Genomic DNA, 57,671 nt, shown 5'->3' with positions numbered 1-57,671 from the left:
ACGTCCAGCCCGGCCCGGCCGGGCAGGCCGGGCAGGCCGGGCAGGCCGGCGCACCGATGCCGCACACCTCGATGCCCCACGCCTCGATGCCGTACGCCCGGCACCCGCACACCTCGATGCCGTACGCGACGCCTTCCGCGCAGCCGCAGGGTCCGGTGCCCGGCGGTGAGCCCGGCGCGGCGTCGGGCCCCGGCGCGGCGTTCGGCGCCTCGGGGGGCGAGCGGCGCCCGCGCACCCGGTGGCTGCCGCTCGTGAGCACCGCGACCGCCGCGGCGCTCCTCGCGAGCCTGGGCACCGTCGCCCTCACGGGGGCGTTCGCCGACGGCTCCGGGACCGAGCCCGCCTCCGTCGCGACGCTCGGCCGGCAGGAGTCGACGACCGTCCCCGTGAGCGGCTCCAGCTCCGACCAGCCCGACTGGGAGGCCGTGGCCGCCGCGGTCCGCGCGTCGGTCGTGGCCATCGACGTCCGGACCGCGTCCGGCAGCGGCACGGGCTCGGGCGTCGTCATCGACGACGAGGGCCGCATCCTCACGAACGACCACGTGGTCGGTGACGCCGTCGACGGCGGCATCCAGGTCACGCTCGACGACGGGCGCGTGTTCGACGCGACGGTCGTCGGGCTCGACCCGACCACGGACCTCGCCGTCATCCAGCTCACCGACGCCCCCGGGGACCTGACGCCCGCGGTGATGGGCGACTCGGACGCGCTCGCGGTCGGCGAGGCCGTCATGGCCGTGGGCAACCCGCTGGGCCTCGACAGCACCGTGACGACGGGCATCGTCTCGGCGCTCGACCGGCCCGTGTCGACGTCCGACGGCAGCGACGAGACGGTCGTGACGAACGCGATCCAGATCGACGCGGCGATCAACCCGGGGAACTCGGGCGGCCCGCTGTTCAACGCCCGCGGCGAGGTCGTGGGCATCACGTCGTCGATCGCGTCGCTCTCGAGCGGGTCGGGCAGCAGCGGGTCGATCGGCCTGGGCTTCGCGATCCCCGCGACCCTCGCCGACCGGATCGCCGCGGAGCTCGTCGAGGACGGGTCGGCCGGTCACGCGTTCCTGGGTGTCGGCCTCAGCGACGGGACGGCGACCGCCGACGGGACGACCCGCCGGGGCGCCGTCGTCGAGCAGGTCACCGCGGACTCGCCCGCGGCCGAGGCGGGCCTCGAGGCCGGCGACGTGGTCGTCGCGATCGGGGACGACCCGGTCAACGGTGCGGAGTCCCTCACCGCGTACGTGCGTGAGCTCGCCGCGGGCACGACGGTCGACCTCACGGTCGTCCGCGGCGACGAGGCCCTCACGGTCCCCGTGACCCTCGCGGCCCGCGAGGAGACCGCGACGACGTCGAGCGACGACTCTCAGGACGACGGCTCGGGCAGCTCGGACGGCTCGGGCAGCTCCGAGGACTCGGGCAGCTCGGACGGCTCAGGCTCCCTGCCCGGCTCGCAGGGCTGGCCGTTCGACCGCGGCTGACGCCCGTCCTGCCCACCAGCTCCGGCCCGGCGGTCTCCCCCTACCGCCGGGCCGGGCCCATGTCGGTGCGGCCGGGTCGAGGTCGGTCGGCCCGGGCCGTGGCGGTGCCGGTCAGCCGGTGCCGGTCAGTCGGTGCGCAGCGCGTGCCGCATCGGCTCGAGCTTGGCCTCCGACTCGGCCAGCTCGGCACTCGGCACCGACGCCGCGACGATCCCGCAGCCCGCGAAGAGCCGGAGGCGGTGCCCGTCCTGGCGGTCGAGCTCGGCCGAGCGGAGGGCGATGCCCCACTCGCCGTCGCCGTCGGCCCCGACCCATCCGACGGGCCCGGCGTAGCGGGCCCGGTCCATGCCCTCGATCCGGCCGATGAGCGCGCACGCGGCGGCCGTCGGGGTCCCGGCCACCGCGGCCGTCGGGTGCAGGGCCGCGGCGAGCGTGAGGCTGGAGGGCACGGGCGCCGCGCCCTCGGTCGACAGGACACCCGTGACGTCGGTCGCGAGGTGCAGCACGTTGGGCAGGTGCAGCACGAACGGCGTCTCAGGGACGTTGGTCGACGAGCAGAAGGGCGAGAGGGTGCGCGTGAGCGACTCGACCGCGTACTCGTGCTCCTCGAGGTCCTTGGAGGAGTGCGCGAGGATCGCCGCCCGGGCGAGGTCGGCGTCGTCGTCCCCGGTCCGGCGGATGGTGCCCGCGAGGACGCGTGAGGTGACCAGGCCCTTCTCGCTGCGCACGAGGAGCTCGGGCGTCGCGCCCAGGAGGCCGTCGACGGCGAACGTCCAGCACGAGGGGTAGTCGGCGGCGAGCCGGTGCAGCACCCACCGCGCGTCGAGCGGCTCCTGCGTGCGGGCGACGACGTCCCGCGCGAGCACGACCTTGTCGAGGTCGCCGGCGCGGATGTGTGCGACGGCCTCGGCGACCGCGTCCTGCCAGCCCTCGGCGCTCAGGGCACCGTCGGTGTAGGTCACGGCGCCGGGGGACGCCGGCCGCTCGTGCCGGGTGAGCGACGCGGGGCCGGGGGGCGCGCTCACGGCGGCGACGTCGATGGCGGTGATCCACGCGGTCTCGCCGCGGCGCCCGACGACCACGCTCGGCACGACGAGCACGCCGCCCGCGCTCGACGCGTCGGCGAACGCGAACGAGCCGAACGCGACGGGCCCGGTGCCGGGCAGGCGCACCTCGTCGCGCACGACGGCCCGCGCGGCCGCCGTGCGCCAGGCGGCCTCGGCGTCGGCGAACCGGTCGGGGCCCGACGTCGTGATCCTGGCGACCTCGCCCCACGCGACGAGGCCGTCGCCGCGTCGGAGCCAGCTCGTGCCACCGTCGGGCGGGAGCAGGTCCAGGAGGTCTGCGGGCAGCTCGGCGGGGTCGACGCGGACGGTGCGCGAGACGAGGGGGAGCGGGAGGGTGCCGACCGCGGGTGCGGCGCTCCCTGGCGCGATCGGGTCGGTGCTCATCGCCGTACAGCGTAGGACCGGCGCGGTGGTGCGGGCCTGCCAGACTGTCGCCATGCCCCGCGCCACCCTGGAGAAGCAGCCGCACGAGGTCGCCCGGATGTTCGACGCGATCGCGCGCCGGTACGACCTGACCAACGACGTCATCTCGCTCGGCCAGGACCGGCGGTGGCGCACCGCGACGATCCGCGCGGTCGACGCGCTGCCGGGCGACACGGTCCTGGACCTGGCCGCGGGCACCGGGACGTCGAGCGAGCCGTTCGACGCCGCCGGCGTGCGGGTGGTCCCGTGCGACTTCTCGGTCGGCATGCTCGAGGTCGGCAAGGCGCGCCGGCCCGACCTGCCGTTCACGGCGGGCGACGCGATGCGCCTGCCGTTCGCCGACGCGTCGTTCGACGCGGTGACGATCTCGTTCGGCCTGCGCAACGTGGCGGACACGACGGCGGCGCTGCGCGAGATGCTGCGGGTGACCCGTCCGGGCGGGCGGCTCGTGGTGTGCGAGTTCTCGACGCCGTCGTGGGCCCCGTTCCGGACCCTGTACTCGGAGTACCTCATGCGCGCGCTGCCCCCGGTGGCGCGTGCCGTGTCGCGCGAGCCGGACGCGTACGTGTACCTGGCGGAGTCGATCGCTCAGTGGCCGGACCAGCACGGTCTGGCGCGGCTCGTGCGCCGTGCGGGGTGGCGCGACGTCGCCTACCGGAACCTGTCCGGCGGCATCGTCGCGCTGCACCGGGCGACCCGGCCGCAGGACGCCGACCTAGGTCCCGACCTCGCCGGCCCCCCGCCCGCAGACAAATAGGACGAAGGTCCGTCAGGGTAGGTAAGCCTCAGCAGACATGCCCTGGAGCCGCGGATACACTGAGCCGGTTCGTTTCGTGAATCCCTTCACAAGGATGAGGCAGGGCGTGGGGACTGTGGGCCAGCACGATGACGCCGACGTCATCGTCGTCGGTGCCGGGCCTGCCGGCTCGACCGCCGCGTACTACCTCGCGGTCGCCGGCCTGGACGTCCTGGTCCTCGAGAAGACCGCCTTCCCGCGCGAGAAGGTGTGCGGCGACGGCTTCACCCCGCGCTCGGTCCGCGAGCTCGTCGCGATGGGCGTGCCCATGCGCGAGGAGGACGGCTGGATCCGCAACAAGGGCCTGCGCGTCTACGGCGGCGGGCACCGCCTCGAGCTGCCGTGGCCGGACCTGGACTCGTTCCCGTCCTACGGCGTGAGCCGCACCCGCAAGGACTTCGACGACACGCTCGCCCGGCACGCCCGCGCCGCGGGTGCACGGATCGTCGAGCAGATGAACGTCACGGGACCCGTGCTGCACGAGCGCACGGGCCGCGTCGTCGGCGTCACGGCGCGGCCGGTCGACGCGGACGGCCGGCGCGCGGGTGACGAGGTCACCTACCGCGCGCCCGTCGTGATCGCCGCCGACGGCGTCTCCGCGCGCCTCGCGCTGGCCCTCGGCATCGAGAAGAACCCGAACCGCCCCATGGGCGTCGCGGTGCGCACCTACTTCCGCACGCCGCGCCACGCGGACGAGTGGATGGAGAGCCACCTCGAGCTCTGGGACGGCGAGCCGGGCCGCTCCAACCTCATGCCCGGCTACGGCTGGATCTTCGGCCTCGGCGACGGGACCGCGAACGTCGGCCTGGGCAGCGTGAGCTCGCGCGCGACCGCGACCAAGATCGACTACAAGGACCTCCTGCAGCGGTGGGTCGCGAACACGCCCGCCGAGTGGGAGTTCACCCCCGAGAACCAGGTGGGCCCCGTGCGCAGCGCGGCCCTGCCGATGGGCTTCAACCGCAAGCCGCACTACACGCGCGGCCTGATGCTCGTCGGCGACGCGGGCGGCATGGTCAGCCCCTTCAACGGCGAGGGCATCGCCTACGCGATGCAGGCCGCGCGGCGTGCCGCCGAGGTGGTCGCGCAGGCGAAGGCCCGCTCGACCGACGCGGAGCGTGAGCGCGTCCTCGCGAGCTACCCCCGCGTCATGGCCGACGAGCTGGGCGGCTACTACACGCTGGGCCGCGTCTTCGTGAAGCTCATCGAGCACCCCGAGGTCATGCGCGTGTGCACCCGGTACGGCCTGCCGCGACCCGCCCTGATGCGGCTCACGCTCAAGCTGCTGTCCGACGTGTGGGAGCCTCGTGGGGGCGACCTCTCGGACAGGTTCATCGCGACCCTGACCCGGATTGCGCCCGCAGCATGACCCGACGACACTCGGCGGAGGCCACGGCTCCGGCGGCCTCGCCGAACCACGTACCTACCGCGCCGCCGACGCTGCGACCGCCCCGACACTGGAGGGCCCGATGAGCAACCCGTACGTCCCGATCCTGGTCCTCATGGGCGTCGCAGGCGTCCTGGCCCTCGGCGGGGTCGGCGCGAGCGCGATCATCGGCCCGCGGCGATACAACCGCGCCAAGCTCGAGGCCTACGAGTGCGGCATCGACCCGACGCCCCACGCCGTCGGCGGCGGCCGGTTCCCGATCAAGTACTACCTCGTCGCGATGACCTTCATCGTCTTCGACATCGAGGTCGTCTTCATGTACCCGTGGGCCGTCGCCTTCGGGGAGCTCGCGCTCTTCGGGGTCGTGGCCATGATGACCTTCCTCGTCCTCATCACGGTGCCGTTCGTGTACGAGTGGCGGCGCGGCGGGTTCGAGTGGGACTGAGCCCGGCGCACGTGCAGGTCGCACCGGACGCCAGCCGGGCGGACGCAAGGAAGGAAGGAGGAGGGCCATGGGTATCGAGGACGCACCGTCGGGGTTCCTGCTGACGACGGTCGAGGGCTTCGCGGGCTACATGCGCAAGGCGTCGCTCTGGCCGGTGACCTTCGGCCTCGCGTGCTGCGCGATCGAGATGATGGCCGCGGGCACGTCGCGGTTCGACATCTCCCGCTTCGGCATGGAGGTCTTCCGCGCGTCGCCGCGCCAGGCCGACCTGATGATCGTCGCCGGTCGGGTGAGCCAGAAGATGGCCCCCGTCGTGCGCCAGGTCTACGACCAGATGTCCGAGCCCAAGTGGGTCCTGTCGATGGGCGTCTGCGCGTCGTCGGGCGGCATGTTCAACAACTACGCGATCGTCCAGGGCGTCGACCACATCGTGCCCGTGGACATCTACCTGCCCGGCTGCCCGCCGCGCCCGGAGATGCTCCTCAACGCGATCCTCACGCTGCACGAGCAGATCCAGGCCGAGCCGCTCGGCGTGAACCGCGAGGCCGCGGCCCGCGCCGCGGAGGCCGCCGCGCTCGAGGCCACGCCGACCTCCCAGATGAAGGGGCTGCTGCGGTGAGCGAGACCCCCAAGGACGCCGCGGCCACGCCGGCCGAGGCGAAGGACGCCGCGGCCGCGGCCAAGGTCGGCAGCGGCCCGGTCGGCACGGACGCGGCGTCGACCCCGCAGAAGAGCACCGAGACCGCGCACGAGTCGGCCGCCCAGAACGTCCCCGCGCCCGCGGGCCCTGCGCACCCGATGCTCGAGGTCGTGCAGGTCCGTGAGGGCATGTTCGGCGTGCACGGCTCGGGCGACACGAGCGGCTTCGGCGGGCTCGTGGCGACGATCGCGATGCCCGGCCCGAGCGAGCGGCCCTACGGCGGCTGGTTTGACGAGGTCGTCGACGTGCTGGCCGAGGTCCTCGAGGAGGGCGGCACACCGTTCGACGCCGCGATCGAGAAGGTCGTCGTCGACCGCGGGGAGCTCACGCTCCACGTGCACCGTGAGCACGTGGTGACCGTGTGCCGTGCGCTGCGTGACGACCAGGACCTGCGCTTCGAGCTCGGGCTCGGCGTCTCCGGCGTGCACTACCCGCACGACACGGGCCGCGAGCTCCACGCCGTCTACCACCTCATGTCCGTGACCCACACGCGCCGCCTGCGGCTCGAGGTCTCGGTGCCCGACGCCGACCCGCACATCCCGTCGAGCGTCCCCGTCTACCCCGGGCACGACTGGCACGAGCGCGAGACCTGGGACTTCTTCGGCATCGTGTTCGACGGGCACCCCGGGCTCGCGCGGATCGAGATGCCCGACGACTGGCCGGGCCACCCGCAGCGCAAGGACTACCCGCTCGGCGGGATCCCGGTGGAGTACAAGGGCGCGCACATCCCGCCGCCCGACACGCGGAGGTCGTACAGCTGATGAGCAACTCCCAGACCCCCCACGCCAGCCCGCACATCGTGGACGAGGCCACCGAGGGCGTCCCGACCTTCGAGGCGACCGGTGGCGACTGGTCCGAGATCGCGGAGGAGGCGGCCCGGCTCGGCGAGGAGCGCATCGTCGTCAACATGGGCCCGCAGCACCCGTCGACGCACGGCGTGCTCCGCCTCATGCTCGAGATCGACGGCGAGACGGTCACCGAGGCGCGCTGCGGCATCGGCTACCTGCACACCGGCATCGAGAAGAACATGGAGTTCCGCACCTGGGTGCAGGGCCCCACGTTCTGCACGCGCATGGACTACCTCGCGAACATGTTCCAGGAGACCGCGTACTGCCTCGCGGTCGAGAAGCTCCTCGGCATCACGCAGGACGTCCCGGAGCGCGCGACCGTCATCCGCGTGATGATGATGGAGCTCAACCGTGTCGCGTCCCACCTCGTGGCGCTCGGCACGGGCGGCAACGAGCTCGGCGCGACGACGATCATGACGACGGGCTTCACGGCCCGCGAGGAGATCCTGCGGGTCTTCGAGCTCGTCACGGGTCTGCGCATGAACATGGCGTACATCCGCCCGGGCGGTGTCGCGCAGGACATCCCGCCGGGTGCCCTCGACACGATCCGCGAGGCGATCGTCAAGGTCAAGGACTACATCGGCCAGCTGAGCGACCTCATGCTCGCGAACCCGATCTACCTGGGCCGCACCGTCGGCATCGGGCACCTGAGCCTCGCCGGCTGCATGGCGCTCGGCATCACGGGCCCGGTGCTCCGCTCCGCGGGCCTCCCGTACGACGTGCGCAAGGCCGAGCCGTACTGCGGCTACGAGACCTACGACTTCGACGTCCCCACGTCGACGGACGCCGACTCGTACTCCCGCACCGTCCTGCGGATCGAGGAGTGCTACCAGTCGCTGCGGATCGTCGAGCAGACGGTCGAGCGCCTCCAGCACCTCGGCCCCGGCCCGGTGATGGTCGCCGACAAGAAGATCGCGTGGCCCGCGCAGCTCGCTATCGGCTCCGACGGCATGGGCAACTCGCTCGACCACATCAAGGAGATCATGGGCACCTCCATGGAGTCCCTGATCCACCACTTCAAGCTCGTCACCGAGGGGTTCCGCGTGCCCGCGGGCCAGGTCTTCCAGACGGTCGAGCACCCGCGCGGCGAGCTCGGGGTCCACCTCGTGTCCGACGGCGGCACGAGGCCCTACCGGGCGCACTTCCGCGACCCGTCCTTCAACAACCTGCAGGCCGTGTCCCTGATGTGCGAGGGCGGCCAGGTGGCCGACGTCGTCGTCGCGGTGGCCGCGCTCGACCCTGTGCTGGGAGGGGTGGACCGCTGATGGCGACCACCGGATACGAGCCCTACGAGGGCACCAAGCTCGAGCGCCTCGAGCGCGACGCCGCGACCGCCGTGGCGCGGTACCCGGAGCCGCGGTCCGCGCTGCTGCCGCTCCTGCACCTCGTGCAGTCCGAGGACGGGTACGTCAGCCCCGACGGCATCGCGTTCTGCGCCCGGACGCTCGGGCTGACGACCGCGGAGGTCTCCGCCGTCGCGACGTTCTACACGCAGTACAAGCGGCACCCCAACGGGGACTACACCGTCGGCGTGTGCACCAACACCCTGTGCGCGGTCATGGGCGGCGACGCGATCTACGAGGAGCTGTCGGAGCACCTCGGGGTCGGTCACGACGAGACGACCGCGGACGGGAAGATCACGCTCGAGCGGGTCGAGTGCAACGCGGCGTGCGACTACGCGCCCGTGATGATGGTCAACTGGGAGTTCTTCGACAACCAGACGCCCGCGACGGCCAAGGACGTCGTCGACCGGCTGCGCGCGGGCGACGAGGTCGCGCCGACGCGCGGTGCGGCGTCGGTCTGCTCCTTCAAGGCCATGTCGCGCGTGCTCGCGGGCTTCAGCGACGGCCGCGCCGACGAGGGCGCGGGCGCGGGCCCCGCGACGGTCGCCGGCACCGTGCTCGCACGCGAGAAGGGCTGGACGGCCCCGACGATGGACGGCTCGTCCTCCGCCGACGCCACGGAGACGTCGAACGCCCCGGCGGCAGCGAGCACGCCCCAGCCGGGTGGCGCGCAGTCGAGCGTCGACACGCCCGCCGCACCGCCCGCGGGCGGCACGTCCGACACCCCGACCGGCCGCGACGCGAGCGAGGAGGCCTGATGGCCACCACCCTGAGCCCCGTGCTCTCGCAGCACTGGGACGCCGACCGCTCCTGGACGATGGCGACGTACGAGGCCAACGGCGGTTACGCGGGCCTGCGCAAGGCGCTCGCGATGGCGCCAGCCGACGTCGTGACGGCGGTCAAGGACTCGGGCCTGCGCGGACGCGGCGGCGCCGGCTTCCCGACGGGCCTGAAGTGGAGCTTCCTGCCCGCGCCCGACGGCGGCCCGCGGTACCTCGTGGTCAACGCCGACGAGTCCGAGCCGGGCACGTGCAAGGACATCCCGCTCATGATGGCGACGCCTCAGGTGCTCGTGGAGGGCGTGGCGATCACGTCCTTCGCGATCGGCTGCCACCACGCGTTCATCTACATCCGCGGCGAGGTCCTGCACGTGTACCGCCGGGTCATGCGGGCGGTCGAGGAGGCGTACGAGAAGGGCTACCTCGGCAAGAACATCCTGGGCAGCGGCTACGACCTCGACGTCACGGTCCACGCCGGTGCCGGCGCGTACATCTGCGGCGAGGAGACCGCGCTCCTCGACTCGCTCGAGGGTCGCCGCGGCCAGCCGCGCCTCAAGCCCCCGTTCCCGGCGGTCGCGGGCCTGTACGCGCGCCCGACCGTCGTGAACAACGTCGAGTCGATCGCCTCCGTCCCGTCCATCATCACCGGCGGGGTCGACTGGTTCCGTTCGATGGGCACGGAGCGGTCCACGGGCTTCGGCCTGTTCTCCCTCTCGGGCCACGTCGAGCGCCCCGGCCAGTACGAGGCGCCGCTCGGCATCACGCTGCGCGAGCTCCTCGAGATGGCCGGCGGCGTCCGCAAGGGCCACGAGCTCAAGTTCTGGACCCCCGGCGGCTCCTCGACGCCGCTCTTCACGGCCGAGCACCTCGACGTCCCGCTCGACTACGAGTCCGTGGGCGCCGCGGGCTCGATGCTCGGCACGCGCGCGCTCCAGATCTTCGACGAGACGACGTGCGTGGTCCGGGCCATCACCCGATGGGCCGAGTTCTACGCGCACGAGTCGTGCGGCAAGTGCACGCCGTGCCGCGAGGGCACCTACTGGATGAAGCAGGTCCTCGCACGCATCGAGCACGGCCAGGGCACCATGGAGGACCTCGACACCCTCCTGGACCTGTGCTCGAACATCCTGGGCCGCGCGTTCTGCGCGCTCGGCGACGGTGCGACGTCGACCGTGACGTCGGGCATCGCGCTGTTCCGGGACGAGTTCGAGGCGCACATCACGGGCGGGGGCTGCCCCCTCGACCCGGCCGCGTCCGCCCTGTTCGACTACACGCCGCGCAACCGGCGAGCTGATCTGCAGACCCTCTCCGGGGTCCGGCCAGGAACGGTGGGAGCATGACCACGACGACGCCGCAGACGAGCGGGGCCGAGCAGGCGCAGGCCGTCCCGCAGGTGACCCTGACCATCGACGACGTCGAGGTGTCGGTCCCCAAGGGCACGCTCGTGATCCGCGCGGCCGAGCAGATCGGGATCGCGATCCCGCGCTTCTGCGACCACCCGCTCCTGCAGCCCGTCGGCGCGTGCCGCCAGTGCCTCGTCGAGGTCGCGACGCCGGACCGCGAGGGCACCGTGCGGCCCATGCCCAAGCCGCAGGCCTCCTGCACGCTCGAGGCGACGCCCGGCATGGTCGTGCGCACGCAGCGCACCTCCGCGGTCGCCGACAAGGCGCAGCACGGCAACCTCGAGCTGCTCCTCATCAACCACCCCCTCGACTGCCCGACGTGCGACAAGGGCGGTGAGTGCCCGCTGCAGAACCAGACCATGAGCAACGGTCCGGGCCGCAGCCGCTTCCACGACGTCAAGCGCACGTTCCCCAAGCCGATCGCGATCTCGACGCAGATCCTGCTCGACCGCGACCGGTGCGTCCTGTGCCAGCGCTGCACGCGCTTCTCGGAGGAGATCGCGGGCGACCCGTTCATCGACCTCCAGCAGCGTGGCGTGCGCCAGCAGATCGGCGTGTTCGACCCGGCCGTCCTCGGCTTCGCGGGCGCGGCGCCCGCCGAGGTGTACCGCGGGGTCCAGCCCGACGGGACCCCCGTCGACGCCTCGATCGGCGTCCCGGCCAGGGACGCCGCGGGACCCGCCGGCGACGCGGCCCTCGACACGTCGGGCCGCCCGTTCGCGTCGTACTTCTCCGGCAACACCGTGCAGATCTGCCCCGTCGGCGCGCTCACGAGCGCCGCGTACCGGTTCCGTGCCCGCCCGTTCGACCTGGTGTCGACGCCCGGCATCGCCGAGCACGACAGCAACGGTGCGGCCATCCGGGTCGACCACCGGCGCGGCGTCGTGCTCCGCCGCCTCGCGGGCGACGACCCGGCCGTGAACGAGGAGTGGATCAGCGACAAGGACCGCTTCGCGTACACGTGGCAGGGCATGCCCGACCGCCTGACGGTCCCGCTCGTGCGCGACCGCGGCGAGGACGGCACGCCCGGCGAGCTGCGTCCCGCGAGCTGGGCCGAGGCGCTCGAGACGGCGGCCGAGGGCCTCGCCGCCGCGCGCGGCGCGGGCGGCGTCGGCGTGCTCCCCGGTGGCCGCCTGACGCTCGAGGACGCGTACGCCTACGCCAAGTTCGCGCGCGTCACGCTCGGCACCAACGACGTCGACCACCGCGCCCGGCCCCACTCCGCCGAGGAGGAGGCCTTCCTGGCCCACCACGTCGCGGGCAGCCGCATGTCGGTCACGTTCGCGGACCTCGAGAACGCGCCGACCACGCTGCTCGTCGCGTACGAGCCCGAGGACGAGGGCGGCATCGCATTCCTGCGCCTGCGCAAGGGTGTCCTCGCGCACCGCAACCGCGTGTTCTCCGTCGCACCGTTCGCCTCGCGCGGCCTCGAGCGCCTGGACGGGACCCTGCTGCAGGCCGCGCCGGGGACGGAGGCCGAGGTGCTCGACGCGCTCGCCGCCGGTGCCCCCGGCGCCCTGGGCGAGGCCGCGGACGCGCTCGGCGCCGACGCGATCATCCTCGTCGGCGAGCGCCTCGCGACCGTGCCCGGTGGCCTCACCGCGGTGCTCGGCCTCGCCCGGCGCACCGGTGCCCGCCTCGCGTGGATCCCGCGACGCGCGGGGGAGCGCGGCGGCGTCGAGGTCGGCACGCTGCCCGCGCTGCTGCCCGGGGGCCGGCTCGTCACCGACGCGCAGGCCCGCGTCGACGTCGCGGCCTCGTGGGACGTCGAGAGGCTCCCGGCGCAGGCCGGTCGTTCGGCGGACGAGATGATCGCCGCCGCGGCCGACGGCACCCTCGGCGGCCTTGTGGTCGGCGGCCTCGACCCGGCCGACCTCGCCGACCCGGCTCTCGCCCGCACCGCGCTCGAGAAGGTCGGGTTCCTGGTGAGCCTCGAGGTCCGGGAGTCCGCCGTCACGCGGCTCGCCGACGTCGTGCTCCCCGTCGCCCCGCCCGTCGAGCGACCCGGCACGTTCCTCAACTGGGAGGGGCGCCCGCGCCCGTTCCCGCAGGCCCTGACGTCGACCGCGATGGCCGACCACCGCGTGCTCGACGCGCTCGCCGACACGATGGGCGCGGGCCTCGGCCTCGGGACCCTCGCGCAGGTGCACGCCGAGATCGACGGCCTCGGTGCGTGGGACGGGGAGCGCGCGCCCGCGCCCACGGTCCCCGCCGCGCAGCCGCCCGCCGTCGGCGAGGGCCAGGCGGTCCTCGCCACGTGGCACCTGCTGCTCGACGACGGACGCTGCCAGGACGGCGAGCGGTTCCTCGCCGGGACGGCCCAGCGCCCGGTCGCCCGGCTCTCGGCCGCGACCGCCGCCGGGCTCGGGCTGAGCACGGGTGAGGGCCTGACGGTCCGGACCGACGCCGGCCAGGTGACCCTGCCGCTCGCCGTGACCCCGATGCCCGACGGCGTGGTGTGGCTCCCGACCAGCTCGGTCGGCTCCGCGGTGCGCGCGACCCTGCGGGTCGACGCCGGCGCGGTCGTCAGCGTGTCCGCCGCCGCGCACGTGAACGAGGGAGAGGCACTCTGATGGCCGTGCTCGCCGGACTCGCGCCCGCCCTGGCGGCCCCGCTGACGTCGCCAGTGCTCGCGCAGGCGACCGACGCCGCCACCACGCCCGGTGCGGACTTCAGCAACGACAACGGCTGGATCGTCCTGCTCAAGGCGGTCGGCATCATCGTCTTCCTGCTCGTGAGCGTGCTCATCGCGATCTGGTTCGAGCGCAAGGTCGTCGCGCGCATGCAGATCCGGCCCGGGCCCAACGTGCACGGCCCCTTCGGCCTGCTCCAGTCGCTCGCCGACGCGATGAAGCTCCTGCTCAAGGAGGACATCAACGTCAAGGCGGCCGACAAGGTCGTCTACATCGTGGCGCCGATGATCTCGGTGTTCTGCTCGCTCCTGACGTTCGCCGTCATCCCGCTGGGGCCCGAGGTGTCGATCTTCGGCATCGTCACGCCGCTCCAGCTCACGGACTTCCCCGTCGCGGTGCTGTACATCCTCGCGGCGACGTCCGTCGGCGTGTACGGCATCGTCCTCGGCGGCTGGGCGTCCGGCTCGACCTACCCGCTGCTCGGCGCGGTCCGCTCGACCGCCCAGGTCATCTCCTACGAGCTCGCGATGGGCCTCTCGCTCGTGAGCGTGTTCGTCCTCGCCGGCTCGATGTCGACGTCGCAGATCGTCGAGTCGCAGACGCAGGTGTGGTGGTTCCTGCCCCTCCTGCCCGCGTTCGTCATCTACTTCATCTCGATGGTCGGCGAGGTCAACCGTCTGCCGTTCGACCTGCCCGAGGCCGAGGGCGAGCTGGTCTCCGGCTTCATGACCGAGTACTCGTCGATGAAGTTCGCCTGGTTCTTCCTGGCGGAGTACATCAACATGCTCAACGTCTCCGCGGTCGCGACGACCCTCTTCTTCGGCGGCTGGCGCGCACCGTGGCCGCTCTCGGCGATCAACGACGGGATGTTCAACGAGGGCTGGTGGCCCGTCCTGTGGTTCCTCGCCAAGCTCTGGCTCTTCATGTTCGTGTTCGTCTGGATCCGCGGGACGCTCCTGCGCTTCCGGTACGACCAGTTCATGAAGTTCGGCTGGAAGGTGCTCATCCCCGCCGCGCTCGTGTGGATCGTCGCCGTCGCCGGCGTCCAGGGCGTGCGCCAGTTCACGGACGTGGACCTGCGCACCCTGCTCATCGGCCTCGCGGTGGTCGCGGTCGTCGGCATCGGGCTGTCGTTCCTCATCCCGGAGCGTCGCGGCCAGGCCGAGGCCGCTGCGGGCGGTGAGCCGGAGCCCTTCGACGCGTTCGCGGCGGGCTACCCTGTTCCGCCGCTGCCCGGCCAGGTCCTCCCGCCGTCCCCGCGCCGCCTGCGTGCGCAGGCGCAGGGCGCGCAGGCCTCCGGGGCCACGGCGACGATCGAGGGCTCGCCCCGAGTGACCGACGACGAGCAGACCGACGACCAGGTGGCCGACGGCGAGGAGGGGATGCCCCGTGGCTGACAAGGACATCACGCGGCGCGAGAGCGCCGGTGAGGTCGGCGCAGGCGAGCAGCCGCACCGGTACGAGTCGCTCATCGAGCCCAAGAAGGGCCTCGGGGAGCTCCTCGCGCCCGTCGCCGGCTTCGGCGTGACGCTCTCGTCCATGTTCAAGCCGACCGTCACCGAGCAGTACCCGTTCGAGAAGGTGCCCACCAAGCCGCGGTTCCACGGCCGGCACCAGCTCAACCGGTACCCGGACGGGCTCGAGAAGTGCATCGGCTGCGAGCTGTGCGCGTGGGCCTGCCCCGCGGACGCGATCTACGTCGAAGGCGCCGACAACACGCCCGACGCGCAGTTCTCGCCCGGCGAGCGGTACGGCCGCGTCTACCAGATCAACTACCTGCGCTGCATCTTCTGCGGCCTGTGCATCGAGGCGTGCCCGACCCGCGCGCTGACGATGACCAACGAGTACGAGCTGGCCGGGCCGAGCCGGCGCGGGATGATCTACGAGAAGTCCGACCTGCTCGCTCCCATGGGCGAGGGCATGCTCGCGGCCCCGCACCCGATGGTGCCCGGCACGCAGGACACCGACTACTACCGCGGCAACGTCTCCGGTCCCGTGCCCGAGCAGGTCGACTGGGTCGCGCAGTGGCGTCCCGAGGACTCGACCCTGCCGAGCGCACGCCGGGCACCGGCCACGCCGCCGGCCGCGGACAGCCCGCACGGCGCGCACGGCCAGGTCGAGCGCACCCCCGCCGAGGCGAGCGAGGCCACGCGATGACCACGCCCCTGGGGCTCGCCGCCGTCGCGACCGGGCTCGCCGAGACCGGCCGCACGTCCGGCGGCGAGGCCACGCTCTTCTGGTTCATCGCGCCCGTCATGGTCATCGCTGCGCTCGGGCTGCTGTTCGCGCGCAAGACCGTGCACGCGGCGATGAGCGTCGTGCTCGTGATGATCTCGCTCGCGATCCTCTACGTCGCGCAGGAGGCGCCGTTCCTCGGCGTCGTGCAGGTGATCGTGTACACCGGCGCCGTGATGATGCTCTTCCTCTTCGTGCTCATGCTCGTGGGCGTCGACTCCTCGGACTCGCTCGTCGAGACGATCCGTGGGCAGCGCTGGATCGGCGCCCTGCTGGGCCTCGGCCTCGGTGCCGTCCTGGTCGGCGTGGTCCTGACGGCGGCTGACCTGGCCCCGGCGGGCCTGGTCGAGGCGAACGCGGACAGCAACCCCGTCGGTGTGGCGCGCGTCATCTTCAGCGACTACGTCTTCGCGCTCGAGGTCGTCGGGACCCTGCTGGTGGTCGCCGCGCTCGGCGCGCTCGTCCTCACGCACCGCCAGCGCCTCACGCGGCAGGTCGGCCAGAAGGAGCGGGCCGACGCCCGGATCGCCGCGGGCACGGTGCTCACGCCCCTGCCCGCGCCCGGCGTGTACGCGCGCAGCAATGCCATGGACGTCCCGGCCCTCGGGCCCGACGGCCGCCCGCTCGAGTCCTCGGTCCCGCGCGTCCTGCGCATCCGCGGCCAGGAGCGTTCCGTCGCCGAGGTGCACGCGGAGATCGGCGCCGAGGGCGTCGGCTCCACACCGCCGGAGCGCTCCATCACGGGTGAGGAGGAGGTCCGGTGAACCTGAGCAACTACCTGGTCCTGGCCGCGGTGCTCTTCACGATCGGTGCGACCACCGTCCTGCTGCGGCGCAACGCCATCGTCGTGTTCATGGGCATCGAGCTCATGCTCAACGCGACGAACCTGGCGTTCGTGACGTTCGCGCGGATCCACGGCGACCTCACCGGTCAGGTCATGGCGTTCTTCGTCATGGTCGTCGCGGCCGCCGAGGTCGTCATCGGCCTGGCGATCATCGTCGCGATCTTCCGCACCCGCCGCTCGGCCTCGGTCGACGACGTCAACCTGTTGAAGAGCTAGGAGCGCGCGACGGTGATGACGACAGCTCTTGCTGCCCTGCCGCTGGAGGCCGAGGGTGCGGTGGCCGCGGCCAGCGCCTCGGGCGCCTTCTCGGTGGCGTGGCTCCTCATCGCGCTGCCGATGCTCGGCGCCGCGGTCCTGCTCCTTGCGGGGCGGCGGTCCGACGCCTGGGGCCACTGGCTCGGCGTCCTCGCGTCCGGGTCGGCCTTCGTCGTGGGCGCGGTGCTCTGGTTCGCGATGATGGGCCTGCCCGCCGACGAGCGGGTGCAGGACCTGCACCTGTTCAGCTGGATCCCTGCGGGCGCCTTCTCGCTCGACGCCGGGCTCCGCGTAGACCCGCTCTCGCTCGCGTTCGTGCTGCTCGTGACCTTCGTGGGCACGCTCATCCACGTGTACTCCGTGGCGTACATGGAGCACGACACGGACCGGCGCCGGTTCTTCGCGTACCTCAACCTGTTCGTCGCCGCGATGCTGCTCCTCGTCCTCGCCGACAGCTACGTGCTGCTCTTCGTCGGCTGGGAGGGCGTGGGTCTCGCGTCCTACCTGCTCATCGGCTTCTGGAACCACGAGATGCCGAACGCGGTCGCCGCGAAGAAGGCGTTCGTGGCCAACCGGGTCGGCGACATCGGCATGATCGTCGCGATCGGGCTCATGTTCGCGACCTTCGGGGCCACGGACTTCTCGAGCGTGTTCGGCCGCGCCGAGGGCGCGGGCGAGGGCCTGCTGACCGCGACCGGCCTCATGCTGCTGCTCGCCGCGACCGGCAAGTCCGCGCAGTTCCCGCTGCAGTCCTGGCTGGGCGACGCGATGGCCGGCCCGACCCCCGTCTCCGCGCTCATCCACGCGGCGACGATGGTCACGGCGGGCGTCTACCTCGTGGTCCGCTCCGCACCCGTGTACGCGGGCGCACCCACGGCCCTGCTCGTCGTCGCGATCGTCGGCGCCATCACGCTCCTGTTCGGGGCGATCGTCGGCTGCGCCAAGGACGACATCAAGAAGACCCTCGCGGCGTCGACGATGTCCCAGATCGGCTACATGATGCTCGCCGCGGGCCTCGGCCCCATCGGCTACGCGTTCGCGATCTTCCACCTGCTCACGCACGGCTTCTTCAAGGCCGGGATGTTCCTGGGCGCCGGCTCCGTCATGCACGGCATGGGCGACTCCGTGGACATGCGCCGCTTCGGTGGCCTGTCCCGGTACATGAAGGTCACGTGGCTGACGTTCGCGGCCGGCTGGCTCGCGATCATCGGGTTCCCGGGCCTGTCCGGGTTCTGGTCCAAGGACAAGATCATCGAGTCCGCGTACGCGGTCGCGGACGGCGAGGGCTGGCAGCCCTGGGTGTTCGGCACGGTCGCGCTCGTCGGCGCGGGCATCACCGCGTTCTACATGTCGCGCCTCTTCTTCATGACGTTCCACGGTGACAAGCGCTGGAGCGACGGCCACGGCGAGGGCCCGGCAGACGGGCCCGTGCGGCACCCGCACGAGTCGCCCCGGCTCATGACCGTGCCGATGGCGATCCTCGCGGTCGGCTCCGTCGCGCTCGGCGGCATCCTCGCGTTCGGCGACTCGTTCGTGACGTGGCTCGAGCCGGTGACCGGTCACGCCGAGCACCACGAGCCCGTCCTGCCGATCTGGCTGATCATGGTCCTGACGTTCGTGCTCGTCATCGCCGGCGTGTTCCTGGCCTGGCGGCAGTACGCGGCGGCACCGGTCGCCGTCGTGCCGCCGCGCGGCTCAGTCCTCACGCGGGCGGCCCGCAAGGACCTCTACCAGGACGACGTCAACGAGGCGCTCCTCATGCTCCCCGGCCAGTACCTGACGCGCTCGCTCGTGTACGGCGACCGTCAGCTGGTCGACGGAGCCGCCACGGGCCTCGCACGCGTGGTCGCCGGCTCGGGCGAGATCGTCCGCCGGGTCCAGAACGGGTACGTCCGGTCCTACGCGTCCACCATGGTGGCCGGCATCGTCGCGCTCACGGCCGTCGTCCTGGCGTTCCAGATCTGAGGGAAGAGAACACCGTGCTGAACGATCAGAGCTTCCCCTGGCTGACCACGTTGATCGTGGTCCCGCTGCTGGGCGCCGGCCTCGTGTGGGCCCTGCCCGGCGCGGCACGCCGGCACGCACGGACCGTAGCCGTCGCCGTGTCCCTGCTGACCCTCGTGCTCGCCGTCGTCGCGGCGCTCGGCTTCGACACCGCGGCGTCCGCGACGCACCAGCTCGAGGAGCAGGTGTCGTGGATCCCGGCGTTCGGCGTCAGCTACGCGCTCGGGGTCGACGGCGTCGGCCTCGCGCTCGTCCTGCTGTCGGTGCTCCTCGTGCCGCTCGTCCTCCTTGCCGCGTGGCGGGAGCACCCCGACGCCGTCGCGACGGGCGGCGAGCGGATCCGGCACTACGTCGCCCTCGTCCTCGTCCTCGAGGCCTTTATGGTCGCGGTGTTCGCGGCGCGCGACGTGTTCCTGTTCTACGTGCTGTTCGAGGCGATGCTCATCCCCGTCTACTTCATGATCGGGGCGTTCGGCGGGCTCCAGCGGCGCTACGCGGCGGTCAAGTTCCTGCTCTTCTCCCTCGCCGGTGGCCTCATCATGCTGGCCGGCGTCATCGCCCTGTACCTCCACGGCCCGGGCGGGCCCGAGGGCTTCCTCGTCGAGAACCTCGTGGGCCTCGACCTGCCGGTCACGACCGAGCGCCTGCTGTTCCTCGCGTTCTTCCTGGCCTTCGCGATCAAGGCGCCCATGTGGCCCGTCCACACCTGGCTGCCCGACGCCGCCGAGCAGGCCCCCGCCGGCACGTCCGTGCTGCTCGTGGGCGTCCTGGACAAGGTCGGCACCTTCGGGATGCTCACGCTGTGCCTGCCGCTGTTCCCCGAGGCGTCCCGCTGGGCGGCGCCGGTGATCATCGTGCTCGCCGTCGTCTCGATCCTCTACGGCGCGCTCCTGGCGATCGGTCAGGAAGACCTCATGCGGCTCATCGCCTACACGTCGGTCAGCCACTTCGGCTTCATCGTGCTGGGCATCTTCGCGTTCAGCTCCGTGAGCATCCAGGGTGCGTCGCTGTACATGGTCAACCACGGCCTCTCGACGGGCGCGCTGTTCCTGCTCGCCGGCTTCCTGGTCGCGCGGCGCGGGACCGCCCGGATCGCCGACTACGGCGGCCTCCAGAAGGTCACGCCCGTCCTGGCCGGGACCTTCCTCGTCGCGGGCCTCTCGGCCCTCTCGCTGCCCGGCCTGTCGACGTTCGTGAGCGAGTTCCTCGTTCTCGTCGGCACGTTCACCACGAACAAGCCCGCGGCGATCGTCGCGACCCTCGGCGTCGTGCTCGCCGCGCTCTACGTGCTCCTCACCTACCAGAAGGTCTTCACCGGCCCGGTGCGTGACGACCTCGCGACGACCCCCGACCTGTCGACCCGCGAGAAGTGGGTCGTCGGCCCCCTGATCGCCGCGATGCTCGTGCTCGGGTTCTACCCCGCGCCGGCGCTCGACCTCGTGCGGGCACCGGCCGACGTGACGCTCGAGCAGGTCGGCGTGACCGACGCCGCGCCGGCCCACGGCTCCGCCGACGCCACCACCAGCACCACCGATGACGGGAGCGACCAGTGACACCGGCCTTCGTGGCGCCCGAGATCCCGTGGGCCCACCTGCTGCCCGTCGCCATCGTGCTCGTCGCGGGCGTCGTCGGCGTGCTCGTCGAGGCCTTCGCGCCCCAGCGTCTGCGCCGCGCCATCCAGCTGACCATCGCGCTCCTCGCGACGGCCGGCGCGGTCGTCGCCGTCGCGGCCCTGTGGGCCGGCGTGCGCGACACCGGTGGCACGGTGGTGCTCGGCGGCTCGATGATCATCGACGGCCCGGCGCTCGTGCTCCAGGGCGTCCTGGCGCTCCTCGGCCTCGTGAGCCTGCTCGTGATCGCCGACCGCACCGAGTCGGGTGAGGACGCCTTCGCGCCGTCCGCCTCCGCCGTCCCCGGGTCGGACTACGAGGAGCTCGCCCGCCGCAAGGGCCTCGCGCAGACCGAGGTTTTCCCGCTCGTGCTCTTCGCGCTCGGCGGCATGATGATCTTCCCCGCCGCGGGCGACCTGCTGACCCTGTTCGTCGCGCTCGAGGTGCTCTCCCTGCCGCTGTACCTGCTGTCCGGGATGGCGCGCCGTCGCCGCCTGCTCAGCCAGGAGGCGTCCATGAAGTACTTCCTGCTCGGCGCGTTCGCCTCGGCGTTCTTCCTCTTCGGCACCGCGCTGCTCTACGGCTTCGCCGGCTCGGTGCGCCTCGCGGACATCGCGGCCGCGACGAGCACCGTCGTCGGCATGGACGCGCTGCTCCTCGCGGGCGTGCTGCTGCTCATGGTCGGCCTGCTCTTCAAGGTCGGCGCCGTGCCTTTCCACTCGTGGACGCCCGACGTCTACCAGGGCGCGCCGACGCCGATCACTGGCTTCATGGCCGCGTGCACCAAGATCGCGGCCTTCGGCGCCATCCTGCGCATCGTCTACGTCGTCGTCCCGCCGCTCGAGTGGGACGTCATGCCGCTGCTGTGGGCGATCGCCGTCCTGACGATGGTCGTCGGCACGGTCGTGGCGATCGTGCAGACGGACATCAAGCGCATGCTCGCCTACTCCTCGATCGCGCACGCGGGCTTCGTGCTCGTGGGCGTCGTCGCGCTCACGTCGAGCGGCATCTCGTCCGTGCTCTTCTACCTCCTCGCGTACGGACTGTCGACGATCGGCGCGTTCGCGATCGTCTCGCTCGTGCGTGAGGTCAACGCCGGCCCGGGCGGCGCCGTCGTCGCCGAGGCCACGCACGTGTCCCAGTGGTCGGGCCTCGGCCAGCGGCACCCGGTGCTCGCGGCGTCGTTCGCGCTCTTCCTGCTGTCCTTCGCGGGCATTCCGCTCACGGCCGGCTTCACGGGGAAGTTCGCGGTCTTCTCCGCGGCCGTCGAGGGCGGGCTCACGTGGCTCGCGGTCGTCGGCGTCGTCGTGTCAGCGGCCGCCGTGTTCTTCTACGCGCGGATCATCGTCCTGATGTTCTTCACCGACCCGGCCGGCACGGCGGGGGAGACGACGACGGTCGTCCGGTCCGAGGGCTTCACGACCGTCGCGATCGCCCTGGGCGTGATCGGCACCATCCTGCTCGGCGTGCTCCCGTCGCCGGTGCTCGACCTGCTCGCGGACGCCGCGAAGCTCATCCCGTGACGTCCACCCCGCTGCCGCTCGCCGACGCCGAGCTGGCCGACCTCCTCGCCGGACGGCTCGACCTGGTCGAGGAGCGGCTGCGCGACGCCGTCGCGCACGCCGACGTCCTGGCCGACGCGACGTCGCGCCACCTCGTCAACGCCGGCGGCAAGCGTCTGCGTCCCCTGCTGACGCTGCTCGCGGCCCAGCTCGGCGAGGGGCACCGCCCCGAGGTCGTCGACGCCGCGGTCGTCGTCGAGCTCACCCACCTCGCGACGCTGTACCACGACGACGTCATGGACTCCGCGCCGGTGCGGCGGGGAGCGCCCTCGGCGCACGAGGTCTGGGGCAACCAGGTCGCGATCCTCACGGGCGACCTCCTGTTCGCCCGGGCGTCCGGCATCGTCGCGGGCCTCGGCCCGGAGGCCGTCCGGATCCAGGCGGCGACGTTCGAGCGCCTCTGCCTGGGCCAGCTCCACGAGACCGTCGGCCCGCCCCCGGGCGCCGACCCCGTCGCGCACTACCTGCAGGTGCTCTCCGACAAGACGGCGTCGCTCATCGCGACCTCCGCGAGGTTCGGTGCGATGTTCGCGGGCTGCCGTCCGGCCGTCGTCGACACCCTCATCGTGTACGGGGAGAAGGTCGGCGTGGCCTTCCAGCTCGCCGACGACGTCATCGACCTCACGTCCGACGGCGACCAGACCGGCAAGACGCCCGGCACGGACCTGCGCGAGAAGGTGCCGACCATGCCGGCGCTCCTGCTGCGCGAGCGCGCCCGAGGGCCCCAGGGCACCGCCGCCGACCGGGAGCTCGTCGCGCTCCTCGACTCGGACCTGGCGTCCGACGAGGCGCTCGCCGAGGCCGTCGCTGGACTGCGGGCCCACCCGGTCGTCGCGGACACCCGCGACCGTGCGGTGGCCTGGGCCCACGAGGCGGTCGCGGCACTGGGTACGCTTCCCCCTGGTGCGGTCAAGGACTCGCTCGTCTCCTTCGCGGAGGCATTGGTCGACCGCGCCTCCTGATCCGGCGTCCGGGGCTCATGTCCGGGTCGGCACGCGCCGATGGTCAGGGCAGGGAACTCGTCGCGGCCTCGGGTGCCGCGTCAACTGGACGGTGAACGGGGGACAGCTGTGCGCACGTCGTGGGGCTCCGCCACCGACCGCGGACGCGTACGCCGGCTGAACGAGGACTCGCTGCTCGCCTACCCGCCCATCTTCATGGTGGCCGACGGCATGGGCGGCCACGCTGCCGGTGACGTCGCGAGCCGGCTCGCCGTCGAGGAGTTCTCCCAGCTCGCGGGTCGCAGCGCCGCCTCCCCGGACGACATCCACGACTGCTTCCACCGCACCGCGACCCGCCTGCGCGACTCGATCGCCGCGGGCAAGATGGCCGGCACGACGGTCGCCGGTGTCGCGATCGCCGCGCACGACGGCGGGTCGTACTGGCTCGTCTTCAACATCGGCGACTCGCGTGTGTACCGGCTCTCGGGCGGCGAGCTCGAGCAGATCAGCGTCGACCACTCGGTGGTCCAGGAGCTGATCGACGCGGGCGAGCTCGACCCGGCGGACGCCACGGGGCACCCCGAGCGGCACGTCATCACCCGGGCGGTGGGTACCGGCGCCGAGCCGGAGCCCGACTACTGGCTCATCCCGGCCGGGACCGCGGACCGCCTGCTCGTGTGCTCGGACGGCCTCACGTCCGAGCTCGACGACGACGCCATCCGCGACGTCCTCGTGACCGCGGCCGACCCGCAGGACGCCGCGCAGATGCTCGTCGCGCGGGCGCTCGAGGCGGGCGGCCAGGACAACGTGAGCGCCGTCGTCGTGGACGTGGCCATGGCGCCTGGCGAGGCCGACACGGAGTCGACCCGGCGGGCGCCCAGCCGCGCCCTGCTGCTGGCCGAGGAGGCCAGCCCACCCGCTACCGCATGGGACGAGGAGATCGACGGAGTGACGATCCCGAGCCCCACCCGCGCCCGTGCTCCGGAGGTGAGCTGATGATCGTGCCCCTGTACGCCCCAGGCGAGTGGATCGCCGTCGTGACCGACGGCAGCATCGTGCTGCTCCCGCCGACCACCGAGGCCGCACTCGTCGGCGAGGTCTGGGCGTCCCTGCGCGACGGCGCCGGCCTGACGGCCCAGCTCCAGCTGCTCCTGCGCTCCGGGATCGCCGACCTGCCGCCGTTCGCGCTCGTGGCGCTCAGCGGCGGCCGGATGCACGCCGTGGTGCGCGGTGAGCTCGAGGTCGACGTCGAGACGCCCGAGGGCCGGCGCGTCGTCAGCGGCGCGCAGGTCTCGACCTGGGCCGAGGAGATCGTGTCCGACGTCGCGACCGTGACCGTCCGCACGCCCGGCCTCCACGGCGCCGAGGCCGTCGCCGCGCTGCCCGTGCTCTCGGCCGTCGTGCGCGCCGCGGGCGTGCGCGTCGCGCTGTCCGAGGTGGACGTCGACGCGCACTCCGATGCCGATGCTGGCCCCGATGCCGAGGTGCCGGCGGGTGCCCGCGGGGGCCTCCAGGAGTCCGAGGCGGCTGCCACGCCGGAGCCCGACGCGAAGCCTGCGCCCGAGCCCGCTCCCGCTCCCGCCCCGACCCCTGAGCCGGAGCCGGAGCCGGAGCCGACCCCCGAGCCGGAGCCGACCCCCGAGCCGGAGCCGACCCGCGCGCCGGAGCCGACCCGCGCGCCGGAGCCGCAGCCCGAACCTGAGCCTGAGCCTGAGCCGACCCCCGCGTCGGACGCGGTGACTTCTGCCGACGCCGACCGCAACCCGCGGCACGCCCTGCCTGCACCCCGGCCGCCCGTGACCGGGGCCTTCCCCTCGCAGCCCGCCACGAGCGGCGCGCCGTCGGCCGCCACCCCGGCCGACGCCCTCGGCGACCTCGAGCACACGCTGCTCGGCGCCGCACCGACTCCCCACCGGCCGCCCGCTCCACCCGCGCCCCCGGCGCCCGCCCCGGCCCCGGCGCCCGCACCGCCCACGGCGCCCGCACCGGCCACTGCGTCCGCGGCCCCGGCCCCCGCCCCGTCGACGCCCGCGCCCTCGGCCCCCGCCGCGACGGACGCACCTGCGGCACCGGCCGCGGCCGAGCCGGTCCCGGTGGCCGCCGCCGTGGACCACGACGGGATGACGGTGCTCAGCTCGGACGTCGTCGCGCTGCGTCGTCAGCTCCCGGACTGGGCCGGCGACGCCGTCCCGGGCCCGATCGCGGTGCCCACGCCGCAGAAGCCGCCGCCCGCCAAGATCCTGCTGTCCTCGGGCCTCGTCGTCTCGCTCAACCGGCCGGTTCTCCTGGGCCGGGCGCCGCAGGTCTCGCGCGTCTCGAACAGCGAGCTCCCGCGCCTGGTGACCGTCGCGAGCCCCAACCAGGACATCTCGCGCACGCACGCGGAGGTCCGGATGGACGGCGAGGACGTCTTGGTGACGGACCTGCGGTCGACCAACGGCGTGCTGCTGCTGCGCCAGGGCCAGGGCCCGCAGCGGCTGCACCCCGGCGAGCCCACCGTCGTCGAGCCGGGAATCGTCGTGGACCTCGGCGAAGGCGTGACCTTCATCGTGGAGCGGGGCGCGTGACAGCACGCCGCGAGCCGTCGGCACCACCCGTCATCCCGGGGCACGAGCCTGTCCGGCTCCTCGGGATGGGCGGGTTCGCCGACGTGTTCCTGTACGAGCAGCTCATGCCGCGGCGCTCCGTCGCGGTCAAGGTGCTGCTCGCGAGCCACCTGGGCGACGACGTGCGGGAGCGGTTCCGCACCGAGGCCGACCTCATGGCCCAGCTGTCGCACCACCCGTCGATCGTCACGATCTACCACGCCGACGTCGCGGCCGACGGCCGTCCCTACCTGGTCATGGAGTACTGCTCACGGCCGGGGCTCGGCCAGCGGTACCGCAACGAGCGCATGGGCGTCGCCGAGGTGCTGCGCATCGCGATCCGGCTCGCCTCCGCCGTGGAGACCGCGCACCGGGCGGGCATCCTGCACCGCGACATCAAGCCCGCGAACGTGCTGATCACGGACTTCGGCTGGCCCGCGCTGACCGACTTCGGCATCGCGGCCACGACCGGCTGGAGCTCAGGCAGCGCCGTCGGCATGTCCATCCCGTGGTCGCCTCCCGAGCTGCTCGCCGAGGACCCGACGGGTGACGTCCGCGCGGACGTCTACTCCCTCGCGGCCACCGTGTACTCGCTCCTCGCGCGCAGGTCGCCCTTCGAGGTCGCGGACGCGTCCAACTCCGCGGCCGACCTCATCGGACGCATCGAGCGCGCACCGCTCGCGCCCACGGGCCGGGGGGACGTGCCCGACAGCCTCCAGGCGGTCCTGGCGCGCGCCATGGACAAGTCGCCGCAGCGCCGGCACCACTCGGCGCTCGCGCTCGCGCGCGCCTTCCAGCAGGTCGAGGCGGAGCTCTTGCTGCCGCTGACCCCCCTCGACCTGCCCGAGGACATCACGGAGGCCGTCGGGGGCGCGGCGTCGGGCACGGGCGAGGACCTGGGCGACGCCGGGCAGGCCACGCGGCTCCGGCCGGTGCAGAGCGTCTCGCCCGACGCGCCGCCCGCCCCGCAGGCACCGCCTGCACCCGCCGGTGTGGCGGCCAACCCGCTCCTCTTCGCCGGTGGACAGCAGGCCGGTCCACCTCAGCCCGGCGTGCCTCAGGCGGGCGCACCAGCCGGCGCGCAGGCAGGCCCCGCCGGCGCACCGCTCGGCGGCGTGCCCGCGGCGTGGCAGCAGCACGCGCAGGCGGTCGGCGAGGTCCCGCAGGAGGCTCCCCGCCGTCGCGTCGGACGCATCGTCGCCGGCTCCGTCGGAGGCCTCGTCGTGGTCGCCGCGCTCGTCGTCGGCGGCATCCTCGCGTTCAGCCCCGACGGGCCGGACGACGGCCCCGAGGAGACGCCGAGCGCGACCGCGACGGTCCCGACGGTGCGCGCGGTCCCGACGCCGACGGACCTCGAGGGCACCCTGGGCGCCGACGGCGCCGTCTTCACGTGGGTGAACCCGGAGCCCGAGAAGGGTGACCGGTTCCTGTGGGGTCGCGTCGTGACGGGCACCGAGACGGCGATGACGGCCGTCGACGAGCCCACGGTGACGGTCTCACCGGTCGCACCGGGCGAGGAGGTCTGCATCGAGGTCTCCGTGGTGCGCACCGACGGCCGCTTCTCGACCGAGCCGGCGGTCGGGTGCGTGCAGGGATGACTGTGACGGGCATGACGGGCGTGACGGGCGTGACGCGGACGACGAGGGTGGGACGGGCATGAGCGGGACGGTCAGGAGCGCGAGCCGACGCGCGGCCGGGTCGCGCCCGCGCTGGCTCGCGCCCGTGGCTGCCGCCGCCGTCCCCGTCGTGCTCGCGACCCTCGCCCTGCTGTACCCGGGCGTGCCCGTGTCCCAGGTCGACCTCAACGACGGCTCGGTGTGGCTGACGAACACCTCCGCGCTCAAGCTCGGCCGCTACAACCCGGCGATCGAGGAGCTCAACGCGGGGCTCATCGCGACGGCGGCGGAGTTCGACGTGCTCCAGGACGCCGGCGACGTGCTGCTCACCGAGGCCGGGAAGGTCTCCACGGTCGACCCCGCGAGCGTCACCCTGACCTCCCAGACGACGGTCCCGTTCGGCGCGAAGGTCACGATGGCCGCGGGCACGGTCGCCGTCGCCGACGCCTCGGGCAACGTGTGGGCCCGCACCATGACCATGATCGGGTCGCTCAGCGTCGACTCGCAGGACCCGGACCTCGAGCTCGGGACGGGTGGCGGCGCCGTCGTCGCGCGCGACGGCACGGTGCTCGCGGCGAAGGCCGACGGGACGCTCCTGCGCGGCGAGGTGGGCGTCGAGGAGGTCGACGTCGAGGAGGCCGGGACCCTGGCCGGCGAGCCCTCGGGAGGGTTCGACCAGGTCACGGCCGTCGGCGACCAGCTCGTCGCGCTCGCGGGCCGCACCCTGCACACGCCGCGCGGCTCGGTCGACCTCAGCGCCTACGGCGAGGGCCTGACGCTCCAGCAGCCCGGCCCACGCGCCACCTCCGTCCTCGTCGCTTCGCGCACCGCTCTCCTCGAGATCTCGCTCGACGGCACCAAGGTGCACGAGCACGAGACCGGGGGCACCGGTCGGCCCGCGGCCCCGGTCGTCGTCGGCGCGTGCGGGCACGGGGCGTGGGCCTCGGCCACGGGCAGCTACGTCCAGCTCTGCCGGGGCAGCGACCCCGAGATCACCGACCTCCAGGGCATGACCAGCACGGACACCCTGGTGTTCCGCGTCAACCGCGACGTCGTCGTCCTCAACGACACGCTGCGCGGGCGCCTGTGGGTCCCCATGGAGGACCCCGAGCTGCGCGAGCCGAACTGGCAGGACATCGAGCCCGACGAGGAGACGCAGCAGGACGACGAGGAGTCCGAGAGCCGGCAGAGCACCGAGAACCTGCAGGCCGAGTGCAGCGCGCAGTCGTCGTCGCCCCTGGCCGCGGACGACGAGTTCGGCGTGCGCGCCGGGCGGACCATGGTGCTCTCGGTCATCGACAACGACGCGTCGTCGGACTGCGGCATCCTCGCGATCTCCGAGTTCGACCCCCTGCCCGCCGAGTTCGGGACCCTCGTCGCCATCCACGGCGGCCGGTCGTTCCAGCTCACGACGACGGCCGAGGCGACGGGCACGGCCGAGTTCACGTACACGATCACCGACGGACGGGGCACGAGCGCCCCGTCGACGGCGACCGCGCGCCTGACCGTGCGTGACCCGGCGCAGAACAGCGGGCCCGAGCAGCTCCGGGTCGGCTCCGTGATCGTCGAGCAGGGCGGCACCGTCACGTACGACGTGCTGCCCGACTTCCGGGACCCCGACGGCGACCACCTCATCCTCGCCGGCGCGGCCGCGGAGGGCGGCGGCACGGTCCGCACGCGGCAGGACGGCGAGCTCACCTACACGTCCGACGGCGGCACCCTGGGCCGCCAGACCGTGCACGTCCAGGTGTCCGACGGGACCGAGACCGCGGAGGGGACGCTGCTCGTCGACGTCCGCCCGGCCGGGTCCGTGACCCCGGTGATCGACCCGGTGCACGCGGTGACGTACGTCGACGAGCCCGTCGTCGTGAGCCCGCTCAAGAGCGTGCGCAGCGCGTCGCGCGAGCCCGTCCGCCTTGCCGGCGTCGACGAGCTCCCCGGGCTCACGCTCACCCCCGACCTCCCGGGTGGGACCTTCACGGTCACCGGCGCGCGCGCCGGCACCTACTACGTCTCGTTCCTCATCACGGCGAGCCCGCAGCAGGCGACCGGCATCGCCCGGATCGACGTGCTCGATCGCCCCGAGGTCATCCCGCCGCCCACGGCCGTCCTCGACACCGCGCTGCTCCCGCCCGGCGGCGAGGTCACCGTCGACCCGCTCGCGAACGACGTCGACCCCGCCGGAGGCGTGCTCGTCGTGCAGTCGGTCGAGGTCCCGGCGGAGACCGGTCTGCAGATCGCGGTGCTCAACCACCGCCTGCTGCGGATCACGTCGACGCGCGTGCTCGAGGCGCCCGTGACGGCGCGCTACACGATCTCCAACGGTGCCGCGTCCGCGACGGGCGAGGTCGTCATCCTGCCCATCCCGGCGTCCGCGACCCAGCAGCCGCCCGTCGTGCCCAACGTCTCCGTCTCCGTGCGGACCGGCGGCGTCGTGACGATCCCCGTGCTCGAGGGTGCGTACGACCCGGACGGCGACCCGCTGACGCTCCTGCCCGAGCTCGCGGAGGGACTCGGCTCGGGCGAGGGCCTCATGTTCGTCTCGGGCGACGTGCTGCGGTACCAGGCCCCCGACTCCCCGCTCCAGACGCACGCCACGTTCAACGTGAGCGACCCCGCGGAGAACGTGACGGCGGCGACCGTCACCGTCGACGTCCACACGTCGGACCCCGCGTCCAAGGCACCGCCGCGGCCCGAGGCGCTCACCGCGCGGGTGTTCACGGGCGAGACCGTGCGGATCCCCGTGCCCCTGACGGGCATCGACCCCGACGGCGACGGCGTGTACCTCCTGGGCCAGGACCAGGCGCCGACCAAGGGCCGCATCGTGGCTCAGGGCGCCGACTGGCTCGAGTACGAGGCGCTCCCGGGCGAGGTCGGCACCGACACGTTCACGTACGCCGTCGAGGACTGGGTGGGTCAGCGTGCGGTCGCGACCGTCCAGGTCGGCATCGCGGCGCGGCCCACCACGTCCGCGCAGGTCGTCAGCCGCAACGACGACGTGACGGTCCGGCCCGGCCAGTCCGTCGAGGTCCGCGTGCTGGCGAACGACACGGACACCGGCGGCGGCGAGCTGACCCTCCAGCCCGAGCTCGAGGTGCCCGAGGGCGTCGAGGCCGAGGTCGTCGGCCGGCGCATCGTCGTGCAGACGCCGAACGCGCCCGGTGTCGTCCAGATCGCGTACACCGCGACCAACGAGCGCGGCGGCAGCGGCGGAGCGGTCCTGACCGTGACCGTCGACCCCGACGCCCCGGTGCTCCCGCCCGTCGCCCAGGACGTCGTGGTGCCCGCGACCGAGACCATCAACCGCACGACCGTCGAGGTCGACGTGCTCGAGGTCGCGCAGAACCCCAGCGGGCCCCTGAGCGACCTCGCCGTGTCCGTCGACGGCTCCGTGGCGGACGTCGCGACCGTCAACACCAAGGGCAACGTCGTCGTGACTCTGATCGACCGCGCGCAGACGCTGCCGTACCTGCTCACGAACACGAACCCGGCCGCAGGCGGCCTCAAGAGCTACGCCTTCATCACGGTGCCCGCGCTCGGCGACTTCCCACCCATGCTGCGCCCGGGCGCGCCCGAGCTCGTCGTCATCGCCGGCGAGCAGCTGCGCGTCTCGCTCGCGGAGCAGGTCCAGGTCGCGCCGGGCCGCACCGCGGTGATCAGCGACGTGGCCAAGGTGACGGCGACCAAGTCGGACGGGTCGTCCCTGGTGGCGGACAACCAGACCCTCACGTACACCCCGCAGCGCTCCTACGCGGGCCCGGCGTCGATCTCGTTCGAGGTCGCAGACGCGAACCTCGCCGACCCGACGGTCCGCACCAAGGTGCTCACCCTGCCCGTCACGGTGCTCGCGGCCGAGGACTACCCGCCCGTGTTCACGCCCTCGGTGCTCGACGTCGGGCCCGGGGAGACGACCTCGGTCGACCTGGCGGTCTTCACGTCCGACCCGGTCGGGACCGCCGAGGGCGGCGCGCGGTACACCTACCGCCTGAGCTCACCCGAGCCGCCGGGCTTCCAGGTGTCGATCGCGGGCACAACGCTCACCGTCACTGCAGGCCCGACCGTGCCCAAGGGCACCGTGGGAGGCGTCGGCATCGACATCGGCTACGGGACTGACAGCAAGGTCGAGGCCCGTGTCGACTTCAAGGTCGTCGCGAGCAAGCGGCAGCTCGCACGCGTGGTCGACCACGCCGTGCCCGACGGCGTGGAGGGCGGCGCCTCGACGATCGCGGTCCTCACGGGCGCGTACAACCCGTTCCCCGAGTCGCCGATGACCGTGGTCGACGCGGTCGTCGAGACCCCCGGGGCCGGGACGGCCGGGATCACCGGCAACCAGGTGACCGTGCGCCCCGCGGCCGGCTTCATCGGCCAGATGGTCACCCGGTACCGCGTGCGGGACGTCACCGGTGACCCCGACCGTGAGGTCGAGGGCCGCATCACCGTGACGGTCCGCGGCCGCCCGGCCGCCCCGACGGCGCCGCGCGTCGTCGAGGTCCGCGACCGGACGGTCGTCCTCGCGTGGGACGCCCCCGCCAACAACGGTGAGGCGATCACCGGGTACCGCCTCACCGCGCAGCCCGGCGGCATCGCCAAGGACTGCGCGAGCACCACGTGCACGGTCGAGAACCTCACCAACAACACCGAGTACACGTTCACGGTCACCGCGCAGAACGCTGTCGGCGTGTCCGACGCAAGCCCGCCGTCCGGCCCCGCGCGGCCGGACGCGAAGCCCTCGGCCCCTGCCGCGCCCGAGCTCGTCTGGGGCGACCGGTCGGTCACCGCGAGCTGGACCGCACCCGCGAACACCGGTTCCCCGATCGTCCGCTACGAGCTCCAGATCAGCCCGACGCCGCCCGGCGGCTCGGCCACGGTCTCGACGCCCGGGACGAGCCAGACGTTCACGGGCCTGACGAACGGTGTCGAGTACCGCGTCCAGGTGCGCGCGATCAACCTCGCACCCGAGCCCGGCGACTGGAGCCCGCAGAGCCAGCCGCAGGTCCCGGCGGGCCTCCCGGGCGTACCGGCGCCGTCGGCCCAGCGCTACGACCAGAGCATCTTCGGCGGCGGACGCCTCGAGGTGACCTGGCCCGACGTCGAGCCGAACGGCGACGCGGTCGACCGGTACGAGGTCCGCGTCAACGGCGGCGAGGTCGTCACGCCCAACGGCGGCTCCACGCGTCACGTGATCGACCCCGCCGGCGCCGGCGACTACACGTTCGAGATCCGCGCCCACAACAAGGCCGGCTGGGGCCAGTGGTCCCCGCGCCTCGACGTGAGCTACGCGACTGTGCCGTCCGCCGTCGGGGGCCTCAGCGCGACGCCCGCCGGCGAGGGCACCGTCCAGCTCTCGTTCAGCGAGCCGGACTGGGCCGGCGGCAGCAACCGCAGGTACGAGGTCGCCGTCGACGGCGGTTCCTTCGGCGGGCTGCGCGGCGACCTGCAGGTCGGCAACCTGCGCGCCGGGACGCACTCGTTCGTCGTCCGCGCGTGCAACAGCGAGGGCTGCGGGCAGCAGAGCAGCTCTGCGTCGGCGGACGTCACGACCCGCCCGGGCACGCCCGGCACGCCGTCCCTCCCGCTGACCCCGTCGACGTCGCCCACCTCGTTCACCGCGACGTGGGGAGCCGCGGACAACGGCGGCATCCCGACCGTCGAGTACGGCTGGCAGTTCAGGTTCGAGCCGGACGAGCCGATGGCGCCGTGGGCGAACCCGTGGCGCAACTGGCAGGTCACCTCGCCCCAGGCGAACGCGCTCTCGACCGGCGCCGTGGCCATCCCTGACGAGATCCAGGGCGTCAAGGGAAAGATCCGGTTCGAGGTCTACGCGAAGAACACCCACGGGGAGAGCGGTGTCGCGTCGGGCGTCGCCGACGTCACCGTCACGCCGCCCGCGGACCCCGACCCCGGCGACACCGGTGGCTGACCCCGCGCACCGCTGCCCACGCCCACGCCCCACGGGCGCCCGGCGCCGCACGACCCCGAACCTCGCGCCCCGCGGCGCGAACCACCCGAGGAGAAGAACCCCGTGACCATGACCCCCGAGCAGAGCGCCTGGTTCGCCGAGACCTTCGACGCGCTGGTCGCGAACGTGGGCGAGGCCGTGCTGGGCAAGGACCACGTCGTGCGGCTCGCCCTCACGTGCATGCTCGCCGAGGGGCACCTGCTCCTCGAGGACGCGCCCGGGACGGGCAAGACGTCGCTCGCCAAGGCGATCGCCGCGACCGTGCAGGGCACGCACAGCCGCATCCAGTTCACGCCCGACCTGCTGCCGTCGGACGTCACGGGCGTCACGATCTACGACCAGAACACGCGCACGTTCGAGTTCCACCAGGGCCCCGTGTTCGCCTCGGTGGTGCTCGCGGACGAGATCAACCGCGCCTCGCCCAAGACCCAGTCGGCGCTGCTCGAGGTCATGGAGGAGTCGCGCGTCACGGTCGACAAGATCACGCACCGCGTGGGTCGCCCGTTCATGGTCATCGCGACGCAGAACCCGATCGAGCAGGCGGGCACCTACCGGCTCCCCGAGGCCCAGCTCGACCGATTCCTCATGAAGACGTCGCTCGGCTACCCGGACCACGCGTCGACCGTCGAGATCCTCGCGGGCTCGGCCGAGCGCGACCGCACGGCGCACCTCGTGCCCAAGATCACGACGCATGCCGTGGGTGAGATGGCCGAGCTCGCGTCGACCGTGCACGCGGACGCCGCGGTGCTCGACTACGTGTCCCGGCTCGTCGAGGCGACCCGGACCGACGCGCAGACCTCGCTGGGCGCGAGCATGCGTGGCGCCCTGGCGCTCGTGCGCTGCGGCAAGGTGTGGGCCGCGTCCCAGGGCCGCAGCTACGTCATCCCCGACGACGTCAAGCTCCTCGTGGAGCCCGTGCTCTCGCACCGCGTCATCCTCGACACCGAGGCCGAGTTCGCGGGCGTCACCGCCAAGCAGGTCGTCACGCGCATCCTCGCGGAGACGCAGCCCCCGGCAGCCCGGGTCTGACGTGCTCGTCCTGCTCCGGCGTACCGGCGCCCTCGCCGGCCGCCTCCTGCACCCCGTCTCGCCCCTGGGCTGGACGGCGCTCGCGTGCGCCCTCGTGCTCGGGGCGGGCGGGTGGTGGCTCGGCTGGGTCGAGCTCACCGTGCCCGCGGCCTGCCTCGTCGCCGCGGTCGTCGTCGGCCTGCTCCTCACGCTCGGGCGCTCCACGTACGCCGTCGACCTCGAGCTCTCCGAGAACCGCGTGACCGTGGGCCAGCGCGCCGTCGGGCGCATCGAGGTCCGCAACACCTCCCGCCGCCGCCTGCTGCCCGCCCAGATCGAGCTGCCCGTGGGCCGGGGCGCCGCGGACTTCCACCTGCCCTCGCTCGCGCCCGGTGCGGCGCACGAGGACGTCTTCGCGATCCCGACGACGCGGCGCGCCGTCGTGGAGGTCGGTCCAGTCCGCTCCGTGCGTGGGGACCCGCTGGGGCTCCTGCGCCGCCGGGTGCGCTGGACCGACGTGGTCGACCTCTACGTGCACCCCGAGCTCGTGTCCCTGCGGGGTGCGGCGTCGGGCGTGCTGCGCGACCTCGAGGGCCAGGCGACGCGCGTGGTCTCCGACTCCGACATGTCCTTCCACGCGCTGCGTGACTACGTGGCCGGCGACGACCGCCGCCACATCCACTGGAAGACGACGGCACGGGTCGGCGCGCTCATGGTCAGGCAGTTCGAGGACACCCGCCGCACGCACACCGCGATCGCGCTGTCGACGTCCACGGACGACTACGCGAGCGCGGAGGAGTTCGAGCTCGCCGTGTCCACCGCCGCGTCGATCGGCGTCCAGGCGCTGCGCGACGAGCGCGAACTCACGGTCCTGGCCGGGCACGGCGCACTGCGCGCCGAGAACCCGCCGCGCCTCCTCGACGACTGCTCGGCCCTCGAGGCCGGCGCCGACGGCCGGGGGAGCGCGCAGCTCGCGCAGTGGGTCAAGCGCGAGGCGGCCGACGCGACCGTCGCGATCCTCGTGACCGGCTCCGTGCCGAGCAGCAGCACCCTGCGCGCCAACGCGGCGCACATCCCGACGGGCGTCCGCACGCTGGTGCTGAGCTGCCAGGTCGGCGGGGCCGTCGAGGTCGCGTCGCACGGAACGCTCGCCCTCGCGCAGGTCGGCTCCCTCATGGACCTCCCGCGCGTGCTGCGACGGGTGGTGGCCGGATGAGCCACGCAGCCCCACCGGCGCCGCCGGCGCCCCCGATGCCCCCCGTCCCTCCGGCGCCGCCCTCGACGCCGCCCCCGGGTGGGCAGGCCGGGCCCCCCTCGCGGGCTCAGCGTCCGCCGCGCGCCGCACGACCGCCCCGCACCCGACCGGCGCGCGGCGACGGGGGCCGCGGCTGGCTCGACGTCGCCGTGCTCGCCTCCACCGTGCTGCTGGCGCTCCTGCCCCTGCTCCCCGTCTTCGGTGCCCGGGCCGCGCTCCCGCCTGCCGTGGGTGGCGTGGTCCTCGGGTCGGGCCTCGCGCTCCTCGCCGCGCGGCGCCGGTGGCCCGCGATGGTCACGAGCGCTGCCGCCGTCGTCCTCTATCTCGTGGCGGGCGCCGCGCTCGCCGCGCCGACGACCGCCCTCGCGGGCGTCGTCCCCACCCCGACCTCGCTCGCGCTGCTCCTCACGGGTGCCGTCACGGTGTGGAAGCAGGTCCTCACGCTCGACCCTGCGCTCGGTGGCAGCGGCAACCTGCTGGTCGCGCCCTACCTCCTGGCCTACGCGGGCACGGTCATCGCGGTGACCGTCGCACGCCGTGCGGAGCCCCGCCGCGCAGGTGCGTGGGCGGCGCTGGCCCCCGTCGTCGTGCTGGGCGTCTCGGTGCTCCTCGGCACCAAGGAGAGCGTGCAGCCCGTCATCGCGGGGATCCTCGTCGTCGCAGCCCTGCTCGTCTGGGTCGCGTGGCGGCGCGGCACGCTCGCACCCCGCAGGCTCGTGTCCCTGCTCGTGATGGGCGCGGTCGTCGCGGTGAGCGGTGCGCTCGTCGGGCCCCTCGCCGCCGAGCAGCGGCCGCGCTACGTGCTGCGCGACGAGCTCGTGCCCCCGTTCGACCCGCGCGACCACGCGAGCCCCCTGTCGTCCTTCCGCAAGTTCGTCAAGGACTGGAAGGACACCGACCTCCTGACCGTGCGAGGGCTGCCTGAGGGCGGCACCGTGCGGCTGGCCACGATGGACGCGTTCGACGGCGTCGTGTGGAACGTCGCCGGCGCCGAGTCCGCGGAGGGCTCGGGTCAGTTCAGGCGCGTCGGCGAGACCATCACGACGTCGGTGCGCGGCGACCGCACCGAGGTCGGGTTCGAGGTCCACCACCTGCCCATGGTGTGGCTGCCGACGGTCGGCTACGCCGAGCGCTTCGACTTCGAGGGCGGCGACGCCCTCGAGCTGTCCGGCGACCTGCGCTACAACGACGCGACCGGGACTGCGGTCCTCGCCGACGGCGTACCCGACGGCACGTCCTGGACCGTCGACGTCGTGGTGCCGCAGGAGCACGACGTCGAGACGATCGGGGCGGCGTCGGCCGGGCCCGTGCGCCTGCCCGAGCCTGCCGGCGTCCCCGAGGCCGTGCCGCTCTTCGCGGGCGAGCTCGCCGGGACCGCGACGTCGCCCGTCCTCATCGCCCAGACGCTCGAGGCGGGCCTCACGGAGCGCGGCTGGTTCAGCCACGGCCTGACCGAGTCCGGCGACTACCCGTCGTTGTCCGGCCACGGGGCCGACCGCATCACGGTGCTGCTCACCGGTGACCTCATGGTCGGCGACGGTGAGCAGTACGCCTCCGCGATGGCGCTCATGGCCCGCGAGATGGGTCTGCCCGCGCGCGTGGTCCTCGGGTTCGTCCCTGACGAGGAGCAGGCGGGAGCCGAGGAGATCACGATCACGGGCGACGACGTCCAGGCCTGGGTGGAGATCAACTTCACCGGCTACGGGTGGGTCGCGTTCCACCCGACCCCCGACGAGACGAAGACCCCGCGCGAGGACACGCCGCAGGAGCAGTCCGAGCCGCAGCCCCAGGTGCGGCAGCCCCCGCCGCCCCCGGAGGACCCGGTCCAGGCGCCCGAGGACGACACCGAGCAGCCGCGCACCGAGGACCCGCCGCCGCAGGAGCAGCCCGATCCGACGCTGCGGGCGCTCCTGACGGTCGCGGCGACCGTCGGGATCCCGTTCCTCGTGCTCATGACGCCGTTCGTGCTCATCGCGGCCGCCAAGACGCGGCGTCGCAAGCGCAGGCGCACGGCCGGCCGGCCGGTCGAGCGCGTCGTGGGCGGCTGGGAGGAGCTCCTCGACCAGGCACGCGACCTGCGTCGTCCCGCGCCGCCCAAGGCGACGCGGCGGGAGACGGCCGTGCACCTGGCGGGGGCCTTCGCCCAGACGAACCCGCGCCGGCCCGCGGCGGCCCCGGACGACGCGGCGACGCGCCGGGCGGCCGTCGTCGGCGGACCCGTCGCGGGCCTCGCGGCCGGTGCCGACGCGATCGTCTTCGGTCCCGGTGAGCCGACGCCCGAGCAGGCCGAGGCGTACTGGGCCCAGGTCGAGCTCGCCGTCGAGGCCATGCGGACCGCCGTCCCGGCACGCCAGTGGTGGCGCTCACGCTGGTCCCTGGCGTCGCTGCGCGCCCGCCGGGTGGCCCGCCGCTCGACCCGCCGGGCCCGGCGGGCGGACCGTGCAGGCCGCGCGGGGCGCAATGCGGAGAGCGCAGCGCGCGAGGACGCCTGAGCGTCGGCGCTGCGCGCGAGGACGCCTGAGCGCCAACGCCGCGCGCGGCGACGCCTGAGGGTGTCTCCGCGGCGCCGCCCTCGGCGACCGGGTGTGCCGAGGGACCGCGCGCGGGCGACAGGGTGCGCCGATGCGCCGGCGCCGGGCGGGTACGTGGGCTGCGAGGTGTCCGCAGGGGCATACGCCCGCGCGCCGCCGCCGGGTCTCGCCAGCGGCGGCGCGCTGCTAGAGCGTCGCGGGGTCGAACGCGAGCTGGACGACCTCGCGCCCGCGGTCGCGGGTCACGAGCTGACCGCGTCCGGGGACGCCGGGGACGGGCTTGGCGCCACCGATGAGCGCGCCCTCGTCGGGGCTGCCGGACAGGACGATGCCGGGTGCCGCGAGGTCCTTGAGCGCCTGGAGGACGGGCTCGTACATCGCGCGGCCGGCGCCACCGGTGCGGCGCGTGAGCACGAGGTGCAGGCCCACGTCGCCGGCCTGCGCGAGGAGCGGCACGAGGGGCGTCAGCGGGTTGCCGGTGGACGTAGCGACGAGGTCGTAGTCGTCGACGAGCACGAACACCTCGGCGCCGGTCCACCAGGAGCGCGACCGCAGCTGCTCGGGCGTCACGTCGGGCCCGGGCAGGCGGCTGCGCAGGTACTGCGCGAGCCCGGCGATCTCGGCCTGCGCCTGCTCCTGGGTCGTGAGGTAGCCGGCGAGGTACTCGTCGGGGATCTCGCCGAGCAGGGACCTGCGGAAGTCGATCGCGAAGATCTGCGCCTGCTTGGGGTCGTAGATGCGGCGGACCTCGGACGCCACGCCGCGCAGCAGCGCCGACTTGCCGGAGCCGCCGTCACCGAACAGGTACAGGTGCGGGTCTTCGCTGGGCTGGATGCCCACGGGGCCGAGGGAGGACTCGTCGACACCCAGGAGGATGCGGCTGGTGTCCCCACCGGCCATGGACCGCACCTGGTCGAGCGAGATGTGCTCGGGGAGCAGTCTCAGCTTGGGACCGCTGGGCCCCTGCCAGTGCGCGTTGACGGTCTCGATGAAGTGGTCGACGCCCGTGCCGAGGGTTCCGGCGTCGCCCGAGCCGTCGATGCGCGGCAGCGCCGTGAGCACGTGGTGCTTGCTCATGGTCAGGCCGCGGCCGGGCCGGTCCTTGGGGACGTTGACGGCGACCTTGCGGTCGATCTCGGAGTCCATCGGGTCGCCGAGGCGCAGCTCGAGCTTGGTGCCGAAGACGTCCTTGACCTGCGTGCGGAAGTCCATCCACCGGTTCGCGGTCGCGATGAGGTGCAGGCCGAACGTGAGGCCGCGCCCGGCGAGCGCCTGGATCTCAGGCTCGAGCTCGTCGAACTCCGCACGCACGGTGCTCCACCCGTCGACGACGAGGAAGATGTCGCCGTACCCGTCGTCGGCCCGGCCCTGTGCCCGCCGCTGGCGGTAGGTCTCGATGGAGTCGATGCCGTTGGTGCGGAAGTACAGCTCGCGTGCGTCGACGATGCCGCCGATCTCCGCGACGACGCGCCGCACGACGTCGGGCTCGGCGCGCGAGGCTACGCCCGCGACGTGGGCGAGGTTGCGCAGGGGGCTGAACGTGCCGCCACCGAAGTCGAGGACGTAGAACTGCACCTCGAGCGGGGTACGGGTCAGGGCGAGCGAGGCGACGACCGAGCGCGCGGCCGTGCTCTTGCCGGTCCGCGGCCCGCCGACGATCGCCATGTGGCCGGCGGCGCCGCCGAGCGCGATCGCGAGGTTCTCGCGGCGCTGCTCGAGCGGACGGTCGACGATGCCGAGGGGGATGACGAGGTCGCCGGCCTGCCGCCACGCCGGGGACACGAGCCCCAGCTGCGGGTCGGCCGTGAGGTCGGGCATCAGCTGGTCGAAGGACTGCGGGACGACGAGCGGCTCGAGCCACACCTGGTGCGCCGGGCGCCCCTTGCCGCGCATGCGCTGGACGGCGATGTCGAACGTCGCCCGCGTCTCCTCGGCGTCCTCGACGACCGGTGCCGGGGCGTCCTCTGTCGGCGCCGTCATGAGCACGGGTGCGGCGGTGAACGGCTCGAGACGAGCGCCCGCGGTGCGTCCGCCGCCCGCGGCGGCCGTCCGCCGTCGGGCGCGTGGCGGGCCCGAGACGTACGACGCGCGGAACTGGATCATCGTCGTCGTGTCGGGCTTGAGGTAGCCCATGCCGGGGACGGCGGGCAGCGTGTAGGCGTCCGGGACGCCGAGGACGGTGCGCGACTCCGCTGCCGAGAAGGTGCGCAGGCCGATCCGGTAGGACAGGTGCGAGTCGAGCCCGCGCAGGCGGCCCTCCTCCAGGCGCTGCGAGGAGAGCAGCAGGTGCATCTGGAGGGACCGGCCGAGGCGGCCGATCGCGACGAACAGGTCGACGAACTCGGGCTTCGCGGACAGCAGCTCGGAGAACTCGTCGGCGACGATGAGCAGGGCTGGCAGCGGCTCGAGGTCGGTGCGTCCGCCGGTCCGCGCCTTCTCGTAGTCCGTGACGTTGGCGAAGTTGCCGGCGGCGCGCAGCAGCTCCTGGCGGCGCGTCATCTCGCCCTGGAGGGCGTCCTGCATGCGGTCGACGAGCGTGAGCTCCTCGCCGAGGTTGGTGATGATCGCCGAGACGTGCGGCATGTCCGCCATGCCGGCGAACGTCGCGCCACCCTTGAAGTCGACGAGGACGAAGTTCAGGTCCTCGGACGAGTGGGTCAGGGCGAGCGCGAGGACGAGCGTGCGCAGCACCTCGGACTTGCCGGAGCCTGTGGCGCCGATGATGAGGCCGTGCGGGCCCATGCCCTGCTGCGCGGACTCCTTGATGTCGAGCGCGATCGGCTGGCCCTGGGACGTGAGGCCGATCGGCACGCGCAGCCGGTCGCGCTGGAGCCGGGGGCGCCAGTGCACGGCGGGGTCGAAGTCCCGCACGTCGCCGAGGCCGAGCAGGTCCACGAGCTCGGCGGAGACCGCGGGGGAGTCGTCGCGGCGGGGACCGGACTCGAGGTAGAGCGGCATCAGGCGCCGGGCGGCGGCCTCCGCGTCGGCCAGAGACATCTGGTCCGCGATCGCGTGCACGGGCGAACGCCCCAGGTGGAGCACCTGCACGGGCAGCCGGCCGCGTCGGGCGCCCGAGAGACCCGCCGCCGCGCCGAGGGTCAGGCGCAGGGTGCCGGGCTCGCTGAGCTCCTCCCACCGCTCCGGCAGCTCGAGGGACGTGACGCCGAGGACGCCGTCGGGCGTGAGCACGGCGTTGCCGGGGTGCACCTCGCCGCCGTCGACGACGACGAGCACGTGCGGGACGAGCGGGGACTCGCTGTGGCCGAACCGGGGGCGGTCCGGCAGCCCCTCGGGGAGCAGGTCCTCGAGCTCCGCGAGCGTGCTCGCGATCATGCGCGCGGGCCCGACGGCGTCACGCACGCGAGGGCTGTGCGTGTGGGGGAGCCACTTGGCCCAGTCCCAGTCGGCGAGCGCGGACGGGCTCGCGAGGACCGCGATGCGCAGGTGCTCGGGGGAGTGGAACGCCGCGAGGTGGCTCACGAGGGCCCGGGCGAGGCCGCGCGCCTCCTGCTCGTCGCCGGTGATCTCCAGGCGCGCCGCGGACCGCAGGTCGACCGCGAGCGGGATGTCGTGCTGCACCTGGTGCGTCACGAGGAAGCGGTGGGCGGCCGAGGCCGAGACCGGGTCGAGCTGGGCGAGCGGCGGGGTGTCCGGCGGGTCGAGCGTGAGGCACAACGGCTGGTCCGACTGGCCGACGCGGACGTGCAGGAAGTCGGCGTGGTCCGGCTGGCGCTCCCACACGCGGCTGCGCTCCTCCGCGATCACGGGGAGCGAGCGCGGGTCGGGGTTGTTCCACTCGGCGTTGCGGCGCTGCTGACGCGCGGCCTGGCGCACCGTGGTGCGCAGCTCGGCGAGGTAGGCGAGGTACTCGCGGCGCGCGCCGACGATGGTCGCCTGGTGCTGGGACCGCTGCCGCCAGCCGTTGACTCCCACGAACCCGAGGGACGCGACGAGGAACATGCCCGCGGCGATCATGCCGCGCCCGTTGGGCTGCGACATCGCGACGAACACGATGCTGCCGACGCTGCCGAGCATCGGCAGGGCGCTGGAGAGCATGCCGCTGATGCCGTCGGACGGCGCGATCTCCGGGGGCGGGAGCACGGTGACCTGCCCTGTCGGCACCGTCGGCGGGGTGACCCGCTGGCTGTGCGTGGGGGCTGCTGTCATCGTGGTGCTCGCTCTCGGCCGGCGCCGCCTGGGTGCTGAGCCGAGCCCGACACTCGCAGCACGGCCGAGGGGCGTGCTGCCCCCGGCGCACACCCTAATATGAGCGCGTCCAGGCGTGGCGCGGCTCTCAGGGGGAAGACGGTGTGAATGCACCCGTTCGGGCCCGCGTAGGGCTGCGCGTCGGCTCGCGCACCGTCGACGTCGCGATCCCCTCGGGGGTTCCGCTCTACGAGGTGCTGCGCGAGGTCGACGTCGACCTCGACGACCCGGGACTGACGATCGTCGACTCCGCGGGCCGGCAGGTGGACCTGTACTCCACGACGGGCGACGAGCTGCCCGACGGCGCCGTGCTGCACGTCGTCACGCGCACACCCGTCGCACGCGCCACGCAGGGCGGCCACGCCGCGCACGACCCCGCCGTGTCGAGGCCCGTCGCCTCGCCCTGGTGGCTCGGGGTCGCCGGCGCCGGAGCGGTCGTCCTGGTCGCGGTCGTGGCCCTCGGCATCGTCGACGGCTCGGCGGCGTCGAGCGCCTCCGACCGTCTCGGGCTCGCTGTCGGCGTGGGCCTCGCGGCGCTCGCGCTCGCGGTCCTGCCGAGCCGGCCTGGCGCCTTCGGTGCGACGTGGCCGACGGTCGTGGCGACGCTCGCCGGTGCCGCCGCGGGCGCCGTGACGGTCGACCCCGCGCTCGCGGCGTCGGGGCGCCTCATGGCCGTCGCGGCCCTGGCCGGTGCCACGGCGGTCGCGGCCGCCCGGTGGGGTACGGCGCGTCGCACGCGGGACGCCGCGGCAGACCTCGCCGTCGTGCTCGTCGTGGTGCTCGGTGTCGCGGCAGCGGCCTGCGCCGCGACCCTCCTCCTCGCCGTGCCCGCCGCGCTCGCGGCCGCCGTGCTGCTCGGCGGGGTCCCGCTCGCGCTGCGTGCGCTGCCGACCCTGTGCGTCGACGTCCCGGACGACCAGCTCGTGGACGTCACGCACGTGGCGCGCACCGCGTTCGCTGTGCGCACCCCCGTGCGGGAGCCCCTCGGTGCCGTGAACGACCGGATGGTCCGGCGCACCGTGCGCAGCGCCGAGCAGCGACGCGACGCGGGCACGGTCATCCTGAGCCTCACCGCGCCGCTGAGCGCCCCGTTCCTGCTCGCCGCCGCGGAGCCCGGGACCCTCACCGGGTGGGCGGCTCTCGGTGCGTGCGTCCTGGTCCTGCTCGTGCTCGCCTTGTCTCCCCGCACGACGCGCGGCGTGCTCGTGCGCTGGGCGCCCCGCGTCGCCGCCGTCGCGCTCCTGCTCGAGCTCGCGACGCTGGGCACGGTCGGTGCCGGGGACCGTGCGCTGCTGGGCACGGTCGTCGCGCTCGGCCTGGGCCTCGGCGTCGTCGCCCTGAGCCTGCCGATCGGGCGAGGGTGGCGGTCGGTCGGGTTCTCCCGGTTCGCGGACGTCCTCGAGGCCCTCGGCATCGCGCTCGCGCTCCCGGCGGCACTCGTCGCGGCGGGCGCGATCGAGACCTTCCGCCTCCTGACGTCGGGCTGAACGGCGCCCGCCCGGTGACCGCGCGCGTTGCTACGCTGTGGCCGCTCGGGGCAGCCTCGAGCGCCGCCCCGCGTGACCAGGAGGGGGACGCGTGAGCGCTCCGACGGCGCAGCAGCACTGCCCGACCTGCCAGGCGCCTGTCGCGCCCGGCAGCGCCTTCTGCACCCGCTGTGGCGGGCCTCTCGCAGCCGTCACTGTCATCGCCCCGGTCGTCGACGACGGTCAGCAGTGGGGTGGACGACGCCGCGACCGGCGGTCCACCCGCGGCGCCGGGCACGGTGCTGCCGCCGGCGAGGCGGCGCGCGGAGCGGTCGCCACCCAGCCGGGGACCCAGGGCTACGGCTACGGCGCCGGTGGAGCACCCCAGGGCTACGGCGCGCAGGGGTACGGCACCCAGGGCTACGGCGCGCTCGCGGGTGCGCAGGACCCGTTCTCCGCGCTCGGCCCCCAGACGGGTGGGTTCGTGCCGGGGCCGCCCGCCCCGCCCGGGTCCCACCACGCACCCGGGCAGACCGGTGCGTCGGCTGGCGCGTACGTGCCGGCGCCCGGCGCCCCGGCTCCCGCCCACCACATCTCGCTCGGTCCAGCGTTCGACGGCGTCACGCCCGCCGGTGCAGGACGCCGCGTGGGGGCCTACGCCCTCGACGCCCTCGCGGCCGGCATCGTCTCGGGTGCCGTCCTGGGGCTGACGCAGAGCCCGGTGTACGCCGCCCTCGCCGCCGGCGAGCTCGCCGCGGGTCTCGTCGTGTGGGAGGCGCGCAGCGGGCGCACCATCGGCAACGCCGTGCTGGGGTTGCGCACGGCGAAGCTCGAGACGCCGTACGCGCCGGGGCTGGGCCGGGCCGTCGGCCGGGCGCTCCTGCTCGGCGCGAGCCACCTCGTGCTCGGCGTCGGGCAGTGGTTCCTCGTGGCCTCGGGCGCCTTCGACGCGACGGGCCGGCGTCAGGGGTGGCACGACAAGGCGGCGCGCACGGTCGTCGTCGACGTGCGGGCCCTGCGGATCACGGACGTCGCGCCCCCTGAGTTCGTCCCACCCGTCGTCGTGTCGGCGCCCGACGTCGTCGCAGTCGCTCCCGAGACCTACGCCGGGCCTGGGGCCTACGCGGAGCCTGAGGCCTACGCGGCGCCTGGGGCCTACGTCGGGCCCGCGGTACCCGTCGGGGCGCTGGTCGGCCCCCCGCAGTCGCTTCCACCGGCACCACCCAGCCCCGGTCCTGCGGGTCCGGTCGGCCCTGCGGCTCCGGTGGAGCCCGTCGCGCAGCCGCTCCCTGTTGCCCCGGCCGCACCGGTGGCGTCGGCACCGGCGCTCGGAGCTGCGACGTCGTACGTCGTCACGCTCGACACGGGTGTCGCGATGACGGTGTCGGGAACGGGTTACGTCGGGCGTCGTCCGCAGGCGCCCGAGGGCGAGGTCGTGGACCACGTCATCGAGATCGACGACCCGGGACGGTCGCTCTCGCGCACGCACGCGCGGTTCGGCCTCGACGCCGGTGGGTTCTGGGTGGAGGACAACGGCTCGGCCAACGGGACGTTCGTGCTGGGCGCTGACGGGTCGTCGCTCCAGGGCGTTCCCGGTGAGCGCCTGACCGTGCCCGAGGGCGGCACGGTTCGCCTCGGCGAACGCACGTTCACGGTGCACGCGATCCGCTGAGCCGCCCCACGGCTGCCGCCGTCGCTCAGGGTGCTCGTGGTGCGGTGTGTGTGGGTGGGTTCGGTGGGCCGGGTCGCTGGCGGGAGCGGACGACGGCGACGACGACTCCCGCGACCAGGGCGAGGGCCAGGACGCCTGCGCCGACGAGCAGCAGGGGGCTGAGGCCGTCTGTGTCGGTTCGCTTGTCGTCGCGCTCGGGCTTGGGTGCGGCTGTCGGGGTCTGTGTCTGGTCCGGTGCGGGTGTTGCGGTCTGGCCTGCGCCGACCACGTCCTCGTAGGAGGGCTCGAGGCCCTCGCCCTGCAGGAGCAGGGGGTTGGTGTCGGGGTAGGTGGTGGGGTCGGTGGTGACCATGGCGTCGACGTTGACGACGCCGTAGCCCCAGGTGTCGTCGCGTAGCAGCTCGCCGTTGTGCCCGGAGGTGGTGCGCAGCAGGGACTGGATGATCTGGTTGGCGGTCGCGTCCGGGTGCGCGGACCAGGCGAGGGCGAGGGCACCGGCGGTCCAGGCGGTCGCGTTGGAGGACCCGTTCGTCAGGTCGTAGGTGTTCCAGGCACCGTCGGACCAGCGCAGCGAGCGGATGCCATCACCAGGCGCGACCACGCCCAGCTGAGGGCTCGCCACGGCGGCGTCGGGCAGCTCGAGCGAGGCATTGGCGGACTCGACGGCGATGACCCCGTTGGCGCTCGCCGGCCACTCGAACCGGCCGGAACCATCCTGCTGGCTGGCCGCGACGATGATCACCCCTTCACGCTGGGCGAGAGCAAGCGCAGCGTCCCACTCGTCAATGCCGGCCATCGTGCTCCACGAGCTGCTGATGATGTCCGCCCCGGCGGCGATGGCGTCCTCGACGGCGAGTGCGAAGCCGTCGAAGGTCCCGTAGCAGGACTCCTCGTCCGTCACGGGATAGTGGAGGACCCGTGCGCCGGGCGCGACGCCCAGCACGCCCGGGTGGCCGTCCGCTCCCATGCCGTTGCCGATGATGAGCGACACCATGCTGGTCGCGTGCTCGGCCTCCGCGCTGTTCGAGGCGTTCGAGGGGCCCTGTCCCTCGCACCTGGCGAGGGGGTCTGTCGCGAGGTCGGTGCCGACGAGGCTCGGTGCGTGCGCGTTGATCGCTCCGTCGAACACGGCGACGGTGATCCCGTCGCCGGTGACCGACTGGTGGATCTCCTCCAGGCCGGGGGCGGTGTAGTACCACAGGCCCTCGGCGTTCGGGTCGACCGCGGTCGCGAGAGGCGACGCGGACGCGCTGGTGCCCGCCGCCGAGGGCTGGGGCGCCGCGACCGCCGAGGTGCTCGCGAGGGTCGCGGCGCACGTAGAGGCGAGCCCCAGCAGGGCCGCGCGGGCCAGGGTGCGTGCGGCGTTCGGGTGCCGTCGCAGCGGCGCGCGATGAGCGGTCATGTGGGTTCCTCTCGTCGCTCACGGTGCTCGTGGTGCGGTGAATGTGGGCGGGTTCGGTGGGCCGGGTCGCTGGCGTGAGCGGACGACGGCGACAACGACTCCCGCGACCAGTGCTAGGGCCAGGGCGCCGCCCCCGACGAGCAGCAGGGGGCTGAGGCCGTCTGTGTCGGTTCGCTTGTCGCCGCGCTCGGGCTTGGGTGCGGCTGTCGGGGTCTGTGTCTGGTCCGGTGCGGGTGTCGCGGTCTGTCCCCCACCGAGCACGTCCTCGTAGGAGGGCTGGAGGCCCTCGCCCTGCAGGAGCAGGGGGTTGGTGTCGGGGTAGGTGGTGGGGTCGGTGGTGACCATGGCGTCGACGTTGACGACGCCGTAGCCCCAGGTGTCGTCGCGTAGCAGCTCGCCGTTGTGCCCGGAGGTGGTGCGCAGCAGGGACTGGATGATCTGGTTGGCGGTCGCGTCCGGGTGCGCGGACCAGGCGAGGGCGAGGGCACCGGCGGTCCAGGCGGTCGCGTTGGAGGACCCGTTCGTCAGGTCGTACGTGTTCCAGGCACCGTCGGACCAGCGCAGCGAACGGATGCCCTCACCCGGGGCGACCACGCCCAGCTGGGGGCTCGCGACGGCGTTGTCCGAGCGCTGGAGCGAGGCGTCCGCGGACTCGACGGCGATGACACCGTTGGCGCTCGCCGGCCACTGCAGAGCGTCGGAGCCGTCGTGCGGGCTGGCTGCGACGACGATCACTCCCTCGCGCTGGGCGCGGGCGAGGGCCTCGTTCTCGATGTCGGTGCCGACGCCGTACTCCCTGCTCCAGGAGTTGCTGATGATGTCGGCGCCGGCGGCGATGGCGTCGTCGACAGCGTCGGCGAAGCCCGTGAAACTGTCGTTCGGGCCGTAGCACCCATCCTCGTCGTACCGGGAGAAGTGCAGGACCCGCGCGCCGGGGGCGACGCCCAGGACGCCCGGCTGGCCGTCGGCACCCGCACCGTTGCCGATGATGAGGGAGATCATCCCCGTGGCGTGCTCGGCACGGACGTCCGTGGACACTCCTCCGCCCGCGCCCTTCGAGCCGTCCTCCTCGTCACACCCGGACCGTGGCTGTGTCACGAGGTCGGTGCCCACGAGGCTGGGCGCCTGGACGTTCACCGGTCCGTCGATCACGGCGACGGTGATCCCCTCGCCGGTCACCGACCGGTGGATCCCCTCCAGGCCCGGGGCGGTGTAGTACCACAGACCCTCGGCGCTCGGGTCGACCACGGCCGCGAGTGGCGACGCGGACGCGCTGGTGCCCGCCGCCGAAGGCTGGGACGCGGCGACGGCAGAGGTACTGCCAAGGGTCGCGGCGCACGTAGCGGCGAGGCCCAGCAGGGCCACGAGAGTCAGGGTGCGCGGGGCGCCACGGTGCCGTCGCAGCGGCGTGCGATGAGCGGTCATTGCCTGTCTGCGCACGTCTTCCTCCATCGTCATCCCCCTGTCGGCGGCGGTGGCGCCTCGCCCCCGACACCTGGCGGGGTCGGGAGCGATCGTCACGAACACCGGGTCCGTCGGGCCCCGTGGCCCCTGACGGACGCGTACGTCGTACGTCGTGCGGCGGCGGTCAGAACTGTGGCCAGGCCACTGTGCGTCTCCATCTGCGTCTGCTTCGAGCGTGCCGTCGGCTGCAGAGGCTCCGCGAGCCGTAGCCGCCTCCCCTGCGGCGCGTAGCGGGCCAATGAACTGTGCACACCTGGCCGGTCGACACCCCTCCGGAACGCACTGAGCCCCGGGGTCCGTGTGACCCCGGGGCTCGTGTGCAGACCTACCAGCTCTCGTCGTCGATCTCGACGGGTGCGGCCTCGACGCGGGCCTGGCCACGGGAACCTGCGCGTGCGCCGGCGCCGAGGGCGGTCGTGCCGGGCTCGTCGTCGATGTCGACGTCGGGCGCGAGGTATCCGCCTCCGCTGCCGCGGCGCGACTTCGAGCTTCCGCCCGCCGCTCCGCCGCCGCCACCCATGCCACCGGCCATGCCGGTCGCGCGTCCACCGGCCGCCGAGCCGTTGGCCGCGCCAGTGGTCGAGCTACCGGCGACGAGCCCCGACTGTCCGCTCGTGGTGCCGCCGAGGCCCGATCCGGTGCGTGCACCCGCGCCGAGGCCGGCTCCGGCGGTTCCCGAGCGGCCTGCGGAGCTGCCGAGCGAGCCGGCGCCGAGGCCAGTGCCGCCGCGGCCACCCGAACCCGCACCTGCGCCCCCACCGACACCGCCCGCGGATCCTGATCCGGCGCCGCCCAGGATGCCCCGCATGCCGCGGCCGAGGGCCGCTGCTCCGAGCGCCGCGCCGCCGATGCCCACGCCGCCCGCGAGTGCGCCGCCGGCGCCCCCGTATCCCGCGCCGTAGCCGCTGCCGCCTACGCCGGTGCCGGCGCCACCCGTGCCGTTGCCGCTGCCACCAGGCACCGTGCCGGTGACGTCACCGTCTGCGTTCCCGTCCCCGGGGGTCCAGGGGTTGGGGTCGATCGCGACGTTCGTCCAGTCCGGGGTGGTGGGCGTGTCCACGTCAGGGTGGTTCCACGTGGGGTTGTCGGTCGCCACCGGGTCGAGGGAGATGAGGTCGCCCATCTCGTGGGGGCCTGTGATCACCGAGGGGCCGTCGGGGTTCCACGGGTTCGGGCTGGGCATCGGGTAAACGGGCGGCCTTGTCCCGTCCGGGGGAGTCGTGCCGTCCGATCCGGCGTCGTCGCCAGCGTCGTCACCGTCCCTGCCGCGGTGCGTGACGCGTGACGAGGCGGGCGTGGGCATGGCAGTCGCTGCGGACTGCAGATCCTGCTCGAGCGCGGCGAGGGCCTTCTGGGCGGCGGCTTCCCGCTCCTTCTCCCGCTCGTTGCCCCAGATCTCCGCCGCGACCGCACCGGTGACGGCGCCCGCGGGGCCCGCCACGACCATCCCGCCGCCGGCGATCGCCACCTTCTGCCAGGGCTCGAGGTCACCCGAGGGCAGGTCGGCGTAGGCCTGCTGGGCGCGCTCGACCGCGGCCTCCGCCTTCTCGGCGACCTTCGCGGCTTTGGTGAACTCGTCCGCGCGCGTGTTCAGGTCCTTCGCGACGGCGACGAACTCCTCCCAGCCTGCGTCGGCGCTGATGCCGGTCATGCCCAGGTCGCCCGCGATACGCCGGAGGTCAGCGGCTGCTGCGTCGAGGGTCTGCGCCGTGCTCAGCACGGCGCTCGTGTCCTTGATCGCAGGGGTGAAGGACATCGCCCGTGCGAGCCGTTCAGAGGGCTTGGCCATGTGGGTTCCTCTCGTCGCTCAGGGTGCTCGTGGTGCGGTGTATGTGGGCGGGTTCGGGGGGCCGGGTCGATGGCGGGAGCGGACAACGGCGACGACGACTCCCGCGACCAGTGCTAGGGCGAGGGCGCCTGCGCCGACGAGCAGCAGGGGGCTGAAGCCGTCTGTGTCGGTTCGTTTGTCGTCGCGGTCCGGCTTGGGCGCGGCTGTCGGGGTCTGTGTCTGGTCCGGTGCGGGTGTCGCGGTCTGTCCCCCACCGAGGACGTCCTCGTAGGAGGGGTGGAGGCCCTCGCCTTGCAGGAGCAGGGGGTTGGTGTCGGGGTAGGTGCTGGGGTCGGTGGCGACCATGGCGGGAATGTTGACGGCGCCGTAGCCCCAGGTGTCGTCGCGGAGCAGCTCGCCGTTGTGGCCGGAGGTGGTGCGCAGCAAGGACTGGATCATCTGGTTGGCCGTCGCGTCCGGGTGCGCCGACCACGCGAGGGCGAGGGCGCCGGCGGTCCACGCGGTCGCGTAGGAGGACCCGTTCTTCAAGCCGTAGGCGTTCCAGGCGCCACCGGACCAGAGCAGCGAACGGATGCCCTCGCCCGGGGCGACCACGCCCAGCTGAGGGCTCGCGACGGCGGCGTCGGGGAGCTCTAGCGAGGCGTTGGCGGACTCGACGGCGATGACTCCGTTGGCGCTCGCCGGCCACTCGAACCGGTCGGAACCATCCTGCTGGCTGGCCGCGACGATGATCACCCCTTCGCGCTGGGCGAGAGCGAGCGCGGCATTCCACTCGTCGGAGCCGGCAGGGGTGCTCCACGAGTTGCTGATGATGTCCGCTCCAGCGGCGATGGCGTCCTCGATGGCCTTGGCGACGCCGCTGAGGGTGAAGCACTCGGCCTCGTCGGAGTAGTGCAGGACCTCCGCGCCCGGCGCCACGCCCAGGACGCCCGGTTGGCCGTCGACGCCCTGGCCGTTGCCGATGATGAGCGAGACCATGCTGGTCCCGTGCTCGGCGTTCTCGTCCGTGGACACCCCGCTGGACCGCCCCGTCTCGTCTTCGCCGGTGCACGGGGGATCAGGCCGTGTCACGAGATCGGTCCCGATGAGGCTGGGCGCCTGCACGTTCACTGGTCCGTCGATCACGGCGACGGTGATCCCCTCGCCGGTTACCGACTGGTGGATCCCCTCCAGCCCCGGGGCGGTGTAGTACCACAGACCCTCAGCCGCCGGGTCGACCGCGAAGCTCGTCCCGGGCAGGCTCGGCCCCGCCGCCGGCACCAGCGGTGCGGCGACGGCCGAGGTGCTCGCGAGGGTCGCGGCGCACGCAGCGGTGAGCCCCAGCAGGGCCATGCGGGCCACGGCGCGCGGGCCGTCGGGGTGCCGTCGCAGCGGCGTGCGATGAGCGGTCACGAAGTGGCCGCGCTGTCGCCCCAGCTCGTGGGGGCCGGAGCGGAGGCGGCCACGGGAGGAGCGGAGGTCACCGGCGCCGCGGGGGTAGGCGAAGGCGTCGTGGCGCCGCCGTCGAGCTTCGTCAAGATCGCGTCCATGCGCGCCTTGGCGTCCGCATCGGTCGCGAGCAGGTCAGCGGCGTTCTGGGCGAGCGTGGTCGCCAGTCCCTCCGTGTACATGCGGAGCTTGGATAGGCAACCACCCAGGTCGCCAAGAGTGGTGGCGTATGCACTCGCGAACGTGCCGGCACCTGGCAGCGAGGCCCAGCGTTCGCTCGTCTGCTTGGCCTGGATGCCCTGGATCTGGGTCGTGATCTCGTCGAGCTCGGTGAGCAGCGCCTGGATGTTGTCCAGCCGCTTCTCGACGACCTCCATCGTGAGAGTGACCTGTCCGCCCACGTCTTCCTCCATCGTCATCCCCCTGCCGGCGGCGGTGGCGCCGCGCCCCCGATCCCTGGCGGGGTCGGGGGCGAGCGTCACGAACACCGGGTCCCTCAGGCCGGGTGAGGCCTGAGGAACGCGTACGTCGTACGTCGTGCTGTGGCGGTCAGAACCGCTTGGCGTTGCTCGACTCGGCGGACTGGTAGTCCTGGCCCGAGGTGTCCACCGCGCGGCCGATGTCCGAGAGGAGGGCCTTCATGTCGGTGATCGCGGCCGTCCACTTGGCCTTGGCGGCCTCGTACGACGACGCGGCCTCGCCCGACCAGTTCGCGCGCAGCGGCTGCAGCGAACGGTCCATCGCGGCGAGGGTCGCCTCGAGCTGGTTGGCGCCGGTGCCGATGTCGGCGGCGGCCGCGTTCACGCTGGAGAAGTTGACCTTCAGATCGCTCATCTGTCCTGGCCTTTCGTCACTGGGTCCGGTCAGCCGAGGCGGCTGGTGAGGTTACGCATCGCCGACGACTGCGCGTCGTCGGTCGCGGTGTAGGTCGTCTGCGAGGAGATCAGGTTCGCCTCGAACTCGTTGAGAGCGCTGACGATCTTGTTGGCGTCCTCACGCCACCGGCCCATCAGGGTGATGAACGCCGTAGCGCCCTGACCCGTCCAGGACGATCCGATGCCGGCGAGCCGGCCCTCCAGGACTCCCAGCTCACGCTGCAGCTCGCTGCGCGACTGGGCCACTGCGTCTGCGCCTGCCTTGAGCGCACCATCGGCTGCGGAAACTTCGCCAGCCATAGCCACCTCCCCCTACCACGACCCGTCGCGGGCCAACGAATTGCGCGCAACCGGACGGTCGACGCGTACCCCCCGGAAACAGGGCGCCGCGGCCAAGACTAGGGGAACGTGATCGACGCCGCGCAAGTGTGCACATGCCCGGTGCGCCGGATTGGCCCCATTCGGGTGAAGGCGTGAGCTCACCCGTTCGCCGGCCAGGGCCGACCGGGGGAGGGCGGGCGCGGCGGGCCCCGGACACGGTGACCCCCGGTCCTCACTATGCTGACCGCCGACGTGACCGACCCGCTCGAACCGACCGAAGGACCGGGATGACCGCAGCCACCTCGACACCCGGCGCGCTCGGCACGCTGGTCCGGGTGTCGGTCACCGCCGGGGGGCGGACGGTCGACCTCGGTGCGCCCGGCAGCGTCCCCGTCGCCGAGCTCGTGCCCGGCCTCGCGCGCACCCTCAACCTCCTCGACCCGACGACCGTCCACGGGGGCTTCCGCCTCGTGCGGTCCGACGGGATCGTCCTCGACTCCGACCGCAGCCTCCAGGCGCAGAACGTCGACGACGGGGCCCTCCTGACCCTCGAGTCGGGCGCCGAGGTCGCGGACGTCCGCGTGTACGACGACGTGGTCGAGGCCGTCGCGGACGCCGTCGAGGGCCAGTACGCCCCCTGGACGCCGCACGACTCCGCGCTCACGGCCGTCGTGGCTGCAGCCGCCTTCATCCTCACGGGTGCCGTCCTGCTGCTCGGGGCCGACGCCGCCTCGCTGTTCCCGCCCGTCATCGCCGGGGTCGGTGCCGTGCTGGTCGTCGCCGCCGCCGCCGTCGTGGCCCGCGTCGGTCGCCACGACCTGGGCGCACGTGCCCTCGTCCTGACGGCGACGGTCCTCGGCCTCGTCGCGGGCCTGACCGCCGGGACGGGCGCCGTCACGTGGGGCTGGCCCGTCGCGTTCGCCGGCGTCGGCATGCTCCTCGTCGCGGCCCTCGGTGTGCCCGCCCTCACCTCGGGCCGTGAGGTATGCGTCGCACCCGGCGCGCTGGGCCTGACGCTCGCGGCGGTCGGTTCGATCGTCGGCGGCACCGGCGCGGCCGCGGGTACCGTCCTCGCGGTCGTCGTGGCGATCGTCGTGACCGCGGGCAACGGCATCCCCTGGCTCGCCCTCGCGAGCACCCCGCTGCGGGTCGTGTCGCCGCGCAGCGACGCCGAGATCCTGCTCGACCCGCCGCCCGTCGACCCGTCACAGGTCCGCGAGCAGTACGGGCGCGGTCACCGCCTCCAGGTCGCGCTCCGCGTCGCGGTCGCCGCCCTCACGCTCGTCGCGGCCCCCGCCGTCGTCGGCACGGGCGTGCCCGGGACGCTGCTCGTGACCGCCGCGTTCGTCGGCATGCTCCTGAGCGTCCGCCAGACCTACTCGCGGCAGGACGTCCTCGTCGTCATGGGTGCGGGCATCCTCGGGCTGACCCTCACGGGCGTCCTCGCGGCCGGCGCACACCCGCACTGGCGGCCCGCGCTCGCCCTCGTGTCGGGCGGCGCCGCGGCCATGGTCATCGCGCTGAGCCTCGTGGCGCCGCGCCAACGCGTCGCGATGGGCCGGACGGCCGACACGCTCGAGCTGCTCTGCCTCGCCGTCCTCCTGCCCCTGGGCGTCGCCGCCGCCGGGCTGGTCTGACGCCGTGGCGAGCAAGAAGGACCTCGTCGAGGCCCAGACCTTCAGCCGACGTCGCCTCCTGACGGCGTTCGTCTCGGGCGCACCGGGCGGTCGCGAGCTCGAGCCCACCAAGCCCCTGCGCGCGGTGGTGAGCGGCATCGCCCTGACCGGCCTCCTCGTCGTCGGCAGCCTGGTCGCGGGCCTGCTCAAGCCCAGCCTGCCCGACGGGTGGGACCACAACACGCTCGTCGTGACCAAGGGGAGCGGGTCCCGGTACGTCGCGCTCGACGGCGTCCTCTACCCGGTGCTCAACACCACGTCCGCCCGGCTCCTGGTCTCCGGCGGGCTCGAGGTCGTGCAGGTCGACGAGAAGAGGATCGCCGAGACGCCGCGAGGGATCACCGTCGGGATCCCCGGGGCGCCCGACGAGCTGCCGGCACCCGACAGCCTCATCGGCACCGCCTGGCTCGCCTGCACCGATGCGCAGGGCGCGACCACGACGGTGCTCTCGCGAGGGGAGCAGCCCGAGGCGCTCGCCGCGGCGGTGACCGCGCAGGACGCCCCGGCCGAGGCCGGCCTGCTCGTGCGGACCGGCGGCGACCAGTACCTCGTGACGAACGGGCGCAGGCACCTCGTGCCGCGAGCAGAGACCGTCGCGGTGCTCCGCGCCATCGGCCAGGAGACCGTCGTGCCCTGGGACGTCAGCGCCCAGTGGCTCAACCTCTTCGCGCCCGGTGAGGACCTCGAGCCCATCGTCGTCGAGGGCGCCCGGTCCCAGGTGCCCGCAGGCACGGCGGCGCCGCCCGACGCCGTCGTCGGCTCGGTGCTCTCGGTGTCCGACGCCGACGGCCGGCGCTACGTCGTCGACTCCCGCGGGGAGCTCGCCCCGCTCAGCGACTTCGCCGAGCAGCTGTACCGCCTGGGCTCGGGAGCCGACGTCGGCCCGGACCTCGAGGTCACCCTGGCGCAGATCCAGGGCATGCCCACGTCCGCCTCGCCCGCAGGGGGCGCGGACTGGCCCACCGAGGTCCCCGCGTCGCTGCCCGACGGCGAGCCCGCGTGCGCCTTCCTCCTCACCGACACGCAGGACGAGGGCGTCGAGCCCACCGTGCACCTCGTCTCCGGCCCGGACGTCGCGATCGAGCAGGAGGCGGCCACGGTGTGGGTCGAGCCCGCCGGTGGCGCGCTGGTCCGCGCCAGCGGTGGCGCCGGTGTCGCCGGCCCCGTCCAGCTCATCGACCAGACAGGCCGCGCGTTCGCCCTGCCCGATGCGAGCGACGACGTCCTCACGCGGCTCGGCTACACGAGCGAGGACATCGTCACGGTGCCCCAGACGTGGCTCTCGCTCTTCCCCACGGGCCCCGCGCTGACGGTCGCGGCCGCCCAGCAGTCCGCCACGGTCTCGGCCGGATGACGGCCGGCGTGCCGCGCGTCGGACGCCGTGGCAGGGCGCGCGCCCTCGTGGCGGTGCTGGCGCTCGCCGGTGCCCTGGGGCCGCTCGGTGCCTCGGCGGCGGCCGCAGTCGCCGCAGGCCCGCCGACACCGTCGCTCCTGCCGACCGCAACCTCTGAGTGCACGCCCGAGGTCGTCACCTACGTCGAGGCGACGCCGCCCGCGCTCACGCGCCTGGGCGCGGCCCAGGCGTGGGACCTCGCGACCGGCGCGGGCGTCGTGGTCGCCGTCGTCGACTCCGGCGTCGACACGGGCAACGTCCACCTCACGGACGCGGTGCTGCCGGGCGTCGACCTCGTCGAGGGAACCCCGGCCGGGCACACCGACACCGCCGGCCACGGCACCGCGATCGCCGGACAGATCGCGGCTCGCCCCGACGAGCGCTCGGGCGTCATCGGCCTCGCGCCGGGCGCCACGATCCTGCCCGTCCGGGTCTACGTCGCCGACGACGACCAGGCGCGGGAGCTCGGGACGGCACCACGGACCGACCGCATCGCGGAGGGGATCCGCTACGCCGTCGACAACGGCGCCCGCGTCATCAACGTCTCGATCAGCTCGACGGTCGACGACCCGGCTCTGCGCGAGGCCGTCCGCGTCGCGACCGAGCGGGGCGCGCTCGTCGTCGCGAGCGCGGGCAACCGGAACACCGCCCAGGACACGAGCGACTCCCCGCGCTACCCCGCCGCGTACGACGAGGTGCTCGCGGTCGCCGCGCTCGACGACGCCGACCGGGTCACCGACGACTCGATCCACGGGGCGCACGTGGACGTCGCCGCGCCCGGGACCAACGTGCTGACGACCTACCACGCCGCCGGCGACTGCATGCTCGCCGGTGGTGAGGCCTCGACGAGCTTCGCGACGGCCTACGTGTCGGCGGCCGCCGCGCTCCTCGTGGAGCGGTTCCCGGACGAGACCCCCGCGCAGTGGGCGCACCGCCTCGAGGTCACGGCGGCGCGCTACGACGTCGACGCGCGCGACGACCGGTGGGGCTGGGGGGCGATCCGGCCCGCGCTCGCGCTCGCGTTCGTCGACGACGGGAGCGCCCCGGGCCCGCCCAGCCCCGTCCACGAGGCGCCCCCGGCGGTCGAGACGGAGCCCCAGGTGCTCGGCCTCGGGGTCCACGAGGACGCGCTCGCTCCCGCCCAGGACCTCACCGTGTGGTGGGTGCTCGGGGTGTCCGTGGTGTGCGTGGGTGCGCTCCTCGCCTCGCGGCTCACACCCCGCCGCGCCCGCCCCCGCCCCTCGGCAGGCAAGACCGGCCCCTGACCCGGACCGGACGGCGTCGGCGTCACACCGCGCGCCATTTCGGGTGAGGATGGGGTCTCAGGTCGGCGTCGCTTCGTGCCGATGCCTCCAGGGGGCGCGCCGCGCGCCACGCGTCGGTGTGCCCTGCAGCAGGATGCGACGTCGAGGACCGAGCAGAGAGGTGCCGAGGACCGGATGCCGACTCCAGGAGCAGTGCCCGCGAGCATGGGCAAGCGTCTGCTCGCGTACGTCATCGACTCCGCCGCGTACATGATCATCGGCGGCGGGTTCGTCATCGGCGGTCTCCTCCCGCTCCTCGCCGGGATCACTGACCCCGGCCGGTCCCAGGTGTCGCCGTCGCCCCTGCTCGCCGTCGGCTGGCTCCTCGTGGTCGCCTTCGGCATCGTCCAGTGGTGGCTTCTCGGGACGCGCGGCTTCACGGTCGGCAAGCGCCTCGTCGGGCTCCGCGTCCTGTCCGCCGTCGACGGCCGGCCCATCGGCATGGGCCGCGCCTTCCTCAGGCTCCTGATCCCCGCGGCCGGCAGCCTCGCGGCCGGCATCGGGCAGCCCCTGGTCTACGCGTCGCCGTTCTTCGACTCGAGCGGACGCCGCCAGGGCTGGCACGACAAGGTCGCCGGCTCGATGGTCTTCGACGTCACGGTGGGCGTCGACCCGTCGGCCGCACCGGGTGCGTCAGGGCCCGACGCCGCACGCCGCATCGACGGCCTCCTGCGCGCCCAGGGCGTGCCCCCTGTCGCGCCGGGCGCTCCCGCACCGGGCGCCCCCGCACCGGTCGGCCCGCCGCGCGGCGAGCAGGAGGCGTACCTGAACCGGCCTGCCGGCGTGCCCGGCCCGCCGCCGCCACCGCCTGCCCCGCTCCTGCCCCCGCGCGTCCCGCCGACGCCCGCCGGCGGCATCCCGGTCGCCGGCTCGGCGCCCGTCCCGCCGCCCGCTCCGGCACCCGCGACGAGGAAGAGGAGGTTGATGCCGTTCCCGAGGAAGATCACGCCGAGGAGCACGCGGGACAGCGAGCGCTC

Annotated in this window: 40 protein-coding genes (1 of these 40 running past the window's edge); 31 read left to right on the top strand and 9 right to left on the bottom strand. The window is 73.8% G+C overall.

Annotation, left to right across the window (positions count from 1 at the left end; genetic code table 11):
• Positions 1 to 1,472 carry the 3' portion of a S1C family serine protease gene (locus tag FZ988_RS10455; RefSeq protein ID WP_223145101.1) on the top strand. The gene continues 70 nt to the left of window position 1, outside the view, so only the last 1,472 of its 1,542 coding nucleotides appear in the window; its start codon lies beyond the left edge, outside the window; its stop codon occupies positions 1,470 to 1,472.
• A gap of 125 nt (positions 1,473 to 1,597) precedes the next feature.
• On the opposite strand, the gene FZ988_RS10450 is transcribed toward FZ988_RS10455, so the two are convergent.
• Entirely contained in the window at positions 1,598 to 2,923 is a 1,326-nt protein-coding gene (locus tag FZ988_RS10450) for an isochorismate synthase (protein ID WP_149203981.1), read from the bottom strand.
• 52 nt (positions 2,924 to 2,975) lie between these two features.
• Between FZ988_RS10450 and FZ988_RS10445 the strand changes: the two genes are divergently transcribed.
• From FZ988_RS10445 to FZ988_RS10330, 24 genes are all read left to right on the top strand, one after another.
• Positions 2,976 to 3,719: a demethylmenaquinone methyltransferase gene (locus tag FZ988_RS10445; RefSeq protein ID WP_149203980.1), complete on the top strand. Its 744-nt coding sequence runs from the start codon at positions 2,976 to 2,978 to the stop codon at positions 3,717 to 3,719.
• A 106-nt stretch (positions 3,720 to 3,825) separates the two neighbouring features.
• Entirely contained in the window at positions 3,826 to 5,124 is a 1,299-nt protein-coding gene (locus FZ988_RS10440; protein WP_246169425.1) for a geranylgeranyl reductase family protein, read from the top strand.
• Positions 5,125 to 5,224: 100 nt separating this feature from the next.
• Positions 5,225 to 5,587: an NADH-quinone oxidoreductase subunit A gene (locus FZ988_RS10435; RefSeq protein WP_149203978.1), complete on the top strand. Its 363-nt coding sequence runs from the start codon at positions 5,225 to 5,227 to the stop codon at positions 5,585 to 5,587.
• 67 nt (positions 5,588 to 5,654) lie between these two features.
• Positions 5,655 to 6,206, top strand: a complete 552-nt coding sequence (locus FZ988_RS10430) for a NuoB/complex I 20 kDa subunit family protein (RefSeq protein ID WP_149203977.1) — start codon at positions 5,655 to 5,657, stop codon at positions 6,204 to 6,206.
• Positions 6,207 to 6,385: 179 nt separating this feature from the next.
• Complete coding sequence (locus FZ988_RS10425; protein ID WP_246169449.1) at positions 6,386 to 7,048, top strand: NADH-quinone oxidoreductase subunit C; 663 nt, start codon at positions 6,386 to 6,388, stop codon at positions 7,046 to 7,048.
• Positions 7,048 to 8,400: an NADH-quinone oxidoreductase subunit D gene (locus FZ988_RS10420; RefSeq protein ID WP_149203975.1), complete on the top strand. Its 1,353-nt coding sequence runs from the start codon at positions 7,048 to 7,050 to the stop codon at positions 8,398 to 8,400. Before FZ988_RS10425 ends, FZ988_RS10420 begins: the two co-directional genes overlap by 1 nt.
• Positions 8,400 to 9,236: an NADH-quinone oxidoreductase subunit NuoE gene (gene nuoE, locus FZ988_RS10415; RefSeq protein ID WP_149203974.1), complete on the top strand. Its 837-nt coding sequence runs from the start codon at positions 8,400 to 8,402 to the stop codon at positions 9,234 to 9,236. The genes FZ988_RS10420 and nuoE overlap by 1 nt, the downstream gene beginning before the upstream one ends.
• Positions 9,236 to 10,597: an NADH-quinone oxidoreductase subunit NuoF gene (gene nuoF, locus FZ988_RS10410; protein WP_149203973.1), complete on the top strand. Its 1,362-nt coding sequence runs from the start codon at positions 9,236 to 9,238 to the stop codon at positions 10,595 to 10,597. Before nuoE ends, nuoF begins: the two co-directional genes overlap by 1 nt.
• On the top strand, positions 10,594 to 13,233 hold the full coding sequence (locus FZ988_RS10405; protein ID WP_149203972.1) for an NADH-quinone oxidoreductase subunit G: 2,640 nt from the start codon (positions 10,594 to 10,596) through the stop codon (positions 13,231 to 13,233). Before nuoF ends, FZ988_RS10405 begins: the two co-directional genes overlap by 4 nt.
• The gene (gene nuoH, locus FZ988_RS10400; protein ID WP_149203971.1) at positions 13,233 to 14,690 is read left to right on the top strand and encodes an NADH-quinone oxidoreductase subunit NuoH; all 1,458 of its coding nucleotides are present in this window, start codon (positions 13,233 to 13,235) and stop codon (positions 14,688 to 14,690) included. Before FZ988_RS10405 ends, nuoH begins: the two co-directional genes overlap by 1 nt.
• Positions 14,683 to 15,450, top strand: coding sequence for an NADH-quinone oxidoreductase subunit NuoI (gene nuoI, locus FZ988_RS10395; RefSeq protein ID WP_425457973.1), 768 nt, complete (start codon positions 14,683 to 14,685; stop codon positions 15,448 to 15,450). The genes nuoH and nuoI overlap by 8 nt, the downstream gene beginning before the upstream one ends.
• Positions 15,447 to 16,292 (top strand): NADH-quinone oxidoreductase subunit J, encoded by an 846-nt coding sequence (locus FZ988_RS10390; RefSeq protein WP_149203970.1) that lies wholly within the window; start codon positions 15,447 to 15,449, stop codon positions 16,290 to 16,292. The genes nuoI and FZ988_RS10390 overlap by 4 nt, the downstream gene beginning before the upstream one ends.
• Positions 16,289 to 16,588: an NADH-quinone oxidoreductase subunit NuoK gene (gene nuoK, locus FZ988_RS10385; protein ID WP_149203969.1), complete on the top strand. Its 300-nt coding sequence runs from the start codon at positions 16,289 to 16,291 to the stop codon at positions 16,586 to 16,588. Before FZ988_RS10390 ends, nuoK begins: the two co-directional genes overlap by 4 nt.
• Before the next feature lie 15 nt (positions 16,589 to 16,603).
• The gene (gene nuoL / locus FZ988_RS10380) at positions 16,604 to 18,592 is read left to right on the top strand and encodes an NADH-quinone oxidoreductase subunit L (RefSeq protein WP_149203968.1); all 1,989 of its coding nucleotides are present in this window, start codon (positions 16,604 to 16,606) and stop codon (positions 18,590 to 18,592) included.
• Positions 18,593 to 18,606: 14 nt separating this feature from the next.
• Positions 18,607 to 20,184, top strand: coding sequence for an NADH-quinone oxidoreductase subunit M (locus FZ988_RS10375; protein ID WP_149203967.1), 1,578 nt, complete (start codon positions 18,607 to 18,609; stop codon positions 20,182 to 20,184).
• Positions 20,181 to 21,764 carry an NADH-quinone oxidoreductase subunit NuoN gene (nuoN, locus tag FZ988_RS10370; RefSeq protein WP_149203966.1) on the top strand — a complete coding sequence of 528 codons (1,584 nt, stop codon included), beginning with the start codon at positions 20,181 to 20,183 and terminating at the stop codon, positions 21,762 to 21,764. The genes FZ988_RS10375 and nuoN overlap by 4 nt, the downstream gene beginning before the upstream one ends.
• A complete protein-coding gene (locus tag FZ988_RS10365) occupies positions 21,761 to 22,765 on the top strand; it encodes a polyprenyl synthetase family protein (RefSeq protein WP_149203965.1) in 1,005 nt (334 codons plus the stop codon). Before nuoN ends, FZ988_RS10365 begins: the two co-directional genes overlap by 4 nt.
• 108 nt (positions 22,766 to 22,873) lie before the next feature.
• Positions 22,874 to 23,740: a PP2C family protein-serine/threonine phosphatase gene (locus FZ988_RS10360; RefSeq protein ID WP_149203964.1), complete on the top strand. Its 867-nt coding sequence runs from the start codon at positions 22,874 to 22,876 to the stop codon at positions 23,738 to 23,740.
• A complete protein-coding gene (locus FZ988_RS10355) occupies positions 23,740 to 25,311 on the top strand; it encodes an FHA domain-containing protein (RefSeq protein ID WP_149203963.1) in 1,572 nt (523 codons plus the stop codon). Before FZ988_RS10360 ends, FZ988_RS10355 begins: the two co-directional genes overlap by 1 nt.
• Positions 25,308 to 26,927, top strand: coding sequence for a serine/threonine-protein kinase (locus FZ988_RS10350; RefSeq protein ID WP_149203962.1), 1,620 nt, complete (start codon positions 25,308 to 25,310; stop codon positions 26,925 to 26,927). Before FZ988_RS10355 ends, FZ988_RS10350 begins: the two co-directional genes overlap by 4 nt.
• A 58-nt stretch (positions 26,928 to 26,985) precedes the next feature.
• Positions 26,986 to 32,865: a fibronectin type III domain-containing protein gene (locus FZ988_RS10345; RefSeq protein ID WP_149203961.1), complete on the top strand. Its 5,880-nt coding sequence runs from the start codon at positions 26,986 to 26,988 to the stop codon at positions 32,863 to 32,865.
• A gap of 108 nt (positions 32,866 to 32,973) precedes the next feature.
• On the top strand, positions 32,974 to 33,933 hold the full coding sequence (locus FZ988_RS10340; RefSeq protein ID WP_188079077.1) for an AAA family ATPase: 960 nt from the start codon (positions 32,974 to 32,976) through the stop codon (positions 33,931 to 33,933).
• Position 33,934: 1 nt separating this feature from the next.
• Positions 33,935 to 35,128, top strand: a complete 1,194-nt coding sequence (locus FZ988_RS10335; protein WP_246169424.1) for a DUF58 domain-containing protein — start codon at positions 33,935 to 33,937, stop codon at positions 35,126 to 35,128.
• Between the two features lie 188 nt (positions 35,129 to 35,316).
• Positions 35,317 to 37,659 carry a transglutaminase-like domain-containing protein gene (locus FZ988_RS10330; protein ID WP_246169422.1) on the top strand — a complete coding sequence of 781 codons (2,343 nt, stop codon included), beginning with the start codon at positions 35,317 to 35,319 and terminating at the stop codon, positions 37,657 to 37,659.
• A 225-nt stretch (positions 37,660 to 37,884) separates the two neighbouring features.
• On the opposite strand, the gene eccCa is transcribed toward FZ988_RS10330, so the two are convergent.
• Entirely contained in the window at positions 37,885 to 41,865 is a 3,981-nt protein-coding gene (gene eccCa, locus FZ988_RS10325) for a type VII secretion protein EccCa (RefSeq protein WP_149203959.1), read from the bottom strand.
• Between the two features lie 143 nt (positions 41,866 to 42,008).
• Between eccCa and FZ988_RS10320 the strand changes: the two genes are divergently transcribed.
• Together FZ988_RS10320 and FZ988_RS10315 are read left to right on the top strand one after the other, a co-directional pair.
• On the top strand, positions 42,009 to 43,391 hold the full coding sequence (locus FZ988_RS10320; RefSeq protein ID WP_149203958.1) for a hypothetical protein: 1,383 nt from the start codon (positions 42,009 to 42,011) through the stop codon (positions 43,389 to 43,391).
• 91 nt (positions 43,392 to 43,482) lie between these two features.
• Positions 43,483 to 45,042: an RDD family protein gene (locus FZ988_RS10315; protein ID WP_149203957.1), complete on the top strand. Its 1,560-nt coding sequence runs from the start codon at positions 43,483 to 43,485 to the stop codon at positions 45,040 to 45,042.
• A 25-nt stretch (positions 45,043 to 45,067) separates the two neighbouring features.
• On the opposite strand, the gene FZ988_RS10310 is transcribed toward FZ988_RS10315, so the two are convergent.
• The 7 genes from FZ988_RS10310 to FZ988_RS10280 all read right to left on the bottom strand — a co-directional run bounded on the left by FZ988_RS10310 (position 45,068) and on the right by FZ988_RS10280 (position 52,300).
• Positions 45,068 to 46,444 carry a S8 family peptidase gene (locus tag FZ988_RS10310; RefSeq protein WP_149203956.1) on the bottom strand — a complete coding sequence of 459 codons (1,377 nt, stop codon included), beginning with the start codon at positions 46,442 to 46,444 and terminating at the stop codon, positions 45,068 to 45,070.
• Positions 46,445 to 46,462: 18 nt separating this feature from the next.
• Positions 46,463 to 47,884 carry a S8 family peptidase gene (locus FZ988_RS10305; protein WP_149203955.1) on the bottom strand — a complete coding sequence of 474 codons (1,422 nt, stop codon included), beginning with the start codon at positions 47,882 to 47,884 and terminating at the stop codon, positions 46,463 to 46,465.
• Positions 47,885 to 48,233: 349 nt separating this feature from the next.
• The gene (locus FZ988_RS10300; protein ID WP_149203954.1) at positions 48,234 to 49,697 is read right to left on the bottom strand and encodes a hypothetical protein; all 1,464 of its coding nucleotides are present in this window, start codon (positions 49,695 to 49,697) and stop codon (positions 48,234 to 48,236) included.
• An 18-nt stretch (positions 49,698 to 49,715) separates the two neighbouring features.
• Complete coding sequence (locus FZ988_RS10295) at positions 49,716 to 51,089, bottom strand: S8 family peptidase (RefSeq protein WP_149203953.1); 1,374 nt, start codon at positions 51,087 to 51,089, stop codon at positions 49,716 to 49,718.
• Positions 51,086 to 51,607, bottom strand: a complete 522-nt coding sequence (locus FZ988_RS10290; RefSeq protein WP_149203952.1) for a hypothetical protein — start codon at positions 51,605 to 51,607, stop codon at positions 51,086 to 51,088. The genes FZ988_RS10295 and FZ988_RS10290 overlap by 4 nt, the downstream gene beginning before the upstream one ends.
• A 67-nt stretch (positions 51,608 to 51,674) precedes the next feature.
• Complete coding sequence (locus tag FZ988_RS10285; RefSeq protein WP_149203951.1) at positions 51,675 to 51,959, bottom strand: WXG100 family type VII secretion target; 285 nt, start codon at positions 51,957 to 51,959, stop codon at positions 51,675 to 51,677.
• Positions 51,960 to 51,988: 29 nt separating this feature from the next.
• Positions 51,989 to 52,300: a WXG100 family type VII secretion target gene (locus FZ988_RS10280; protein WP_149203950.1), complete on the bottom strand. Its 312-nt coding sequence runs from the start codon at positions 52,298 to 52,300 to the stop codon at positions 51,989 to 51,991.
• 308 nt (positions 52,301 to 52,608) lie between these two features.
• On the opposite strand from FZ988_RS10280, the gene FZ988_RS10275 reads away from it, so the two are divergent.
• From FZ988_RS10275 to FZ988_RS10260, 4 genes are all read left to right on the top strand, one after another.
• Entirely contained in the window at positions 52,609 to 53,958 is a 1,350-nt protein-coding gene (locus FZ988_RS10275) for an EsaB/YukD family protein (protein WP_149203949.1), read from the top strand.
• A 4-nt stretch (positions 53,959 to 53,962) separates the two neighbouring features.
• On the top strand, positions 53,963 to 55,351 hold the full coding sequence (eccB, locus tag FZ988_RS10270; protein WP_149203948.1) for a type VII secretion protein EccB: 1,389 nt from the start codon (positions 53,963 to 53,965) through the stop codon (positions 55,349 to 55,351).
• Entirely contained in the window at positions 55,348 to 56,655 is a 1,308-nt protein-coding gene (locus FZ988_RS10265; RefSeq protein ID WP_149203947.1) for a S8 family serine peptidase, read from the top strand. Before eccB ends, FZ988_RS10265 begins: the two co-directional genes overlap by 4 nt.
• 204 nt (positions 56,656 to 56,859) lie before the next feature.
• Positions 56,860 to 57,671: RDD family protein (locus tag FZ988_RS10260; RefSeq protein WP_188079068.1), on the top strand; the 812-nt coding region annotated here is incomplete at its 3' end.

The sequence above is a fragment of the Actinotalea subterranea genome (genome assembly GCF_008364845.1).
GTDB classification, from domain to species: Bacteria; Actinomycetota; Actinomycetes; order Actinomycetales; family Cellulomonadaceae; genus Actinotalea; species Actinotalea subterranea.
The sequence above is the reverse complement of the archived record's forward strand: the minus strand, read 5'-3'. Positions and strand labels throughout refer to the sequence as shown.

Bases quoted from the DNA above. Each gene is read 5' to 3' on its own strand.
- eccCa (WP_149203959.1), bottom strand. From the start codon at position 41,865: ATGACAGCAGCCCCCACGCACAGCCAGCGGGTCACCCCGCCGACGGTG.
- nuoE (WP_149203974.1), top strand. From the start codon at position 8,400: ATGGCGACCACCGGATACGAGCCCTACGAGGGCACCAAGCTCGAGCGC.
- FZ988_RS10275 (WP_149203949.1), top strand. From the start codon at position 52,609: ATGACCGCAGCCACCTCGACACCCGGCGCGCTCGGCACGCTGGTCCGG.
- nuoH (WP_149203971.1), top strand. From the start codon at position 13,233: ATGGCCGTGCTCGCCGGACTCGCGCCCGCCCTGGCGGCCCCGCTGACG.
- FZ988_RS10430 (WP_149203977.1), top strand. From the start codon at position 5,655: ATGGGTATCGAGGACGCACCGTCGGGGTTCCTGCTGACGACGGTCGAG.
- FZ988_RS10390 (WP_149203970.1), top strand. From the start codon at position 15,447: ATGACCACGCCCCTGGGGCTCGCCGCCGTCGCGACCGGGCTCGCCGAG.
- FZ988_RS10345 (WP_149203961.1), top strand. From the start codon at position 26,986: ATGAGCGGGACGGTCAGGAGCGCGAGCCGACGCGCGGCCGGGTCGCGC.
- FZ988_RS10300 (WP_149203954.1), bottom strand. From the start codon at position 49,697: ATGGCCAAGCCCTCTGAACGGCTCGCACGGGCGATGTCCTTCACCCCT.
- FZ988_RS10435 (WP_149203978.1), top strand. From the start codon at position 5,225: ATGAGCAACCCGTACGTCCCGATCCTGGTCCTCATGGGCGTCGCAGGC.
- FZ988_RS10280 (WP_149203950.1), bottom strand. From the start codon at position 52,300: ATGGCTGGCGAAGTTTCCGCAGCCGATGGTGCGCTCAAGGCAGGCGCA.
- FZ988_RS10420 (WP_149203975.1), top strand. From the start codon at position 7,048: ATGAGCAACTCCCAGACCCCCCACGCCAGCCCGCACATCGTGGACGAG.
- FZ988_RS10450 (WP_149203981.1), bottom strand. From the start codon at position 2,923: ATGAGCACCGACCCGATCGCGCCAGGGAGCGCCGCACCCGCGGTCGGC.
- FZ988_RS10285 (WP_149203951.1), bottom strand. From the start codon at position 51,959: ATGAGCGATCTGAAGGTCAACTTCTCCAGCGTGAACGCGGCCGCCGCC.
- FZ988_RS10310 (WP_149203956.1), bottom strand. From the start codon at position 46,444: ATGACCGCTCATCGCGCGCCGCTGCGACGGCACCCGAACGCCGCACGC.
- FZ988_RS10425 (WP_246169449.1), top strand. From the start codon at position 6,386: ATGCTCGAGGTCGTGCAGGTCCGTGAGGGCATGTTCGGCGTGCACGGC.
- nuoL (WP_149203968.1), top strand. From the start codon at position 16,604: ATGACGACAGCTCTTGCTGCCCTGCCGCTGGAGGCCGAGGGTGCGGTG.
- FZ988_RS10445 (WP_149203980.1), top strand. From the start codon at position 2,976: ATGCCCCGCGCCACCCTGGAGAAGCAGCCGCACGAGGTCGCCCGGATG.
- FZ988_RS10355 (WP_149203963.1), top strand. From the start codon at position 23,740: ATGATCGTGCCCCTGTACGCCCCAGGCGAGTGGATCGCCGTCGTGACC.
- nuoF (WP_149203973.1), top strand. From the start codon at position 9,236: ATGGCCACCACCCTGAGCCCCGTGCTCTCGCAGCACTGGGACGCCGAC.
- FZ988_RS10340 (WP_188079077.1), top strand. From the start codon at position 32,974: ATGACCCCCGAGCAGAGCGCCTGGTTCGCCGAGACCTTCGACGCGCTG.
- FZ988_RS10265 (WP_149203947.1), top strand. From the start codon at position 55,348: ATGACGGCCGGCGTGCCGCGCGTCGGACGCCGTGGCAGGGCGCGCGCC.
- FZ988_RS10405 (WP_149203972.1), top strand. From the start codon at position 10,594: ATGACCACGACGACGCCGCAGACGAGCGGGGCCGAGCAGGCGCAGGCC.